Annotated in this window: 44 protein-coding genes and 1 pseudogene (1 of these 45 running past the window's edge); 33 read left to right on the forward strand and 12 right to left on the reverse strand. The window is 40.7% G+C overall.

From position 1 onward, the window contains the following. Together VF06_RS41980 and VF06_RS09115 are read left to right on the forward strand one after the other, a co-directional pair. On the forward strand, positions 1-217 hold a 217-nt coding region (locus tag VF06_RS41980), incomplete at its 5' end, for a hypothetical protein (RefSeq protein WP_218964532.1). A gap of 89 nt (positions 218-306) precedes the next feature. Beyond that, complete coding sequence (locus VF06_RS09115; protein ID WP_099068934.1) at positions 307-1440, forward strand: ISAs1 family transposase; 1134 nt, start codon at positions 307-309, stop codon at positions 1438-1440. Between the two features lie 236 nt (positions 1441-1676). On the opposite strand, the gene VF06_RS09120 is transcribed toward VF06_RS09115, so the two are convergent. After that, positions 1677-2561 carry an IS982 family transposase gene (locus tag VF06_RS09120; protein WP_099068933.1) on the reverse strand — a complete coding sequence of 295 codons (885 nt, stop codon included), beginning with the start codon at positions 2559-2561 and terminating at the stop codon, positions 1677-1679. Positions 2562-2677: 116 nt separating this feature from the next. Between VF06_RS09120 and VF06_RS09125 the strand changes: the two are divergent. Continuing rightward, positions 2678-2956, forward strand: a pseudogene (locus VF06_RS09125) (Tn3 family transposase); the annotation flags it as partial. Here VF06_RS09125 and VF06_RS09130 read toward each other — a convergent pair. Beyond that, the gene (locus VF06_RS09130) at positions 2953-3573 is read right to left on the reverse strand and encodes a tyrosine-type recombinase/integrase (protein WP_099066967.1); all 621 of its coding nucleotides are present in this window, start codon (positions 3571-3573) and stop codon (positions 2953-2955) included. The pseudogene VF06_RS09125 and the gene VF06_RS09130 sit on opposite strands and share 4 nt — an antisense overlap. Positions 3574-3800: 227 nt before the next feature. On the opposite strand from VF06_RS09130, the gene VF06_RS09135 reads away from it, so the two are divergent. Further along, on the forward strand, positions 3801-3995 hold the full coding sequence (locus VF06_RS09135) for a hypothetical protein (protein ID WP_244917947.1): 195 nt from the start codon (positions 3801-3803) through the stop codon (positions 3993-3995). 131 nt (positions 3996-4126) lie between these two features. On the opposite strand, the gene VF06_RS09140 is transcribed toward VF06_RS09135, so the two are convergent. After that, positions 4127-5005, reverse strand: coding sequence for a hypothetical protein (locus VF06_RS09140; RefSeq protein ID WP_099066966.1), 879 nt, complete (start codon positions 5003-5005; stop codon positions 4127-4129). Positions 5006-5345: 340 nt separating this feature from the next. Between VF06_RS09140 and VF06_RS09145 the strand changes: the two genes are divergently transcribed. From VF06_RS09145 to VF06_RS42545, 8 genes are all read left to right on the forward strand, one after another. Beyond that, positions 5346-7361: a hypothetical protein gene (locus VF06_RS09145; protein WP_099066965.1), complete on the forward strand. Its 2016-nt coding sequence runs from the start codon at positions 5346-5348 to the stop codon at positions 7359-7361. Positions 7362-7380: 19 nt separating this feature from the next. Continuing rightward, positions 7381-8013 carry a hypothetical protein gene (locus VF06_RS09150; protein WP_099066964.1) on the forward strand — a complete coding sequence of 211 codons (633 nt, stop codon included), beginning with the start codon at positions 7381-7383 and terminating at the stop codon, positions 8011-8013. 590 nt (positions 8014-8603) lie between these two features. Further along, positions 8604-11936 carry a putative type IV secretion/conjugal transfer ATPase gene (locus tag VF06_RS09155; protein ID WP_244917948.1) on the forward strand — a complete coding sequence of 1111 codons (3333 nt, stop codon included), beginning with the start codon at positions 8604-8606 and terminating at the stop codon, positions 11934-11936. A gap of 33 nt (positions 11937-11969) precedes the next feature. Further along, positions 11970-12788, forward strand: coding sequence for a hypothetical protein (locus VF06_RS09160; protein WP_099066963.1), 819 nt, complete (start codon positions 11970-11972; stop codon positions 12786-12788). Positions 12789-13098: 310 nt separating this feature from the next. After that, positions 13099-14217 (forward strand): hypothetical protein, encoded by a 1119-nt coding sequence (locus VF06_RS09165; protein WP_099066962.1) that lies wholly within the window; start codon positions 13099-13101, stop codon positions 14215-14217. A gap of 85 nt (positions 14218-14302) precedes the next feature. Beyond that, positions 14303-15034: a hypothetical protein gene (locus VF06_RS09170; RefSeq protein ID WP_244917949.1), complete on the forward strand. Its 732-nt coding sequence runs from the start codon at positions 14303-14305 to the stop codon at positions 15032-15034. Between the two features lie 17 nt (positions 15035-15051). Next, positions 15052-16698: a TrbI/VirB10 family protein gene (locus VF06_RS09175; RefSeq protein WP_099066961.1), complete on the forward strand. Its 1647-nt coding sequence runs from the start codon at positions 15052-15054 to the stop codon at positions 16696-16698. Positions 16699-16969: 271 nt separating this feature from the next. Continuing rightward, the gene (locus VF06_RS42545) at positions 16970-17851 is read left to right on the forward strand and encodes a hypothetical protein (protein WP_244917950.1); all 882 of its coding nucleotides are present in this window, start codon (positions 16970-16972) and stop codon (positions 17849-17851) included. A gap of 41 nt (positions 17852-17892) precedes the next feature. Here VF06_RS42545 and VF06_RS09185 read toward each other — a convergent pair whose 3' ends face one another. After that, on the reverse strand, positions 17893-20637 hold the full coding sequence (locus VF06_RS09185; RefSeq protein ID WP_099066960.1) for a hybrid sensor histidine kinase/response regulator: 2745 nt from the start codon (positions 20635-20637) through the stop codon (positions 17893-17895). Between the two features lie 228 nt (positions 20638-20865). Here VF06_RS09185 and VF06_RS09190 point away from each other — a divergent pair, with 228 nt between their 5' ends. The 12 genes from VF06_RS09190 to holA all read left to right on the forward strand — a co-directional run bounded on the left by VF06_RS09190 (position 20866) and on the right by holA (position 33134). Continuing rightward, positions 20866-21261, forward strand: coding sequence for a phosphotransferase (locus VF06_RS09190; protein WP_278047039.1), 396 nt, complete (start codon positions 20866-20868; stop codon positions 21259-21261). 6 nt (positions 21262-21267) lie between these two features. Then, positions 21268-22764 (forward strand): ATP-dependent DNA helicase, encoded by a 1497-nt coding sequence (locus VF06_RS09195; protein WP_244917951.1) that lies wholly within the window; start codon positions 21268-21270, stop codon positions 22762-22764. 499 nt (positions 22765-23263) lie between these two features. Beyond that, on the forward strand, positions 23264-24340 hold the full coding sequence (locus tag VF06_RS09200; protein ID WP_099066958.1) for a hypothetical protein: 1077 nt from the start codon (positions 23264-23266) through the stop codon (positions 24338-24340). A gap of 232 nt (positions 24341-24572) precedes the next feature. Next, positions 24573-25019 carry a DUF1257 domain-containing protein gene (locus VF06_RS09205; protein WP_099066957.1) on the forward strand — a complete coding sequence of 149 codons (447 nt, stop codon included), beginning with the start codon at positions 24573-24575 and terminating at the stop codon, positions 25017-25019. A gap of 2 nt (positions 25020-25021) precedes the next feature. Then, positions 25022-25228: a DUF2997 domain-containing protein gene (locus VF06_RS09210; RefSeq protein WP_094346896.1), complete on the forward strand. Its 207-nt coding sequence runs from the start codon at positions 25022-25024 to the stop codon at positions 25226-25228. A 45-nt stretch (positions 25229-25273) separates the two neighbouring features. Then, entirely contained in the window at positions 25274-25531 is a 258-nt protein-coding gene (locus tag VF06_RS09215; protein WP_099066956.1) for a hypothetical protein, read from the forward strand. Further along, positions 25528-27144 carry an AAA family ATPase gene (locus tag VF06_RS09220; RefSeq protein ID WP_099066955.1) on the forward strand — a complete coding sequence of 539 codons (1617 nt, stop codon included), beginning with the start codon at positions 25528-25530 and terminating at the stop codon, positions 27142-27144. Before VF06_RS09215 ends, VF06_RS09220 begins: the two co-directional genes overlap by 4 nt. Before the next feature lie 471 nt (positions 27145-27615). Then, positions 27616-28167 (forward strand): WGR domain-containing protein, encoded by a 552-nt coding sequence (locus tag VF06_RS09225; protein WP_099066954.1) that lies wholly within the window; start codon positions 27616-27618, stop codon positions 28165-28167. A 203-nt stretch (positions 28168-28370) separates the two neighbouring features. After that, entirely contained in the window at positions 28371-29825 is a 1455-nt protein-coding gene (dnaN, locus tag VF06_RS09230) for a DNA polymerase III subunit beta (protein ID WP_099066953.1), read from the forward strand. 263 nt (positions 29826-30088) lie between these two features. After that, positions 30089-30442 carry a XisI protein gene (locus VF06_RS09240; protein ID WP_099066952.1) on the forward strand — a complete coding sequence of 118 codons (354 nt, stop codon included), beginning with the start codon at positions 30089-30091 and terminating at the stop codon, positions 30440-30442. 266 nt (positions 30443-30708) lie between these two features. Next, positions 30709-32154 carry a DNA polymerase III subunit gamma/tau gene (dnaX, locus tag VF06_RS09245; protein WP_257208117.1) on the forward strand — a complete coding sequence of 482 codons (1446 nt, stop codon included), beginning with the start codon at positions 30709-30711 and terminating at the stop codon, positions 32152-32154. Continuing rightward, positions 32151-33134 (forward strand): DNA polymerase III subunit delta, encoded by a 984-nt coding sequence (gene holA, locus VF06_RS09250; protein ID WP_099066950.1) that lies wholly within the window; start codon positions 32151-32153, stop codon positions 33132-33134. Before dnaX ends, holA begins: the two co-directional genes overlap by 4 nt. Before the next feature lie 131 nt (positions 33135-33265). On the opposite strand, the gene VF06_RS09255 is transcribed toward holA, so the two are convergent. The 3 genes from VF06_RS09255 to VF06_RS09270 form a co-directional block, all read right to left on the reverse strand. After that, positions 33266-33700, reverse strand: a complete 435-nt coding sequence (locus VF06_RS09255; RefSeq protein WP_099066949.1) for a type II toxin-antitoxin system VapC family toxin — start codon at positions 33698-33700, stop codon at positions 33266-33268. Beyond that, on the reverse strand, positions 33697-33921 hold the full coding sequence (locus VF06_RS09260) for a hypothetical protein (RefSeq protein ID WP_099066948.1): 225 nt from the start codon (positions 33919-33921) through the stop codon (positions 33697-33699). The genes VF06_RS09255 and VF06_RS09260 overlap by 4 nt, the downstream gene beginning before the upstream one ends. A 269-nt stretch (positions 33922-34190) precedes the next feature. Beyond that, positions 34191-37859, reverse strand: coding sequence for a hypothetical protein (locus tag VF06_RS09270; RefSeq protein ID WP_099066947.1), 3669 nt, complete (start codon positions 37857-37859; stop codon positions 34191-34193). A gap of 237 nt (positions 37860-38096) precedes the next feature. Between VF06_RS09270 and VF06_RS09275 the strand changes: the two genes are divergently transcribed. Beyond that, positions 38097-40685, forward strand: a complete 2589-nt coding sequence (locus VF06_RS09275) for a DEAD/DEAH box helicase (RefSeq protein WP_099066946.1) — start codon at positions 38097-38099, stop codon at positions 40683-40685. Between the two features lie 122 nt (positions 40686-40807). On the opposite strand, the gene VF06_RS09280 is transcribed toward VF06_RS09275, so the two are convergent. Together VF06_RS09280 and VF06_RS09285 are read right to left on the reverse strand one after the other, a co-directional pair. Continuing rightward, positions 40808-41116 (reverse strand): hypothetical protein, encoded by a 309-nt coding sequence (locus tag VF06_RS09280; protein WP_099066945.1) that lies wholly within the window; start codon positions 41114-41116, stop codon positions 40808-40810. Between the two features lie 6 nt (positions 41117-41122). Further along, entirely contained in the window at positions 41123-41485 is a 363-nt protein-coding gene (locus VF06_RS09285; RefSeq protein WP_099066944.1) for a hypothetical protein, read from the reverse strand. Between the two features lie 499 nt (positions 41486-41984). On the opposite strand from VF06_RS09285, the gene VF06_RS09290 reads away from it, so the two are divergent. From VF06_RS09290 to VF06_RS09320, 7 genes are all read left to right on the forward strand, one after another. Beyond that, on the forward strand, positions 41985-42239 hold the full coding sequence (locus VF06_RS09290; RefSeq protein ID WP_094333544.1) for a hypothetical protein: 255 nt from the start codon (positions 41985-41987) through the stop codon (positions 42237-42239). Next, complete coding sequence (locus tag VF06_RS09295; protein ID WP_094344623.1) at positions 42236-42574, forward strand: type II toxin-antitoxin system RelE/ParE family toxin; 339 nt, start codon at positions 42236-42238, stop codon at positions 42572-42574. The genes VF06_RS09290 and VF06_RS09295 overlap by 4 nt, the downstream gene beginning before the upstream one ends. Before the next feature lie 5 nt (positions 42575-42579). Further along, the gene (locus VF06_RS09300) at positions 42580-43323 is read left to right on the forward strand and encodes a hypothetical protein (protein ID WP_244917952.1); all 744 of its coding nucleotides are present in this window, start codon (positions 42580-42582) and stop codon (positions 43321-43323) included. A gap of 44 nt (positions 43324-43367) precedes the next feature. Continuing rightward, complete coding sequence (locus tag VF06_RS09305) at positions 43368-44222, forward strand: hypothetical protein (RefSeq protein ID WP_099066942.1); 855 nt, start codon at positions 43368-43370, stop codon at positions 44220-44222. A gap of 5 nt (positions 44223-44227) precedes the next feature. Next, the gene (locus tag VF06_RS09310; RefSeq protein WP_257207453.1) at positions 44228-44878 is read left to right on the forward strand and encodes an N-6 DNA methylase; all 651 of its coding nucleotides are present in this window, start codon (positions 44228-44230) and stop codon (positions 44876-44878) included. Positions 44879-45407: 529 nt separating this feature from the next. Beyond that, on the forward strand, positions 45408-48593 hold the full coding sequence (locus VF06_RS09315) for a hypothetical protein (protein ID WP_099066940.1): 3186 nt from the start codon (positions 45408-45410) through the stop codon (positions 48591-48593). Continuing rightward, positions 48583-52287: a helicase-related protein gene (locus VF06_RS09320; RefSeq protein WP_099066939.1), complete on the forward strand. Its 3705-nt coding sequence runs from the start codon at positions 48583-48585 to the stop codon at positions 52285-52287. Before VF06_RS09315 ends, VF06_RS09320 begins: the two co-directional genes overlap by 11 nt. Before the next feature lie 156 nt (positions 52288-52443). Here VF06_RS09320 and VF06_RS09325 read toward each other — a convergent pair whose 3' ends face one another. Continuing rightward, entirely contained in the window at positions 52444-54306 is a 1863-nt protein-coding gene (locus VF06_RS09325; RefSeq protein ID WP_099066938.1) for a type IV secretory system conjugative DNA transfer family protein, read from the reverse strand. 127 nt (positions 54307-54433) lie between these two features. Then, positions 54434-55327, reverse strand: coding sequence for a hypothetical protein (locus VF06_RS09330; RefSeq protein WP_099066937.1), 894 nt, complete (start codon positions 55325-55327; stop codon positions 54434-54436). Positions 55328-55651: 324 nt separating this feature from the next. On the opposite strand from VF06_RS09330, the gene VF06_RS09335 reads away from it, so the two are divergent. Beyond that, positions 55652-56746 (forward strand): DUF5895 domain-containing protein, encoded by a 1095-nt coding sequence (locus tag VF06_RS09335; protein ID WP_099066936.1) that lies wholly within the window; start codon positions 55652-55654, stop codon positions 56744-56746. 309 nt (positions 56747-57055) lie between these two features. On the opposite strand, the gene VF06_RS09340 is transcribed toward VF06_RS09335, so the two are convergent. After that, positions 57056-57671: the 3' portion of a hypothetical protein gene (locus VF06_RS09340; RefSeq protein WP_099066935.1), read on the reverse strand. Its footprint extends 113 nt past the window's final position; only the last 616 of its 729 coding nucleotides appear in the window; its start codon lies off the right edge, out of view — the gene reads right to left on this strand; the stop codon is at positions 57056-57058.

Here is a 57671-nt window from a genome sequence, read left to right on the forward strand (position 1 = left end):
CGCAGCATTTGATACTTTTATTGGCAATTGGGATAGGAAATCTGAAAATTTGATGTATGACTCTAAAACAAATTCATTTAACGGCATAGATAATGGATTAGCTTTCACGCGAAACCTAGTCTCAAAAACTCTAGATAATTTTAAAAATTTAGATGTTGGACAAATCAGTCTGTCAGAACCAGGGCGAACGCATCTAAATGTAGTACATGCTTACTAAAAAAGCTTGGTCGCGTGTGTCAGGGAGGTTGAGCGATCGCTCATTGATGGTAGAGTCATAGTAAAAGTAGAACCTAGCCCCAACAAAGCGTGAAACTCAAGGCTAAAATTACCATTGCCGACCATTTTGCTGTGATGTCAGATCCAAGAATAGATCGCACGAAGCGGCACAAGTTAATTGATATTTTGACTATTGCTATCTGTGCGGTGATATGTGGGGCGGACAGTTGGGTGGCAATTGAACTGTATGGCTGCACGAAGTATGAGTGGTTAAAAACGTTTTTGGAGCTACCAAATGGTATACCATCACACGATACATTTGCGCGGGTGTTTGCTCTAATTAATCCGCAGGAATTTCAGTTATGTTTTTTAAACTGGGTGAAATCAGTGCACAAAATAACTGATGGCGAGGTTGTTGCAATTGACGGGAAAACTTTATGTGGTTCAAGGGCTCAAAATAGTGACCAGAGCGCAATTCAAATGGTAAGTGCATGGGCAACTACAAATAAATTAGTGTTGGGGCAGGTAAAGGTAGACTCTCAATCGAATGAAATCACGGCAATTCCAGAATTATTAAAAGTATTAGATCTATCTGGATGTATCGTGACAATTGATGCAATTGGCTGCCAGAAAGAGATTGTGAAGTTAATTACAGAGCAATCAGCAGATTATGTAATTACTTTGAAAAAGAACCAAGGCAATCTTTATGATTCAGTTGAATCATTATTTATAACAGCGATAAGTAAAGGGTTTGAAGGAATTGAGCATAGTACATATAAAACAGAAGATAAGGGGCATGGTCGTGAGGAGATTCGGCATTATCTGATGTTATCTGAGATTCAAAAACAACTTGACCCAGAATCAGCTTGGTCAAACTTTAATAGTGTTGGGATGGTAGAATCTGTACGAAAAGTAGACGGTAAAACAGAGGTTGAAACTCGTTATTTTATAAGTAGTCTTCAAGGAGAAGCTAAACAGTTTGGTAATTCTGTTCGTAGCCATTGGGGGATTGAAAATTCACTGCACTGGGTATTGGATGTAGCTTTAAGAGAAGATGATTGTCGAATTAGAAAAGACAATGCACCACAGAATTTTGCAGTTATAAGGCAGATTGCGGTCAACCTTTTAGGTCAAGAGAAGCGTGTAAAACGAGGAATCAAAAATAAACAGTTCCTCGCAGCGATGGATAACGACTATTTACTAAGAGTTTTAGCATTAGCTTAAAATAGTACATCAAAAATTGAATTGAATATTTCATATTAAAGATTTATCGATTTTCTAGATAAATATACTTTTATGTACCCCCTAATTGAATAGTTTTCTTATTAATGAATTGCTCATTCAGACGAAGATAAACTAATTGGTATTTTCACAACAAGTTTGATTTACTTTGCTTATCATTCCATCAACTTTTACAGTTATCTATGTCATTTTGTAATCTTTCTTAACGTGAGTTCGGGTTAAGATGAGGTGCCAGAAAGCAAATTGTGATCGATGGCGATCGCAGGCTTCTTAGGTTGGTGGCAGTAAGCGATTAAACCGCAGACAATGTTGACTAGGCAGTTGACAGGCGATCGGTGACGGGAATGCTCAATCTGGGAGATATTCTTGAACTGGTCAATGATGGTCTCAATGATCGAGCGTTTCCTGAGCAACAGGCGATCGCTCAAGGACATGAAGCGATTTTTCATGTTACGTTTGAGTTTGGTGATTAGTTGTATCCCAACACTCTCGAATAATTGTTTTGCTAATTTTTGAGAGACATAGCCCTTGTCCGCAAACACTTTGCCGAATAGCATTTGCAGCAATTTGGGCACGGGGATACGGTCATCGGTATTTCCTGGAGTCAGCACAACATTCAGCAATTCTCCACGATCGTTGACCACTACATGGAGTTTGAAGCCAAAGAACCAATCAACTGAAGTCTTGCCGCGAGCAGCTAGATTTTGGAACACCCGATGTTGATTGATCCGCCGATTGTGACAGACTTTGAGACTGGTCGAATCCAAAAAACTGATGCCTGTACAGGAGCCAAAACAGGAGCGCAGATAAGCACACAAAGGCAACAGGGTACTAGGCATCCATTCCACAAAGCGATGGTAGCTGACCAAACCGGGGAAGTATGCTTGCCACTGAACCTGTACTTTATCCTGGTAATAGGCTTTGAAATTCCGGTAACAAGACTGATGAAAGCCGATCAGAATTGTCATGATCTCGCTCAAACATAGACTGCGATCGCGCTTTCTTTTTTGCAGCCCATTACCCAACAGTTGGCGCTCCCACTGTGGTTCAAAGGTTTGACAGAAGTCATCGACAGAACAGAATAGTTCTTCTAGAGTGAACATAGGGCAAGCAGATGGATGAGAATTTAGCACTTTCAGCCTACCTGTTTTGCCCCTTTCTTATCCCGAACTCACGTTTTCTTAGTTTTTATTAGTAAATAAGATGCGTTCGCCCTGTTTTTATCTTCTACGGTAAGGGTGGAGAGTTTGCTTCTAATCGCTTGGAAAGTCAGGAGTTATCGGTTTTATCTTTGCATCTTTTGCAGATATGTTTGGTCTATGTGAATACTTTGATGATTCAGAGTGTACTGGAGCAGAAACATTGGCAGCAAAAGTTAACTGAAGTCGATAAAAGAGCAATTACTCCTTTGATTTTCAGTCATGTCAATCCCTATGGTACATTTAAGCTTGATCTCAACGAGAGAATTGCTGGTTTGACACAACAACTGGTTGCTTAATCCCTCCAGAACTTTTCAAATCTTTGAGGTGACATTTGAGTATAACGAACTGTGTGGTGTATATTCTTATGTCCTAAATAGTCTTGAATTGCTCTGGTATCATGACCTTGGGCAGCTAAATAGTAGCCACAAGCATGACGTAGTTGATGAGGATGAACTGTCCAAGCGATTTGAGCAATTTCTCCCGCTCTGGCTATGATATGACGGATTGAACGGGTTGATAGAGGTGCTTTGCGTTCGGATACAAAAACGTAACTCGAATCGGGGTAATCTCTTTGAATTTGACGCAAAGCTCTCAATTCGGGAGAACGTAGAGGATGAATGCTATCATGACCATTTTTGACACGATGTATTTCTATATAACCTCCTACTAAATCTATCTGCGACCATTTCAAAGCCACTAATTCGGCAGTTCTTAGTCCGTGACGAAACATCAATAAAATGATTGCTCCATCTCTAACACCATGACGACCTACTTTTTGAGCAGCAGAAATCATGGCGTTGACTTCTGATGGCCGCAGATATTCTCTTTCCCTGATAGATGATTTTTTGGATGGCGGAGTATTTTGAGAAAATATCTTTGCCGAAAATGGATGTTGGATAGTGATAGATAGCATGGGTCAAGTCCTCATGCTGAGGTCTATATTTTCATTGTACTTTGCCTAAAAGGAGACAAACTAGGCAAAGTTCTCATTTGTATTTCTTATCAATTACCCCTCAAAAATCGGTCATTTTTACAAAACTTTACAAGGCTGCACCTGGTGACACGAACCTTCTATTTTCGCCGACACCTGGGGAAGTGATGCTATTGAGTTCTTAGATACAGTCAGATGGGGTGATGCTGATGGGTGAAATTAACGATTTGCGATTTACTGCTACACCAGAGGACTTGGCCAGATGGGAGTGGTTTTTTAAGGAAATGGAGAAACGCGGACTGATAACCATTTTTGAAAAATCTAACCAGTATGCAAATCGTGGCGACTCGAAGCTAAAGCGACAATATTTCAAAATCAAACTAAATGTGGACAATTCTGAGTAGTACTTGTGTAGGCATAGCCCGCACTTCTCTTCTTAGGCTGCACCAACGACAAAGACATCGCTTTTCTTGGTGTGCGCCTTTCCATATTGTTCTAGTAAAGCTTACTAGAACAATATGGGTTGGGTTTATGTTTATTCCTTGCTCTCATCGTCAAAACTCCATAGCAGCACTTCAATTTCTCGCTGCAATGCCTCAATACGCCTACGGGTTGCTAACCCTTGTATTGCTACGTTGTATGCCAAGGTGTCAGGCTTCCCTAGATGCATGGTTTTAACCTTGCCGCTTTTCTGGTAGTCCTTGCCCTGGCTTAACCAGAACGCTTTTTGCTTGTCGTTCATCTTTGCCGGGAACACTGGGTAATGACTCCACAATTTCCAGTATTCATAGCAGCCGTAGAGTTTTTTCACTTTGTAAGTGCTGAGGTAGCAACCAGCTGGGGGTACAAATCCACTGCTCTCTAGTTCTCGTACCTCAGCCCGCAGCTGGTCAAGTCGTTGGCGGCGCTCTTGAGACTTGACCTTTCTAAATTCTTCTGCCTTATTTCTAATCTCGTTTCTGTAAGCAGCAGCAATATTTTCAGGCGCAGGCGTGGGCATCACAGCATCTCTGTACATAGCCCAAATTTCTAAGTTCACCTTTTGGAAATCATGCCACCCGTCGATAGTTAAATCTTGAATCAGCTGTAGTTTGTAGCGCCAGTCATTAAGTGTTGGTTCCCAATACTCAATCATGGCTTGTTTTATACCTTCCAAGTTTTCAGGCTCATCTACTAACAACCACGCGATCCGAACATCGGACATCGCCGCGAGATGACTATATTGACTATTGGCAATCCACTTTTGATTTAGATTTAGTGTGGAATCTATATACAGTATTTTGTTGTCTGCCCCTATGCAGAAGTAGACTGCTGGTACTGCTGGAAGTGTCGCCCGATTTCCTAATGAGACAGATGGTAGTGAGAGAGGATCAATCCCACCTGGGGGTGGTAATGGTTGTGTTGTACTGTTCATCTGACAGTTGGTAGTAGACAAAATTATTCTAGTAAACTTTACTAGAACATTATAGGCGGAAATTCCTTGATGCAATTACTGCTTGCCTAGCTTCAATTTCTATTTTCAATAAGAAAGTAAGTAGCTATACAAAAACATGAAACACTTAAATGATTTATGATTTTCCCAAACGTTGTTTATTCTGAGTTATGTGAGAAAATTAGCTTAAGGATATTTGTTCATAAAACTGCGAACTGTCAAGATTAGCCAACTGGACAACTTATAAATCGCCATTTGGTCTAGCTGCTTCCAGATCAAGCCTTGTTAGGCTAACTGCTAAGGCAATCAGCTTTGAGTACCTATGGCTACCAAAACACTGACCAAACCTAAGCAAAGACAAAATTCTCAAAATCGCTCATGGGAAAACCTGACAGATCGCCGCAAACTCCGCCATATTGAAAACATACTGGATAAAGCGATCGCATCCTCAATTCAGGATGATTCTATCCAGTCCCACGAAGACTTTAAAGCCTATGTAGAAAACTACAGCCAGGAATCGGGTAAAGCCCCTATCACAGTAGAACTTTGTGTAGGAGGTGGGGATGATGACGAGATTAGAGGCTATCGCTTCTACCTCACCAATGATCCGAATCACAGAACCAGTGGTAAGTACCTGATTAAAAACCTCGAAGGAATTACCAGCAAAGATGAAAACTACTTCACCCCTTCTAACATTGCTGAAATTTGCGGTTTTGCTGAAACAGAACTAGACGATCTCGATGATGAATTAGAAGATGACCTACTCGATTTAGATGAAGAAAAAGATGATATAAACGACGAACTAGACGACCTATTAAATGATGATTTAAACACTAAACTAGACGACCTAGATGACTTAGATGAAGAAGACGAACCATCTGTTAGTCGTATTAGCGCAGCCCAAACTAAAACTCAAGCCAAAACTTCAACTAAAACCCAAACTAATTCTCAGCCTAAAACATCCTCTAAAACTCAGAACAGAGCTAATACCAATAAAACTGCTGCTAAAAACTCCAAATCCAGAGAACCTTTGGACGAAGCTTCGCGTTTAAGTGCCACAGCTGCCACCAATGGACGAGAAGTGAATGGAGTGAATTTAGCAGGATTAGCAGGACAACTGGCATCTCTGGGAATTGCGGTAGGACAAGGTGTTTTGGAACAGCTAGCAGCCGAGGCTGATGAAAAGCGGCTTGAACGAATTCTCAAAGAACTGCAACAGCAGAATGACCGCGTAGATAACATAGCCAGTCGCTTGCAAGAAGCAAAGCCGGACTCACCAGAGTCTCAAAAGTCTCAAGATTTTCAAACTGTATCTGAAAAATCAGCCGCAGAAAATCCACTGGCTGTAGCTGCTACCAAAATCGGCTCGAAAGTAGACAATCTTGGTGACAAACTAGACCCCAAATACCAATCACAACCATTTGAATTAGATAAGGATGCCAGCGTCAGCGAACAGCTTGACCAAATTGAAGCCTACCTGAAAGTTCTCTCCAAGCGACTTGACCGTTTAGAAATGGTAGTTAGCCGATTGGAAAAACAGATGGCAGCACGACAAAATAATTCTACTGTTGTCGAGTCAGAAACTGATGCAGATATTGTCCAACCTAACTCTGCTAACCAGCCACCAGCAGACGTTGACATTTTAGAACATCTGACGAAACGCCAAGCACAGCAACAACAAGCTGCCTGTGCTGATGCTTTAGTGGGGTTTGCCAAAGTTGCTGGTGAATTATTTGACCAATCACCCCAAGCAGGTATCGCCGTTTCCAGTAACAAAACTTTATGGGTAGAAGCACAGGACAAACAGGTAGCGATCGCCTTAGAAAATACCCAAGGTGAAACACTCTTTGCTGGTACTCGCACTCAGGGAAAGTGGGCGATCGCACAAGACAATCTTAGCCCTGATGAAAAGACTGGCATCTGCAAACTGCCACAGTCGAAAGAAGAATACGCCCTAAAAGCCAGTACCCAAGCATTGATTCAAAAATTTCAAGAACAACTACCTAACCGATTTAACAGCAACAATGAACCGACATTCACCTGGACTGAAAAGGGCAAAGTCAAGTACGAGTTTGAAGTAGTAAAACTGCCCAATGGTACACAGCTACTTCAAGGATTTAACCCTAATCGTAACGATGAACAAGTACTTGATGCCGTTTTAGTACCAGGGCAGCCGCCGGAGATTTTGCAGTGCAGCATTCCCCTGCGTGAGATAGACGCGCTACTGGACAATCAGCAATCAACTCGCTCTACCCAAGCCCAGACTGATAAAGATACTGCAAAACAACACCAGAAACAAACTCAAAGAAAAGCCAGCAAACCAGAAATGCAAGTTTAATTCTACCGAGAATAGAAAAATGAACAACACAAAATCTCACATTTCTCAGTTCAAACTGCTGCCATCTCGTCAATTTTCAACCAACTTGAGAAACCTGAAAATCAACCGCACAGACTTACTTTTCATTTTACTATGTCTTGCGATTGGAATTTATTTGTTAGCTACCAAACCCATATTCGTCAGTATTTTGGGATGTGCCACCATTGTTTTCTTGAGTATTGGGTACATAATTCGGACAGTACCAATTCTAGAAAAGTATTTAGGTAGAAAAATTCGCTTTTGGCATATTGTTGCCGCCATTATAACTGTTACCGCTTTACTTGATACCTTTACAACTCCAGCCCAAGCTATTTTCTTAAGCGGGTTAGAAAGCTTCTTCAACAATCTAGCCCAACAAAGTTCCCAAGCAGGAGGCGGTTCTACTAGCACTTTGGATACAAACGTTGTTGGTTTGACATTTAACCTCATCCGAGGTGCATTCTTGCTGCTGGTTGCTGCTGCTTCTCTATTTGCCTATAACCAAGCACAGCAAGGTAACGACTGGCGGCCGATTGTTACTCAAGTTGGTCTAGCGTTCTCCATCGTAATTGCCATTGATGTCATCACTTTCATATTTGTCGGTAATGGCACAGGAACAACAGCCATAAACTAAACCCAACTTGAATTTTATACCCACTAAATAAGAATTCAGAAGTCAGAAAATATTCGTCAGAATTCATCAGTGGGGGATGAGCGCGGAAAATCGCAACGGCAGCCCTCGCAGTTGGTATCTGTTAACTACTAAGTAGCGTCACTTTCCTCTTAGACTCGCCACTATGAAACTTGACCACTCAATAAGCTGTCGCACCTACAATTTGCACTTTTTGTCAACCGTAACCCTTGATATATCGAGAATGTTTTGGAAAAGTAAAGACGCGACAGCTTATGCAGATTTAGTGTAGTGTTTCACCATTCATCTACCACTCCTACAGAATTCAGCATGACTTCTGACTCATGACTCCTGAATTATTTCTTGTTAAATAGGGCTGTCAAAGATGGCAGATTCATAACATATTGTTCAGAAAATTTAGGCGGTGTCAGTTATTGAGAAATTTTGGAAAAGCTGAAAAATCCTGCTAATAGTTACTCAAAGCAACTTTGAGAGGTTCATGACAAGAAGAAAAGTCTTATTCTCTCCCTTATCTTCACTTGTTACTTCTTGGTTGACAGACTATTAATGCAGCACCAGAGAATTACACAAATATGGCACAAGACAATCGAGAATTCATCAAAGTCAATCGGATTCTAGGCAAGCAAGCCAGCATTGGGCCAATTCCGGCTGAACAGCTACTTCCTTGGATTGCCATCATTGTAGTTTGCTATGTTCTCACCAATGGTTTACTCAGTTTGGGTATGGGTTGGTTCTTTGCCACCTCCTTCTGGCTAATTATCAGTTGGTGGATTCTCACAGGCAAACAGCCCCATCAGTTTTTAGATCGATGGCGTAATCCACCGGGAACAGAGTGGTGCAATAGTAACAGTATTTACATCTCACCAATTCCTGAATATCGACCCGCTTGGGTACGTCGGCGTTACGCAGACTCGCAAGTGCAAATTCGATTCAAGCCACTGATTGTACCGAATCAATATAAAGGCAAAAGTAAGTTCATGCCCTTCCAAAATGAGGTAAACATCTGCTGTATTGCAGAAATTAAGAAAGATGATCGTGAAGTGGCTGCCCTGTTATTGGATAAAGGCAACTCTCAGTATCAACTCGTGTTTGGGTTCCGCATCGCTGGACTGCATGACATACTGCATGAAAATGAGGTCAGCGAATTTACCCGCTCTATCGAAGAGGGTTTGAAAGAACTACCCCCTGGTGAAAAAATTACCTTTTGTACAGGCTGTTATAGTGATGATACCGAGTCGTATCCCCTACGAACAGGCTCTGCCAAGGAAGTACCCCAGAAACGCCAAACCCCACTAACTGCCTTAGCAGACGATTGCCACTTGAAACCAGTTTCTGTGCTGCTTCGCAACGAGCAATTGCGGGTGGAACAACTCAAGGAAGCAGGTTCTCGCCAAATCTGGAACCAAATCGCCTTCTGTACTTGGACAAGCGATGATGAAGCTGGTTCACAGCAAAAGGATTTCGTGGGTGGATTGATTGAAAAATGTAGAAAATTCGGTTCTTGGGCAGTTGAACAAATTACAGGGAATAAGCGCATTTACCAAGAAGAGTTTTTTAAAAAGCTATTACTGCAAGGGTTTCAGCAAGGATTTATCCAGTGGGAATTACTGCTCAATACCAAAATTGGCTTAGAAGTAACACCTTGCAGTGCTACAGATTTGTGGCAGTGGCTTTGGAATCGATTTAATGAGGGTGCAGCACCTCCTATTCCTCAAGTTATTACACTGAAGGAGACTGAGACGGGACTGGAGTTAACGGAAACCCTAACCACCGACAAACACATTTGTACATTACTGATTGAAGGACAACAGGGACGTTCTGCTTGTCCCGAACATCGGGGAGATAATGACCGAGTTTACCTGAGAGGTAAAAGCAAGGTTTGTGGAGTCATGGTCGTAACAGATCCCCCCGTTGGTTGGTCTAATGCCCAAGACCAGCTAAAGTGGGTCTGGAAAATCCTTGCTTCCAGCTACGTCCACGATACAGAAGCTTGGGTTGAAATTAGCCGCAGCAATGACTTCTTTATCCAAGACAACCTGGCGCGTCAGGCAAAACAATCCAAAACAGCCCGTACTTTAGCCATAACCAAAGGACAAGGACGGGACGTTGGAGCGGAAATCAAACAGGAGGAATCCTTTGAAGCCCAACGACGACTTTATGAAGGGACAAAAGCGTTGCACTGTGCGCCTGTATTTCTAGTTTATCGTCACAGTGCCCAAGAGTTAACCCACGCTTGCAACTTATTGGCTAACAGTTTTGAGACTGCCAAAGTCATTCGAGAGCGTAATATTGCTTGGGAAATTTGGCTGCAAACTCTGCCGATTACCTGCAAATGGTTGCTGCACGGAGGTAATCTCAGCGAACGCAGAATAACTTTAGATACCCATACTGTGGCTGGAATCATGCCTTTAACTGTCCCCAAGGATATCGATAAACAAGGTGTGGAATTCCTTACCAGTCGTGGTGGCAAGCCTATTTATGTTGACTTATTTCACCAGCAGATTGGACGCGCTCTAATTACAGGTACTTCCGGCTCAGGAAAGAGCGTTTTGGGATGGCGCTTTGCTCTAGAGGCATTAGCGAACAATATTCCCGTTGTTGGTATGGATATCTCTGCTAGTGGTAACAGCACTTTCAAGACGGCAATTGAACTTTTGGGCGAGCAAGGAGCATATTACGATATTTCCAGTGGTAGCAGTAACCTACTGGAACCGCCAGATTTGCGACGGTTCGACAAGTCAGAACGGGAACGGCGCATGGAATCTTGGAAGGACTTTATTCGCAAAGCATTAACAGCGATCGCAATGGGTAAAGTCAAAAATCCTCATCTAGCTCAACGGGTTGATGCCTTACTAGTCAAAGCTTTGGACGTATTTTTAAAAGACCCAGAAATTATTACTCGCTACAACCGAGCCTTTGAGATGGGCTGGCTTTCACCAGAATGGCAGCAGATACCCACGCTACCAGATTTCATCAAGTTCTGCACTAGAGAGCGCCTTAATCTCAGGTCGTTTGAAGAAATTGACCGACAGGCACTCAACCAAATCCAGAATCAGGTTAGTGCTTTACTCGCATCTAGGTTGGGAAAAGCGATCGCTCGTCCCAGCACTTTTTCCCCGTTACCGGCGATTAAATTCTTTGCCCTCAGTGGATTGAGTAACGAACAGGATGCTTACTTGATGGCAATTAACGCCCATAGTGCCTGTATCCGTAACGCCCTATCCCATCCCAAGAGTTTGTTTATTGGCGATGAGCTTTCCGTATTGTTACGTAAAGATGGCTTTGCCCAGATTATAGGCGAAACCTGTGCCACGGGAAGGAAAGAAGGCATTGCTGTTCTGCTGTTGTCCCAAGACCCGGATACCATTTGCGAGTGTTCGACAGGCGCTCAAATTATGCAAAACATGACCTACCGGATTACCGGACGTATTACCAGTAGCGGTATTGCTTCTTTCCAACAGTATCTGGGCTATCCCGTCAATATTATCAGTCAGAATGCAACTGAAGCATTTTTGCCCCGTACCAGCGACCTTTATTCCTGTTGGCTAGTTGAAACAGGTGGTAGATTCTGGCGTACCCGCTTTTACCCTGGAGAAATGATGCTGGCCAGTGTTGCCAATAACCAGGATGAACGGGAAGCACGAGAACGGGTGATGGCTCAGTATCCAGATACCGCTAAAGGCAACCTGTTAGGACTGAGAGCATTTACAGATGCTTACATTCCTGCTTTGAAGGAAAACAAAGGGTTTAAGCATATTGGTCGAGAGATACATCAAACCGCTGCATTGCGCGATTGGGTACACCCAGCCAAACCCAACCAAAGCAGAGCATCTCTGCAAGGAGAAGGCGATCGCCAAGAGAATAACGATGGCCAACAGGCTGAAAGTAGCCTGATTGCAAGTTGATATATCTAAAAACTGCATTAAGGAAGGTGAATCATGAAATCTAAACTTACCTTTATCAGATTGATGGCACTAATTCTAATTTTGGAACTTGGTTCTATCGCCAGTCCAGCCCTTGCTCGTACTCAAGACAACGGTCGAGATCCAGTAGCTGCTGCTGTTAATAACAAAACTACTGGTAGTAGTATTTTCACCTCAGACACAGCATCTCAAATCAATGATTTTGTGGGAGATGTCAAAAATTTCGCTCAAAATGACCTATTTAATCCTCTTGGCAATCTGCTCAATTCTGCCTTGGGTGCAATTCAAATTCCAGATTTAAACAAAGTTTTGGCAGGAATTATGAACGGTTCTGCCAACAACGATCCTGGTGCCGTGCTATCTGAAACTTTGGAGAACAAAACCAATGGTCAAAGCTCTTATGGTATCCGTGAAGACCTTGGTAAATACGCTACTAGAACAGTTGCCACAGAGATCGCTAATCAGGCTACTTTGAGCCAAACAGCCCAAAGTCAGATGGCTCAAATTAAGCAAGCTACTCAACAAGATACTCAAGAAAGCGTCAGCTTGGGTGAGGAATCCCAAAGTTTAGATGTCACCCAACAGATTTTGCAAAACCTATCCCAACAGACTGCCATTACCAGTCGCGTCAACGAGCGAATGCTTATTGAAGCCCAGCAAGCACGCATTGACAGGGCATTGAGTAACACCTTAACCGCTCAAACAGCCAAGGAACTTTCAGCCATCAATACTGCCGATCGCCGTAAGAGTGTTGCCGCAGGCAATGCTGCCACTCAACAGGCGGGGTTATTGATCATGCCTGGTGGCATTACCCTTGGTTCTGACAAGCAGTAGCTAGCAATTGGAATCTTAGAGCTAGTACCGCCGTGAAGTCCAAAGTCAAAAAGCTAATTAATCGACCTTTTTAGCTATTTTGTAGCAAGTTTTAAGAGTAGGGATATGGTTGGTCTATTTATGCCGTGCTGTACTAGCTCTAAGTAATTAATTAGACATTGTAAATCAATTACAACTTACGTAAAACCTTTCACTTCCTCGTGTCTTCCCTTCTCTACGAGAGGCTGCGCCAATGGGACGATCCGCGAACTTATTCCTTATCCGTAAGTCCTGTCAATTTTAGCTGCGATCGCTAACGCTTTCGACACTCATGATCCACATTATTGCTCAATCATTTCCAGTAACAGGCGGAGAATCCGATGCCCTAGAAATTATCTCCAGTTCTTTAGAACTTTCTCGTGCCACAGTTGAGTCGTGGAATACCGTCTGGCTAGTTACTTTAGATCCGCTCGGTTCGGCATTATGGATTGGCTTGATTAAATTGGGCATCACCTTGGGAGCCGCCAGCATCTTATTTGTGGCGCTGACCACTGGTAAGGAAATCATTGAAAAGCAATCATGGTCAGAACTGGCATCAATCTTTGTTTGGCCTATCGTGATTATGATTTTCTTGGGGGCCAACGGCAATATGCTGGCGAAGACAATTACTGTTATCCGAGGCTTTGCTTACAACCAAGTACAAAGCGTTCTTCAGCTTCAAGTTGGTGAACTAACATTTCGAGATGCTATTACCAATGTGGCAATTAGCAATATCGCTAGACAACAGCTAGAAAACCTTTATAGCGAATGTCAAGGAAAAGTCGGTACAGAGTTAGTTGAATGCTGGAACTCAAAGCAAGCCCAGGCACAGGCAATTGTTACCAAAGCTGAAGAGCAAGCTAAATCTCCACTCCAACCACTACGAGATTTTGGTAGTTTTCTCTGGAGTAGAACTTTACCTGGTCAAATCGGTACTGCTGTTCAGTTTGCCAACGATCCAGGTAGTGTATTTCGAGATACTGCCATCCCCATTATTCGCTTTATCCTGTATGCCCTGCAATGGGGCTTTGTAAATATCTTGGAAGCTGCTCTGTTGCTGACGGCATTATTTGCGCCGATCGCAGTTGGTTTATCTTTGCTGCCATTACAAGGTCGTCCTATTTGGGCGTGGCTGACAGGGTTTATTTCCTTGTTTGGTGTTCAACTTGGTTACAACATTTTAGTGGGTTTAGCAGCCGTCGTGCTGGTGAAGTCGGGTGCTGAATTAGCATCTGATGTAGCATTTTTATGTTTCCTGAGCATCTTTGCACCAGTTTTGGCGGTATTGATAGCTGGAGGTGGGGGAATGGCGATTTATAACGGTATTTCTGCCAATGTCAAAGGCTTAATCGATATTTTTAGCAGTGCCATTGGAACTGCAACCAGTATTGCTCTACTCCGCAGGGGGTAATACCAATTTTGGATTTTAGATTAAAAACCTTTAACACAAGGCTGTTCGGTGGATTTTCAAACAATACTACTTATGCCAATTTGGTATGACTCTGCAAATTAAACGACTTCAAGCTCCATTACTTCCGGAAGCCAAAAACCTCCTGGCTATTTGTTTTCTCTGTCTAACTGCATTTAACGGTCTGATATTTTTGTTGACTCTATTCACCGCTTTCAGGGTCAATAAAATTGCCGATCGCAAGACGACTTTTGCCCAGTTGGTAAATGGCGAGACAATCTACATTTCCGAGCAAGACCGCAACTGGCGTTATCCAGCTGTAATTCAAAAGGTAGTTAATGACTGGACAACCCTAACATTTAACTGGGATGACAAACTCACTGGCACTAATCAACCAGACCAAGGCATTCAAGTTGGTAGAAATGGGCGGATTCCTACAAATACTTGGTTTGCTTCCCTGCTGCTAGAACCGGAATTTGCCAAAGCTTCTCTACCGAAGATTGCCGAATTAGTTCCTACTAGCTTCTTTTCAGGTCAGCTGCGTAGCACCACTATTATTTCCTATCTGTCAGAACCAAGAGCAGTACGACCTGGGGAATGGGAAATAGACATGATTGCTACCCGGATCTTAGTTGACCGTACTACTGGTAGAGATGAGCGTATTCCTTTTAACCGCACATTTACAGTCCAAGCAGTTGAGATTCCCCGATCTCCTTTAGGTAAAGATGCCCCCCTGGTAGAACAGAAAATTTATGAAGTGCGATCGTCTGGACTGCAAATTACCAAGATGGTTGAGTTCAATTCTCAGCAACGACGCTAAAGGAAAAGGGTAGAATTATGACTAATTCAAATCAAAACCATGAATTTGACTACCTAAACGAAAATTCTGCTGATTATTCGCCGGAATTTAACAGTACTAACGGCAATCATCGCTCTACCCAAGCCACTTTGGTCGCTGATGATGATATCAGCCCTGAAGAGGAGCAGTTGTTGGCAGGTTATAACCCTACCGCAAATCACCTCATTTCCGAAGAATATCGCTTGAAACAAGATGCAGAAGGAGCAGTAGAGCGACCGTTAGCAGAAAAACCTAGTGTTCGACTAGGTTCAGTAGTTGCCTTAGTGGGAATCGTTATTGGCTCTGTAGCACTGATCTGGTTTGGATTTCTCCAACCGAAACCTCCTGTCAAACAAGTAGTTCAAACTCCTACTACATCTCCAAAAGGCGAACCAGTTTTGGATGAATCTGCCGAACTGAAAAGCAGATTAGCCTTTCAAGACCAACGGCAACAACTCAAAGTGGAACCTGTTGCGGCTAAATCCCCAAGTCCAACCCTACAAAATAAACCCAAACCAACGCCATCTCAACCTCAAAGTACAGCACCTCAGACTTTTTCACCGCGCACAACTCCTACATCACGCATAACACCAATAACTCCTGTAAGAATTTCTCAACCTGCGCCCCCAGTAGTGCGGTATATTTCTCCAAATCCTGTTAGATATCAAGCTTCAACACCAATACGACAGCCTGAAAGTAATGTCGATCCTTTCCAGCAGTGGAGCCAACTAGCTAGTCTGGGACAGTCGCAAATCGGTAACTCTAAAGCAGCTGAAACTCAGTCAGAAGTTGCTGTGAACACTCAAATTCCAACAGGCTCGAAACCAACAGCTAGGACATCCATTTCCACTCCTGAAGACCCTGGTATTCAAACAGTTTTAATTGGCTCCAAAAGCACTGACAGTAAAACTGATAACTTGACTCCAGGAATGGTAGGTATCCTCAATCGCACCCCTGTAGCTCTAGCCAATCTCAATGTAAATGAAACTAAAGAGGTAGCACTGGGTACATCTGCTCCAGGTAGGATTATCATGCCAATGATTTGGGATCAGGGAGGGAATAATAAGAGCGATCGCTTTGCTATCGAGTTAACCAAACCTCTCACAGCCACAGACGGCACGGTGGCACTCCCGGCTGGTACTGTTTTAGTAACGAAAACAGTGGCAGTAGGTAAAAAGAATAACTTAGTATCTGCTAGTGCGATCGCGCTTATTTACCCTGACTCCCAAGGCACGGTCAAACAGGAAAGCATTCCGGCTGAGACTCTGTTAATTCGCGGTCGAGGACAGCAACCGTTAATTGCTAAAAAGCTGAATGATGTGGGGACAGATATTGCCCAACAAGATTTATTAGTTGGATTACTCAGTAGTTTGGGTAAGGTGGGAAGCATAGTGAATCAGCCCCGCACTCAATCTAGCACTGTTGTTTCTAGTGGCACTTTTAACCAAAGTACTATTACTAGTAACTCTAATCCTCAGATTTGGGCGGCGGCGCTAGAAGGCTTTTTTAGTCCAGTCAGTGAACGTCTGTCTAGACGCTCTGACCAAGCAGTACAGGAATTACTAGAACGTCCAAATATCCAGTTTTTACCTGAAGGTACAGAAGTCTCCGTTGTCGTCAATAGTTTTTTGAAAGTTGAACGATGATACCAATTTGGTGCGGGTAGTCAGCAATTTAAAATTCGGCGTTGCATAAATGCGGGATGAATTGGCGGTTGAAACCATTGAAAATTCCTGACAAATTGGACGAAATCATCCCCTGATTCACCAATGCTTAAAATTCAAACAAATTGGAATCAATTCATATACAGCATCCTGGCTATTGAATAGATACAAACTGAACGTTCTACAACTTAATATTTGAGATTACTGGAACAGCCTATAAGTCAAAACTTCTAGTCCAAAATTAAAAATTGGTATGAAACTATTTGCCACTCTTGTTATTACTAGCACCACAATACTATTTGGGGTGACGATACCTGTTGTACAGGCACAAACTCCTGCATATCGCTTGATTGAACGGGATACAGCTGCAAGCAGTAGGATTCAGGTTCAAGTTACTCCAGGACGTGCTACGCCCATTAGCTTCACTCAAACCGACGAGGCGATCGCCTACATTTTGGTAGCAGATCCTTCACGACTGGTCTACACCACAGATACAGATTTAAAAAGCGGACGCGCCACAACCATCTTTCTGCGGGCAATCCAACCGCTAAAATTTCCAGGGGCTACCACCACTGCCATTACTAACTTACTTGTCCAAACTGTAGACAAAACGGGACAAAAACGACTCTACAACTTCGATATCGTTCCAGTGCGTAGAAACACTGGTTATATTGGTATTCAGATTGCAAATGCGATCGTCGTACCCCTGCGGGGAAGCAAGCTACGCGTAGCGGACGCACCAGAAGACGTTGCCGTACCCCTATGGGGAAGCAAGCTACGCTCCCGCTTTGCGTCTCCGACAGGAGAAGGCATCGCCTCCGGCACTGCGCGTAGACGCAAAGCGGCTTCTGAAAGTAGCGCAATCGCCGGACAGCAGACACTATTGATAGATAAAAATCGCAGAGCGAGAGTAGATGATATTGAAACCGGGCTGAGAATTGCTATAAATCGGGGTTACACCAACACAAGCGATCCAGTTGTTCCTAAAGTGCAGCAAGTTTTAGACCTGTTGCGAAATAGCAGAATAACAATCCCAGAAGCAGCTAAATCTGTTGGTGTTCCAGTTGAGGTTATTTCTGAATTAGGAAGAATCGCCTTAAATGACCGCCTACTCAAACTAGGACAGCAACGCTAGAGGTGATGCACTGGTTAAAATAGAAAGGAATTGACATTTGATCAAGTTTTTAACACCTCAATGATCTTATCCACGAGTTCCATTGGCTCAATTGGCTTGGTAATAAAAAGTTGAAACCCTGCTTCTAAAATACGTTGCTCATTTTTGGCTCCAGCAAATGCGGTAAGAGCGATCGCCTTCGGCATAACTTCGTTTACCGCAGGAATTTGTCCCCCTTGCTCTATAGTGCGGGAGCGAACCTGACGAATTAAGGTAAAGCCATCCTCATCTGGCATACTGATATCACTAATCAGTAGAGCGGGCGATGCCTGGGTTGGGCTACGCCTACGCTGTTCTAAAAGTGCCAATGCTTCTCTTACTGATGCTGCCACTAATACATCTGCCCCGGCGCTTTGGAGAACAGTCTGCATTAACATCCGAGCATCTGCATCGTCATCCACAACCAGAATGCACAAGTTCTGCAATTGGGCAATTTCCTTATTGCCATGCTGCAATTCTAGTACTACTAGTTCCTCATTACTCAACTGCCCTGTGATTTTCACAAGAGGTAGCCTTACCGTGAATGTCGAACCCTTGCCGAATCCCGCGCTGGCTGCTGTGATATTGCCATTGTGAAGTTCTACAATATAACGAGCGATCGCAAGTCCTAACCCTAATCCACCAGCAGAACGAGTAGTGGAAGCATCACGCTGACTAAACCGTTCAAAGACGAATGGTATAAATTCTGCTTCTATGCCCCTCCCTCGATCAATAACAGTAATCTGAGCTTGAGACTCAACTTGTTCCAACCTCACCTCTACACTTTCATTCTTAGAACTAAACTTGATTGCATTTGAAAGCAAATTCCAAACCACTTGTTGTAAACGAATGGCATCACCTAAAACGTTGGACACAGCAGCATCAAGATGTAACTGAATTTGAATGCCTTTTGTTTCGGCTGACAATCGAATAGTATCTACTGCTGACCGAATTACACTTGCTAGGTCAACAGGTTCGATTTCCAAATTCATCTCGCCCTTCTGCATCCTAGCCAGATCCAACAAATCGTCAATTAAGCGAACTTGTAGACGAGCATTTCGCTCAATCGTTTCCAGTCCCTCAATTTTCAGTGCTTCATCCATCTCAGATTCAGTTAGCAATAGTTGCGCCCAACCGTGGAGATTATGCATGGGAGTACGTAACTCATGAGACAAGACAGCGACGAATTCATCCTTTACTCGATTTATTTCTGCCAGTTCTTCAGTCTTTTGTCTCAGTTCTTCCTCTACACGCTTTTGTTCAGTGATATCAATGCCGATTAAAAATGCGGCTCTGTTCTGGTCATATTTTTGAGCCACAATTAAATAGCTACGATCTGCGCTTATCGATTTCAACTCATATAATGCTTCAGATTCATCTCCAGCAAAGAAATTTTGCACGAATTCACGAAACCCATTACCACTAGCTAAGAAACCAATATCCTGACCAACAAAAGCTTCGGGAGACAAATTAAAACTATCAGCTAAGTGCTTGTTGACACCTAGATAGCACAAATCGGAACTGACCCAAGATACAATTCCAGGTACAGCCTCCAGTACAGTCTGCAACTGATCTCTAGCAGCTTGCAATTTTTTTTCTGCCTGGTTGCGCTGGGTAATATCTAGAAATATACTTACACACCCCCGCACTTTTCCATCTTCATCAAATAAAGGGGCAGCATACTGCGACAGGTTAATTATGATACCATCATCACGAACCACCTCAATCTCAGAATCCAGTATTTCCACCCCATGAGTGGTAGCATATTGCATAGCTAGTTCTTTTGGAGCTAGTTCTCTGCCATCCTGGTAAACTTTAAAGTTAGTTGGACGTTCATCATTAGGAGCGCTGAGAGAGGCATTTGCGTCAACAGGTATGCCAAGCAGTTTGGCAAGAGCTGGATTAGCTCGAATAGTTCGGCATTCTGGATCTTCTGCAATGGCAATGCCAGTTGGAATCACCTCTAACAAAGTTTGTAATTCTTTAACTCGTCGATTTAAAGCTTGGTTCAGCTTAATAATTTTTGCTTCTGCTTGTTTGCGGTTCGTGACGTTTTGGAAGATTGCCAAGCCTGTCAGAATTTTGCTATTTTCATCTTTGACTGGAAAAGTTTGTACTAGATAAACTTGATTGTTATAAGGGATTTCAATACACATTGGACTACCCTGTAAGGTACTACGGTAAACTGGTTCTATCAGTTCGTAAGTCTCAGGGAGAACAGTTTCGTGCAGCGTTTTACCTTGAAACTCTTCTTTTGGTAAACCAAAGATTTGCAGTTCTGTACCCTCAGCACCCATAAAGCGCATATCTCGATCAAAGAGAAAAACTACTCCATTGGGTAGATTTTGGGTTAATGTTCGGTATAGTTCTTCACCTTGACGGAGTGAACGCTGACTCTGTAATAAATCTTTTAGATTGATTTGGGCTTTTGTTTTATCAGTATCTGACTGCTGTTTACTTGACTGGAAGTTATCAGTTAGCGCACTGATTAATAGACCCTCGATAACAAATAATACAAATTCCAGACTATCGAGAGTAGAAGATGGATTTGTAAAAAAGTAATGACTAGCTAAAGCAGCCAAAAACATTGATGTCAATCCTGAAATGATGCTACCGTACCAAGTACTTATAGAGATAGCAATCAGCCACAAGCTGAAAGAACTTGTGATTACAGTTAGATGCTCTAGTCCCAGCTTTACTAGCAAGGTTACTCCCACACTGAAAAATGCAATCCTGTAGGGCAGGTATTTTTGTTTGATAAATAACATAGAGATGGGAGCAACGGGATAGTATTTTGTGAGGCCGGCTAAAAAACGAGCAATGTCTACGGCGGGCCACGCCTACGCTAAAAACTATTTTCAGTATATTAGAATATTCAGTATATTAAAACACGTACTAATGCGTAGTAAGATTTACTAGGTCTAATGTATGGTGACGAGCGCGAAAATTTGTAATAACAAGAATTAGCAAAACACCTGCTCAACATCTCGGAGACGATCTGGCAGAGGTGGCATAACTGGCTAGACGATCATACGTACTGGCTTATACATTCTGCACTCATCCACGGTGACTTACACCCAGGACACATCTTGGTTGACCGAGTGACTGGACTACTGGATTGGACAGAAGCCTCGGTTGCCAACCCAGCAACAGACTTCGCTCTTTACTACGCCATTTTTGGTGAATCCGCACTCTCTCATCTACTTCAGCAGTACCAACAGTCTGGGGGTCAAGTTTGGCCTCGAATGCACGATCGCATCGTCGAATTGTATTGTGCCTACCTTGTCATGATTGCAATGTTCGTACTGCGAACAGGTGAAGAATCTTACATAGAACTAGCACAGATGATGCTGTCCACACATGAACAGCAAATGGTTGGTTTGGGATATTGATTGCCGATGATGCCGAATGGATATGGAAATATATTCCTCGAACCAGAAGGAGTGTTGTTTTTCGGAGAAGCAAAACCAACAGCTATCGCTGCATTGAGTGGATCAATTAATGGAATTAGCGAAGCGATGATGATCCAAACACTTCCTACTTTCGCTGCAACAGGTTCTTTTCCATTTCAACTCACTCAGCAGCAGCAAAAAGCTTTAGATGCAATGTGGACATTTATACAGCCAACTGTGATGGCTGCTTTATTTCTACTGGTTGGCTATGCTGGAACCGGCAAGTCAACTATTGTTTTCCAACTAGTTAAAGTTCTTGTCGCTACGGGTAAGCGAGTTGTACTGACTGCACCCACTAATAAAGCTGTAGGTGTGCTGCAACGCATGGCGGCAGAAAATGGTGTAACTGGGGTAGAATTCTTCACCATTCACCAGTTGTTAGGACTGGGTATGGTAACTAGAGGTAAAGAGAAAGTACTTGACCAAACTGGGCCTTCTTACATCAATCTATTTGATGTTGTCTTTATTGATGAATGTTCCATGATTGGCAAACAACTCTGGCGCTGGATTGAGGATGTTGCTAACCAATCATCCACCTGGACAAAAATCAAAATTATTCTCATGGGCGATCCAGCACAGTTAAATCCAGTTAATGAAGGAAAATCCCCTAGTTTTCAAGTGCCAGATAAAGCAGTATTGACTCAAGTTGTGCGTCAAGGAACTGGTAGCCCTTTGTTAGAGTTTGTCACCGCTTCTCGCTATGCAGTCACCAAGAGCAAGTTTCCTTTTGAGCCTTATGCCAAATATCTGCCTGATAAAAGTAATGGGGCGCTGATGGTTAAACGTCAAACTTTGCTGCGTTATGCCTGCAAAAAGATGAAGATAGAATTTGCTCAAAACCCAGATTGTTTCCGAATTTTATCCTGGACTAATACTCAAGTTGACTTTTACAATCAGCAGATTCGCACACATTTATATGGTGAAAATCTCAATCGCTTTATTCCTGGAGAAAGATTAATCACCAGAGATCCTGTGATGGCTCCTGATGGTAAAACTACGATTCTTTCTACATCTACAGAGTTTACTGTTTTAGATGTCTTTGGGGATCGTTACAACAACTATGATACTTGGAGGCTAAAGGTAGAAACAGATGAAGGGATTGTGCGTCAAATCTATGTTCTGCATGAAGATGAGCAAAAACAATTTGACCAAGAAACCAAACGCTTACTCAAAAGTGCCAAGCGTAATCCCTTTCTGTGGAAGCAGTACTACAAACATTTAGAGCAGTTTGCCAACATCAGAAACTGCTTTGCATTAACTGTTCACAATAGTCAAGGTAGCACTTTCTTAGAAGCGGGTATTGATGGTCAAGATTTGAGTAAGCGACTTTATCCAGAACGAGGAGATGACAGTAAGGCAGTCCTGGCAAAGATTAAAGAGTTTAATCGTTTGTACTATGTTTCTAGCTCACGGGCTAGACAACGGATATTAGTTATCCGGTGATAATTTTGTATAGCAATCTCGACACAAAATTCCGATTAATCATTCGTGAACAATGAGAACCCCGATTTATCTAATAAATCGGGGTTCTGTGCCTTGTAATTTTCACAAATCAAATAAGCTAATGAGCATTTAAGTTGCATGAAAGCAGGGATTAAGCCCTTACTATAAGCGAATAAATCTGTAAAAACAAATGACGATTAGCTTATGATTGCTAGATTATGAAATCGAAATAGATAATGTATTATGAAACGTTTGCTCACTTTAATAACTGCTTACTAACTATAGAAAAACTGTCTTCCTTTTACAATATTTCCGCAATAATCTGATTTTAACAGCTTTTTAGTCTCAAATTATTTTTTAAATTACAATCAAATATATTTATATTTAGTAACTATTTAAATGATTTACGTGAATAAATTTATAGCCCAACTTAGTGGCGAAAAGGTAAAGCTTACGCTTTATTTTACTGAGATCAAAAACATTATTATTCCTAGTAAATGTGGTACAAGCAGTGATTACAAATTCAAGCGAAACCTTTCTAAAAGACGCTGTTGTTGAAAGATATAATCTCTCTAAGTTGAATAAAACTCGTATCCGTTTCAAAATTCAGTTAAAGAAGACAACCAAGAGTAATGCTCCAAAATGGACAGATGTTCTCAAATATTCTCAAGATGAACAAGAATCTGACTTAGTGAAGGTCACAACCTCAGAAGTTGGTTTAAAGGGCATCAAAGTTTTCAAAGCTTTAGACGAAGCAGCAAACCAACTAAGGCAAGAAATTGCTTCAGTCCAAGAATGGATGAATTATGACAATGGTGATTGGATTTGTTCTATAGACTTAGCGCCCTTGGTCTGGAATCAACTAATCGGAATTCGAGATAATATTGCACCTGTTTTACGCACTCAACTGAAAGAAGAGTATGAAAAGGGGTACACCGACTATCAAGAACGTATTGACAAATTTCTCTCACTCAATGCTTGGCAGTTATCTGTAGAACAACAACAAGAAGTTAAGCAGAACTTAGCCAAAGCTTTTCCCTGTTTAGAGGAACTAGAGGACTATTTACAAGTAGTAATTGGTCGTCCTGTCATTATTCCCGCCATCAGTGAACAATTGTCAGAGAAACAAGCTGAATGCTTAGGGCAAATAAGTCGGTTTATCGAACAGTATGACAGAAATTTAGAACAAACACTGAGGGAATCAGCGATCGCTCTCGGTGAACAACTAGCAGCCCAGTTGCTCGAAGATTTGAGTAATTGGGAACCAGGACGCAAGCCAGTCAACTTCAAGAAAAAGATGGAACGCCATTTCAAAAAAGTCCAAATGCTTTTGGCTAACGCCAGTTTTGAAGCAGGTAGCAGCCTTGGACAAATGATGGCTCATCTAGAAAATGTTCTTGAAAACGCTTCTGTGGATGCCAAAAAGCTGGATTCACAAGGGCGTTCTCAGTTGCAGGAAAAAATGGATGAAATTTGCTCCAAGCTTTTGGATGAACAACGCCATCTTCAACGATTAGCAAGTGATGAGGGTATGGGCTTAACCAGAGCTACAGCGATGTCTCTCAAACTTCGCTAGAAAAAACAATCAAGAACGTGTCTGTATCGTCGTTGATCGAAAACTAGGTGTGGGGGAGCCACTGCGGTGGACGGGTTTCCACAGCAGTATGCAAGTGGCGTTGTAGAGGAAGACAATACGCACACACTTCCCAAGCTTGCTACGGAACTAAGAGGGGAAGGAACTTTTTGCTTCCTTGTCTATCACCACTGTTCGCATTAATTTACCAGTCCACAGTATTTAGAGGTAGGAAATGTCGCACTTTTCAACTGTCACTACAAAACTAACTAACCGTGAATGTTTAGTACAAGCTCTACAAGATTTGCAGCTTACCGTCCAAGTTTATGAAAAACCACAATCCCTGAGAGGTTATTACGATGACTCCCAGGGGAAAAGTGCTGAGATTGTTGTCCCTGGCCGTAGTTTAAGTGTCCGCGCAGATATCGGGTTTAGGTGGGATCAAGAGGCAGGGGTGTATCAACTCATCCATGATGCCTATGAAACTGTACCCCGACTAGGAGAAAACTTCTTTTCTCACACCCTAATACAAGCCTATGGCAAGAAGATGGTTCGCGCTAAAGCAGCCCAGTTACAAGAACATCTGGGAGAATGCACCATCACAGAAGAAACCAACGGTCAGGTACATACCCTGCGCCTTGCATTTTCAGCACACCAGCAAACTCAACAAGTTCGGAGATAATTATGGAACGGGCAATATTGATACATTTTGACACTGTTACAGGTGAAGTGAAAATAGAAGCCGAGGGATTTGAGGGTTTGTCGTGCCTAGAAGCAACCCAACCCTTTGAGGAAGCTTTGGGTGTGGTAGAGGGCGATCGCACTTACAAACCAGAATCTCAGCAACAGCTTCGTAGCATCATTACTCATCAACAACGACTGCACCAATAAACATTCGATGGGGGGACGAGGAAAATCCCCCTGCACAATTTTTCTATGAGCGAACTACCTGAAGATTATCCGATGCTCCATATTTACCCCTCAAAAGGAGCGCGGGAACCAGTAATTATCAAAGGAAATGCGGAGGGACTGTGCGCTTTAGTCAATGCCCTAATTTCCGCCATTGCTCATCCAAATTCTTCTGGAGTTGCTGAAGTATTTAACGGCGATGCCGAAGTTTACGAAGTAGTCGTGCATCTTGTTACCACTCACGAAAAACTTTCTCCCGTACCCGATCAAAATTCACAACAATGAAACTATCAAACCTGATTACCACCATTGACTCTCAAATACCCATCGTGGCAATAGATGTTCTGTCCCCCGAAGAAGCCACTATCATTCAGTGGTTAACTACTGAAGTGATGGACAAACTTAATAGTCCTGTGTACTTCTGGAATTTGGGAGTTTCCGGCTTGGAGCAATGTCTGATTGCTGACGACGGTGGACTGGTGTTCAAATCAGTCGAGACGTATAAAAAGCCTCCTAACATAGATCCTTTAATATATGTGTTCGAGTATATCAACAATTTTGGCGGTAATGGGGTTTTCATCTTGGGAGATGTTCACCCTTTTGTGGGTAAAAACTCCCTGCAATTGAGTTGGGAAATCCTCACCAGAGTAAAAAACTTGTACCATCGCCTCAAACCGACTGAAAAGCGAATTGTGTTTTTAGGTCAAAACATTCAACTGCACGAATCCCTGCTGAGGCTAATTCCTTGCTGTGAAGTTCCTTTGCCCAGCATTGAGCAAATTCAAGACCATTTAGAATCATATTTACTGTACTTGCAAGAATCTGCCAGTGAGCAAGAGGTAACTTTTACCGTATCTCTCACCACTGAAGATAAAGAAACCTTGGCAAGAGCAGCTTTAGGCTTGACGCTGGAGGAAATCAGCGACTTTCTCCGGCTCACTGTTAAGGAGCGATTAACTTCTAAAGGTATAGTAATTGATACTACGGTCATCCCTTTGGTTGTCGAATACAAAACCCGCCTACTGTCTCAGATGGGTATTGAATTGGGTAAATCAGCGACCATACCCTTTGGTGGTTTGGATTTATTGCGGGATTGGTTGCAACGCCGCAGCCGGTTATTTTCCCAAGAAGCGCGATCGCTAAATCTACCCCAACCTAAAGGTGTGCTACTGGCAGGGCCACCAGGGACAGGTAAATCGATAGTAGCAAAGAACATTGCAACTATACTCAATCTTCCACTGCTACAATTAGACATTGCCTCGATGCTTGGTAGCCTGGTTGGAGAATCTGAGGGCAATGTCCGCCGCGCACTCAAGACTGCTGAAGCTATTGCACCCTGTATCTTGTGGATTGATGAGGTCGAGAAAGCACTTTCAGCTAATGGCGATACCTCTGGAGTCTCACAAAGGATTCTGGGGAATATCCTCACTTTCATGTCTGAATGTACGGCGGGGGTGTTTGTGGTGGCAACTTGTAATGACCCAACAGCACTGCCTATTGAGTTCAAGAGGAAAGGGCGGTTTGATGAGAATTTCTTCGTTGACCTGCCTACTGAGTTGGAACGTTGCCAGATTCTCAAGATTCATTTGGAACGGTTTGGTATAGAAGTTCCGCAAGAATATTTAGAGGCGATCGCTGCTGCTACCGACAAGTTTAGTGGTGCTGAGTTGGAAACCCTGGCATCAGAAGCAGCACTATTGGCTTTCGATGAGGGAAGACCTCAGCAGGTCACACTGGCTGATTTAGAAAATTGTCAGCAAAACATCACCCCTTTAGCTGTTCAAGATGCTGCTGCTGTTGAGCGGATGCAGTCTTGGTCAAAGATTGCGCGACCAGCTTCCAGTCCTGTGCAGGTGTCTAAGAAAGGTCTTCGTACTTCTAGGTTCCGTACTAATTAGATAAATGCGCTTCTTCTAAGCTCGACTTTATCCAAAAATAAGAACTTGGTTCTCTTGATACGGCAAAAACCCTAGCTTCTTGGCAAAAACTTTTTCTATGCCACTGATTATTGGTGAAATCGAAAAAGTAAAACTACCGTCCCACAAAGGTTTCAGCGTCAGCTTGAGCGTTGCTAGAAAATGGATAAAGTCGAGCTAAGACTAAGAAGCGATGTCTGCGGTGAGCGATCGCGAACAGGGGGGCGTAGCCCATCGCGAATAGGGTCTCGTAAAGCCTGCGGCATAGCTTCGCTTAGGGCGCAGCCTAAAAAGAGAAACGAACGACAAAATGAAATAAGTTACTCCACGTTAAATTTTTACTAATTTGGCAATGCCTAATTAGTAATGATTTGAAGCTTTTATCAAATGAACATTTTAACAACAGATGTTCATTTGACATGGCAATATTGTACTTTAAATTAGGTCAAAAATATGGAAATTTACTTAATATTTGTAAATGCAGCTCAGAACAGTAACAAATTCTGGAGTGCAAAAGTTGAGCAAGGTAATCTAACTGTTGAGTGGGGTAGGGTCGGCTACAAATCTCAGCAAAAAGTACACTCTTTTGGTAATTATCAACAAGCAGTTTCTAAATTCCACAATCTCGTGGCTGAGAAGAAAATGAAAGGCTACCGAGAAAGCCAACCTCAAATTGATAGTACTTCTGATTCTCTAGAAATCAAAAGAGCTATCCAATTACTGGAGATATTGCGCCCTTATGTAGCACAAAGACAATTTGCCAATATAAATTATCTAGAGACATTAAACCAATATTTAAAAATTGTTCCTACACCTTTAGGAATGAAAATAGACCCGTCTCGAATATACCGCGATGTGGCAGATGTTGAACATCAACTATCACTGCTGAACTCTTTGTTGGAAACTGATTCTGTGCTGGCTGATAACACTACAGAAGAATCTGCTAATAACAGCAAAGTTATCAGTTTAAAAAGCATTGGAAAGAACTTTTGGAGGCATTTGTAGAACTTAATAATTCAGGAGCGGAGCCTGATACTCCGAAAGCTACGATTAGAATAAAGGCTTACCTGAGAGCGGTTAAATGGGATATATCAGTAAAACTCTGTATGTCTCACAGAGTAAAAGCATCTGATTCAAAACTTCACATCCTTTATTTTCTGCTATCGCAGTCACCTTTCTAACAATGACGCAACCAGAAATAAATTATCATGACTCAAACAGCATCGAAACAAAGGGTAAAGCCTGCCAATCAGACCAAAAAAACAAGTGTAGCTACTCCTAAAGGCGAAAATGAAGTATCAGCAAATATCCCAGACATATCTACAGGTAAAAAGAAAAAACCTACATCTCCAGATGCTGATACTTCAACTGAGCCTATCTCAAATAAGCGTACTAATAAACGTTCTGCCAAATCAGAGTTAAACTCTCAACCACTTATAGAATCAGCAATGGAGGTAATCTGCTCACAAACTAAATTTCACGATGCACTCTCTTTAGTGAGTTGTGCTACCCCAGCTAAACCTACCCATCCGATTCTTGCTAATGCTCTAATCATTGCAGATATCGAAACACAAGAGATACATTTAACTGTTACTGATTTAGCATTAACAATTCAGGCAAGTTTTGAAGCCCAGGTGTTGCTCAAGGGTGAAATTACTGTACCAGTGGAAATGCTATTTGAGATAGTTAAGCATTGCCCTAATGGTAATATTAGCCTCAGTAGTCAGACTCAGATTATACAGCTTATTGATGAGGAGAAGCAAACAAAAATCTGTTCTCTCAGTTTATCTGATACTGATGGAAAATATGAAATTAGAGGCATTAATGCTGAAGAATTTCCACATATTTCTACAATTGATGCTACTCCCATTCCTCTGCCAACAACAGTTTTCAAAGATGGTTTGAAAGGTGTGATTTATGCTATTAGCACTGATGAAAATAAATATATCTTGACCGGAGTTCATATTCAAATTACACAGGAGAAGTTAAAGTTTATTGGTACTGATGGGCATCGAGTCGCAACCACTGAACTTTCAACTCAAGGAATAGGTAGAAAACCCCGCAAACAAGTAGAATCTGAAGAAATAATCCAATTTACTCTTCCTGGTCGAGTCCTCAAGGAACTAGCGCGTAACTTGGATGATTCTGTCGAATTCATTAATCTGTTGTATGATGCCCAAAGTAATCGTTTGGGTTTTGCTTGGCAAGATATTATCCTCAGATGTCAATGTCTCGAAGGAACTTACCCTGACTGCGAACAGTTATTGGCAAGATTTAGCTTTGACCGAGAAGTAATCCTAGAAAAAGCATTTTTAGTCAAAGCACTGGAACGGTTAGCTGTGTTAACAGATAAAAAAGAGAAAGGTATTTATTTACAGTTTGATGGAAGTTTGCAGCAGTTACGATTATCAATTGAACGGGAGTTTGGCAAAGGCGATCAGGTTATTGCTGCTCATCTACCATCAGAAATGTCATTGAATATTCAGTTTAACCTCAAGTATTTAGTAGAAGCAGCCAAAGCAATTCCTAGTTCCGCTATCAAAATGCACTTGCAACAATCAGATCATCCTGCCATGTTGGTTCCTTATGGAGATAGACCAAATCCAGAACTGCAAATGGAAATGCGTCAATTCTTATTGCCACTGTACACTCTAAATACTTAATAAATGTTAACCGCAATCTTGAAGTTTTGTAGATTGTTTTGGATACGAGTGGTGTTTATTTTAGACGGGGATTTGAGCAACTCTGGACAAAACTGGACAACATAAACGCTAAATAACGAAAATCCTCGATTTTGACAAATAGAAACTGTGCATTTTGGCGGTAAATATCCGACTAGTTGCCGCCAAAATACCAAACAAGCAGTTATTAATGAAAATCACCTGCTGTTAATAGTTGTAAATACAGAAAAGGAGGAAATTCGGCAATGGATAAGCTAGACCAATATCGCAATGCTATCAAGAAAATATTGACTGAGTATTACGAAACTACTAAGACTCAAGTTGTAAAAGATGCGGGAGTTGAAGTAAGCGATCGCTTGGCTTTTGATGAAACAAGAGATCAATATCTTTGGTTTAGGTTTGGCTGGGATGACAAAAAGCAAATACAGTATATTATCATCTATCTCTGCATTAAAAATGGCAAAGTTTGGGTGGAAGAAGATGCAACTAATTTATGCGTTGTTGATGATTTGCTATCAGCCGGAATACCTCAAGCCGATATTGTTTTGGGTTTTCATCATCCCAGTAAACGAGGTTTAACAGAATTTGCTACTGCTTAATGAGGCAAATGAAGAGTGTTGAGTTTCAAGTGCTGAGTTGAAAGACCGCCCACAATTCGGAAAGTATCAACCTTCTCCTGATAAAAAGATTCCGCCCACAAGGGGAGTTGCTCTTACCAAGTACATAAGTCAGCCGTACTTTTTAATTCACTCAGGACTCAGCACTGAGTATGGTAAATTCTACTAGGAACGGTTGAGCAAATCAGCCTATTTTGGAATCAAAATTACACCCCCTTAACAGGGGTAAGGGCGACAAATTAAGGTTAATGAATCCTATGTCTACAGTCGCCCTACATCAAAAATATAGACCCCAGACAATAGCCGAATTAGTTGGACAGCCCTACATCAAAACTGCTCTGACTAATGCTGTCAAATACCTGCAAATTGCACCAGCTTATTTGTTTACAGGTTCTAGAGGCACAGGTAAAACTTCAACTGCTCGGATATTTGCTAAATCCCTCAATTGCCTCAACACTAAAAAACCAACTGACCAACCTTGTGGTATTTGTCAATCCTGCCGTTCAATTGAAACCAGTAATAGCCTAGATGTCAGTGAAATTGATGCTGCTTCTAATAATGGTGTAGATGATGCCCGTGCTTTAATTGAGCGCAGTACCTTAGCACCTGTTGCAGGACGTTACCGAATTTTTATTCTCGATGAGTGCCATTGTCTAACCGGTAACGCCTTCAATGCTTTACTTAAGTGTATTGAAGAACCGCCACCTCATGTAGTATTCATTCTCTGCACAACAGAACTACACAAGGTGTTACCTACTATTGTCAGCCGTTGTCAGGTGTTTAATTTCCGCACTTTGTCTGTTCAGGCAATTGTGCAGCACCTCGGTATTGTAGCAGATGCAGAATCTATCTCTATTGATGAGGAGGCACTAACAGCGATCGCTCGACTTAGCGATGGTGGACTCAGAGATGCACTGCAATTACTCGGTCAGGTGAGTCTTTTAGATGAAGATATCACTGCCAATCATGTCATGGAAATCGCTGGTGGTGTGACCCAAACAGAATTAATGTCAATTTTACAGGCAATATCCACCAACAACACCTTTAACTTGCTGCAAGTAGCAAGAGTTTTAGTAGATTCTGGTAAAACGCCCAAATTGATTCTCTCCAACTTACTGCAAACATACCGAGATTTACTGATTATCAAGTCTGCACCCAAAGAGCAATCCCTGCTAACTGGTTGTATTAGCTATGCTCAACTCAAGGTTTTAGCAAATCACTGGAATTTCGAGACGCTTAACTTGTCTCTAGCAGAGTTACAAAAAGCAGAAAACTATCTTCGGTACACAGTAAATGCTGCTGTGTGGTTAGAAGTTTGCTTACTGAACCTGATACCCAGTTTATTGGCTGTCAGTGCAACCAAGATGCTAACTGTTAAACCTGTAAATGACAAAGGGCATGATAGCAACTTGTTACCAGCAGTTGCAGCCAATACCGCTAACCTGGCTCAAATTTGGCAGCAGGTGATGGATACGGCTAAACCCAGCAATCAAAAGCTGTTGGCTCATGCAAATCTCGTTAAATTGCAAGATGACAAGGCAATTTTAGAGGTTACACCAGCTTACTTGAATAAGTTTGAGAGTAGTAAAGAGGCGATCGCTAAAATGCTGCAACGAGCTACCCAAAGTCAACAACCAATGACTGTGTTAATTAAAACTGCCAACAAGAGCAGTAATGGGAGGGTAAAAGCATGATTGTCTTGCTGACAGGTGACGACCAACACGCCATCCAAGAACAGCTCAACCAATACAAAGCAGAGATTGATGCTCAATGGCTCACACTTTGCTATCACCGATTTCCAGCCGATCACCTTGACCGAGCTATCAGCGTAGCTCGCACTCGTTCCCTGACTGGTGGTAAAAAACTGGTGATTGTGGAAAATTGCCACCTCAAGCAGTGGGGTGATACTGAGTTGTCAACTTTGCAGCAGCTTGTTCAAGTGCCTGAATTCACAATTTTGGTGTTTGTCGCCACTAATGTAGATAAGCGCTTGAAGATTTACAAACATATTGTCAAGTATGCCCAGTTGTCTGAGTTTCCGTTGATACCACCTTGGTGTAATGATTTGATTGAAAAGGCGATCGCAACTCAGGCGAAAAAAATCAAGCTGGTGCTGTCAAAGGATGTAGTGGAATATCTAGCAGAAGCAATTGGTAACGACATGACCCGTGCAGCCACAGAGTTACGCAAACTGTATATCTATGGTAATGGCAGACAACTTGAACTTGCAGAAGTAAAAGAGTTAGTGCCATGTCAGACTCAGAATAGCCTACAACTGGCATCTGCTATTCGCCAAGGAGAAAGTAATCAAGTTTTGCACCTGCTGGATGATTTACTGTCACGCTCCGAACCATTACTGGTGATTGTTGCTACTCTCTTAACACAGTTTAGAACTTGGCTGTGGGTTAAGTCTGCGATCGCTTCTGGGGTTAAGAAAGATAGTGAATTAGCTCAACTGTGCAGTATCAGCAATCCTAATCGCATTTACTACTTGCGTCAGGAGGTAGCAAATACAAACATCAATGCTTTAGCTAAGGCAGTAACTATGATGCTGGATTTGGAGATGTCTATTAAGAGGGGTGCTGATAGCGGAGCGGTAGCGAGTCATCGAGCGTCAAGTAAGGATTTACTGCTAATAATTCTTAGTGTTAGCAGGTTATTTAAGTTAACTTAATCAACATAAAGTTGACTGAGAGTTTTGGATTTTGGATTGTATATTTGATTTCAGTCTAAAATCCAAATTCACTAATAATGATATTAGTATCTAATATAGCTTTCACAAGTTATGTTTACCCTTGTCTCGCCTTAGACAACTTCAGTGCTATTAACAAACCAATTTTCAACCTTTAAATTATTAAAAAATTCAAAATCAGAAACATTATTAGTTACCAAGATTAAATTATTACAGTAAGCAATACTCGCAATTTGACCATCTACAAAAGCAGGAGTTTTGCCAATCTTGGATAATCTAGCCCTTTCTTGGGCGTGCCATTGTGCTGCCTTTAAATCGTAATCAAGGACTGGTAAATTTAATACAGATTCATGAATATAATTCCAAAGAGACTCTCGCCGCTTAGATTCTGGCAACCGCAAACAGCCATGTAAAAGTTCATGAATAACAACACTAGAAACAGCAACTTCTGATTTATGAATATCTAGTTTGTGCAAAACATTGACATTAGGAATAGGACGTGCTGGCTCTGAGAGAATATTGGTATCAAGTAAGTATTTCAAGCTCATAGCTCAATTTCTCTTCCCACACTGCGATCTCGTAAGTCAGCGAAATCATCATCATTAAAGATAATTCCCTCGCTTTGGATTACTTTTCTAAATTTTTGTAATCCCTCCCAAAAATTATCCCCTCTAGATTCCTCCTTTTTTTTACGGAGAAACTCAAACAAATAGTCCCGTTCTTCTGTGGGTAAACTTTCAATAGAATTAATAATTTCTTGTAAATTCATCAGAGAACCTCCTAATTAAGTAAACCTACCTTTGCTAACTCTATTTTAATCTCTAAATCCAAAGCCTTAGCCTCTTACATTTAGCCAATTTATGCAAAAATAGGATACGATATTATGCTGATCGGCGGCAAATGTTTCTGGAGAACAGAAACAGCGATTAGCGTAGGCGTAACCCGCCGCAGGCATCGCCAGCGCAATCATCAATAATCCACCAATTTTAACTGTAGATGAATCTACAGCTAATTTAGATCCTTTAAATGAAAAAACAATCAAGTTTTGCGATCGCTGGATGATTTACTGTCCATTTTGAAGAAATAGGGTTGTTTGCTTCCAGAAGGAGGAAGTAAATTCCGATATTCCCAGTGTCCGCGTTTGCCCAAATCTTGAATAATATTTTCAGCAGTTTTTGTTGCTTGACCACTGGTGCTTTTAATAGCTTTACTGAGGATAGCTTTAGTTTCATTCTGCCAACCGTAGATACTCCAACCAGACTTATCATTTTTAATGAGCAATTCAAGGCACTCGACAGATAATTCTGGCATCGTATCAACAAGTACTGCTAGACGTTCGAGCAGCAAAAAGTCAGGATCTACTTTGCCAATTAGCTCAAGAATCTGTTTAATCTGTGCAATAGCCCAAGCGTCATCAAATTTCCCAGAACCGAACCACCAGCCAAAAGCTGCAAGTTCAGTAGCGTAGGAATTAGGTTCAGTAGAATTACGCGCTGTTTCCAAACGCTTCCCCCACAGCAATTGCAGCCAATTTAAGATTTCTGGATCTATCTCATTTTCTGTCTTCTTAAGACTTCGCCCCACAAATTCGAGAGCATAGCCACGTAACGCATCAGAAGCTAACTCAAAAAACCGCGTTAGTAATCCTCCTGACTCATCCAAATTCAGCTTCCCACGCCAGTAGAAAGTCATCAAGTGATCGGCAAGACCTTCATCAGTATGTGTCAGTTTTTGTCGTTCAATCAAAGTGGTATTGATCTGTTCAACTGCATAGCGGTATTCCTCATGTAGTAAATCAAAAGCATTGTTATAAACACCAGAAAAATTAATGTAGCTTTCCCAAGCAGCAAGTCGCAGATTGCTGAAAGTCTCATCCTGTGGAAATATTTTTCCTATGCTTTGATTTGCCCATAGCGGATCTAGTAAAGCCAGCCAAGGAAACCACTGACCATAAACTGAGCGTATTGCTAAAGATGGCTCTATATCTGGGTTAAGATGTTCATCAAGTACCTGCCGTACTTCTGGCATTTCATCAAAACCTCGTTGCAAATGCTCTGCACTCTCAGGTATTTGCTCAAAGTGGCGACGAATCCAGAGGGCATAGCGAACAACTGTGTGCATTGCTTCCCCGCGAACAGTATTAATTGCCAGTTCACTATAACTATTATTTGAGCTATGGTACTCCATTTCTCTTTCTAGCGTGGGGTCTGGATGTTGAGTTAAAAGTCTGAGGATGTTCCAAACCCGATCGCGAAAATTAAACTGAATTGCTATTGTATCAAGGTTCAGTCCGACTCCAAGCAAGTCTACCACTGTTCGGCAAGGTTCGAGCCAATTGCTGCTGGGTTCGTTATAAATTGTCTGAGATTTCTTCAATTCTTCAGATTTCTCTGCTAACCAATTGCAGAGACTTAGAACAGATATCCAATCAAATTCTCTTATTTCTTGCTGTTGTGTTGATTGATTATTTAAAGCTTGACGCAAACCTCTAAGCAAATTTGATATATATCTTGCGTGTAGACCTTGGAATTGAGCGGCTCCCTGTGCATAACGTTCAGGACTTTTTTCAACCAGTCTTGTCAGAGCAGATCCTAGCCCTGAGCGTGATGGTTCTTCAAAGGGATCTGTAGAATTTGGCTCCCATGTTCTAAGAAAGGCAACTAGCTCCTCAATACTCATAGATTCTAATTCTGAGTCAGTTTTTGGACTTCCAACACCTGAGACTCTAACCTGACCTACACCTCCAGAAACAATATCTGAAAGTTCAATCTCCTTGCCAAATTTATTGACTAAATCATCATAGCGTTCACGCCAATATGTTGAAAGACTATCTTTTATTATTGTCAGTTTATGCCACTGCCAATATTTTACCCATTCAGCTTTTCTCTCTTGATCTTCTTCCCAATTCAAGTCCAGTTCAGGATTTTCAATCCAACTTAGAATTTGCGCTTGTTTTTCTACAGAAAGTTGAGCAAAATTATCTTTGAGTAAGTGTGCATACTCATAATCTTCGTAAGAACTAGTATCTGTAAAACGCTTAGAGTCAACAACTTTTTCTATCAGCAAATTTGGGTCTACATCTTGATACTCACGAATCAGGTAAAGTGCGATGCGATGAAAAATTCGCCAGCGTCGCTCCTCCAACTTCTGCACAATATTTCGGATTTTCGTCCGATCCGATTCTAATATCTGTTTTGCTGTATCCCTTACTGTTTCTACTAAAATTTCTCTAACATCGTAAGGAGGGTGATTTCGATGATGCTCCTCAATTGCATATCGCCAGATACGTGAGTAATCCTCCAAGATAGGCGAATTATTCTGCTTTTCCTCAGTTTCTGCATTACGTCTAGAGAACTTAATCGCATTATTAAGCAGAATAATTAGCATAATTAACGCTTCTTCACCCGTTATCTTTACTAATTCTGGCACTAAGGTTTTTAAAATTCTTCGATAATGCGAATTATTAAAACGTATTCTTGGCTTGGGTGAGGAAAGGTAAACATTATTATCATTATTGTCCCCATTGTTCAAACTAGAATCTGGCATAACAGCAAGTAATGTTTTGGCCAGTTCTAGTGCCTTTTTAATCTTACCACCTTGAGCAAGATGTACTATGAGGGCAGCAACTTTCTCTGGAAGTAGAGAGGATGAGTATAGTGATTTAATCCAAGTTTTAACTTTAGGAACTAATTGCACTGCTTCTTCTAATGCCATCTCAAGTGCAGCATCAACAAAATCTTCATGGACACGGGGATTGTTGCTTTCTATCTGCCGTGCAATTTCTAGAACCTCTTTCGGCTTGTGTTTAGCCATTCGCGCTAGATAGCGAGACTGAGGCCACATAGGAAAGCTGACAGTGCCTTGACTAACATCCTCAATCATTTGCGGAGGATTCTTGAAAAACCCTTTATCCTTTAACAGTTTAATCCACTCTGGATTTTGTAGACGATTGAAAAAGTAACTAAAATGCTGTGGGTGAATCAGGAATCCTATAACTTTCTCTATCTGCTGAGGATTGTCTTCTTGTAAGATTTCATCAAGTTTATCTACAGTAGTGTAGAAATTTTGAGCAAATGTAGCGAGAAATGACTCAAATAACTCAAATTGATGACGGATTTTCAGATCATCAGGATCTAATTTAGGTTTGCCGCTATCATGTGTTTCATGTGTTTGTTCCATAAACCACTCTGTTATTTCCCAGTAGTGATTGACTATAGGTTCTAATATATTCAGGTCAAGTTTATTTTCAGAAATACATAATTCAAAAAAGAGAAAGGTTCTTTTTTTATTGTTGTATCTTACTGCTTTATGTTTTTTTATAAGTTGCTGTATTTTACTAAATATTTGAAAATTAATAGTAATCTCTTCACTCTCTAAAGGTATTTCATCTAAACCAAAGCCATTACTCTCCCAAATATCTGCTAGGTTTTCAACTTCATCTTTATATTCAAGTCTTTCACTTATTTTAGGAATAGAATCAGGCAATCTATTACGAATTTCACGAACAGCATGAGATATAAATCTTAATCTACCAGGAATTGGGATTCCAAAAGTTAAGCAAACTGCACCTTCATACAAATTTGCTAGAGAGCTACTATTTTGATTCAGCCAGGAGAGTATTTTCCTACGGGTCGTTGTCCAGTCCGCTGGAGATACTTGAGGTAAATCAGATGAGGTAGGGTGTAGATTTTGACTATTTAGTTCCACAACTTCTTCGCTAATACGCTAATAATTGACCTAAACGTTGATTTTTTCAAACTATTATACTGTATAGTCGCTAACTGACTTGATGATAGAAAGCATTTGCTAAAGAACTTACCCATCTTAGTTTCAGTCTTAGCGTATAAAAGACATTTTTGGGCAGGTTGACTCTACTACTTATCCTAATTTAGTCTCACTCCCCCATTGGGGGATTTTTTAGGGCAATGAGCGAAAAACACCGCCATGAACACGCCCAATTATAGTGCCTTACTACAAAGCTTTTGGACACCACCTAGCACACCCATTCCAGAAAATTCCAACTCAAATAACCATCCTACTGAACCAACAAATATTGCTGAATTTCTAGGTGAAGATTTACTCTGGCAACAGACTATCCCTGCCAAAGAACCTAATCTGAAAAATATCCCTAATGACCTACCAAATAAATTAATTAAAGCACTGCAATCATTAGGAATCACCCAACTTTACTCTCACCAACTTCAAGCCTTACAAGCAATTAGACAAGGTAAAAGTTTAATCCTCACCTCTCCCACAGCCAGTGGCAAAACTCTCAGTACATACCCCGCCATTCTGGAAGGTTGTATCAATGAAGAACATCGAGCATTAGCATTTTATGGACTACGAGCCTTAGCACTAGACCAGTTCCACAAAATCTCTGAACTACTCTCTACCATACCAACACAATCCAGACCTATACTGGCAATGATCACTGGAGATGTCAAATCAGAAAAACGAGAACAAATCCTCAAGAGTGAACCGCATATATTAGGTGTCACACCAGAATTAATCCACTTTCAACTCAAGCAAGCCTGGAAATCCGCGCATTGGGCAAACTTTTATCAGCGATTGCGCTATATACTGCTTGACGAAGCTCACACCCTTTCAGGTAGCTATGGCGCAAATATGTCCTGGCTGATTCGTCGCATTAAACTAGCAGTAGATCATTACGGTGGTGACTCTAAGAAACTACAATTTATCTTTCTGAGTGCCACTTGTGGTAATCCTAAACAACTGGCTCTGAAAATCTCTGGTTTGAAACCAACTAAACTCAACCCCAAACCCCTAATTTGGATTCGTAAAAGTGGAGCAGCTTCACCATCTAGACAAATAATTATCACTCAGCCCAGTTACAATCTGACTGCTGATACCGCTCAGATTATTCAATTTTTGCTCAATCAAGGTAAGTCAGGTATCGCCTTTTGTAACTCCCGTCGCAGCGTGCGGGAACTAACAGAATTACTCAAATCAAACCAAGTAGCTGCATTCTACAGTGGCATTACTTCTGAGCGCCGGGCAGAAGTAGTAGACCAACTCCAGTCTGGTACGATCAAGTGGATTATTGCCACAGAAGCATTAGAAGCCGGAATTGACCTACCAGAATTAGAATGTTGCATTTTGCGTGGCTGGCCTGGTTCCAAAATGGCATACCAGCAACGCAGTGGCCGCGCCGGACGTTCTCAGTCTGGACTGACAGTGCTGCTTCCCAATGCTCTCAATCCCATAGACTGCTATGTAGCAGAACATCCAGAAATGCTGGTATCGCCAGAAGCTGAGGAAGTATTCTTTAATGACGAATATCCCATCTTTGCTGCTAAACATTTGATGTGTGCAGCAGCAGAAACTGGTATTCCTACTAATAAAATAAAGCACTACTTTGGCACAGCCGCTCTAGAGGTAGCAAAACTCCTGTTAGCCCAAGGGCATTTAAATAAAGGTCGTAATGGACTGTGGGCAAAGGGTTATCCCCATAAAGATGTTAACTTCCGGGGTGGCTTATCCCAAACTACCATCAAGCTAGTAGATGCAGAATCTGGCGAAGAACTAGAGGAAATCTCAGAGGATATTGCTCACCGAGAAGTCCATCCCCAAGCCATCTACAAACGACAAGATGCCAATGGACGAATGCTGACTTATCAGTGCATCTCCCTTGACTTGGACAGCAAGCAAGCAATATTAAAACAGACAGCAGATAGCCCACTGTTTACAGTTGCAGTTACAGAATCAGAAACCAGTAGCCTAACAGTGCTGACAGATCCGGTGAAGTTACCATTGCTGTTTTCTCAAGTCAGTGAAGTTGATGACTGTCAAGAATACTTAATCCTGGAACTTAGTTTTGGTGAGGTTAAGCACATTACCAGTGGTTACAGTTTAATGACCCAAATCTATGAGCAGACTTGCCTGAACAAGCGGTGTCTTAACTACAAAGAGCCGCTACCTAAAGAACGTCGTTGTCCACTTTGTAGCAAACTCACACGCAAAGCTGTAATTGTGAAAACCCTGTCAGAAGAAAAGTTTGAGCAGCCTTTCCGTACTCAATTTTCAGCACCAATGGTCAAAGTAGCAATTAACTCAAGTGCGCGGGAATACCTCCAGGATTTTGCCAAGGAATCTAGAACCAATTTAACCCGCAGTGGAGAACCGATTCCACCAGGCTATCAACAGCTATGGGAATATTCCAGTACCTTGATTGCTATCCACAGCTTTGGGCATCAAATTATGAGAGCGTTACAGCTGGTGGCTAGAATTGACCCAAAACAGGTGAATTTTACAGTAGTGAAGGAGTTAGGGGAAAATAACAATTACACAGGCTATTTCTATGATACCAGTGATGGTGGTAATGGTGCGGCTGAAGCTGTGTTTAAGCATCTGCCAAAACTTGCTGGTGCTGCTAGAGCGATCGCACAGGATTGCAACTGCGATACTGGCTGTGCCAAGTGCCTAATTCAACATGGTTGCCCTGATGGTAACACTGCTTTATTGAAGCAAATGGGATTACTGTTGTTAGATGCGATCGCTTCCGACAAAACTTAGCCCATCGCTACACCTGATGTTTGACACAAGCATCGTCGTAGACATCGCTCAACTTCCAGATTTTATTGTTCCAGATACTCAATCACTGCCTCCAAGTCTGCGATGCCTGCGGCGGGCTACGCCTACGCTCGATTAAATCGATTCAGCATTGCTTCTGCTACTTCTGGTTGGGCGTTGACAGTCGGTAGTTTTTCTCTTACCACACCTTTGAGTGCTTCTAGCCACAGCGACAAATTTGTATGTCGAACTGCTGTCAACAATCCCATATTGGTGAGAACAGACAAGTGAAACCCAAGTTGGTCTTGTCCACCATAACCCAAATATCCGTTACTAAGTTCCAACTTTTCTGGAGTAAATTCAAAATACTGCTCAGAAGTAATACCAGCAGATTCTAGTTTGGGTTGTGGTAATGGAGGTTGGGATTGAGTCATTATCAGTTAGGATTGTTGTACAGTAGGTAATTTTGACATTTGCAAAACACTGTCTGACCAAATAGCAAGTTCTTGAATAATCTGGTTTTTAGCTTCTGTGTTATTCCAAGCTTGTTCCCAGTTAAACAGCCAGCGTGTGAGAAACCTTCCTAAGTTTGCTAACTCAAAAGCATTGTCAATATCTATATCTGGGGCTATCCACTCAAGAAAATACATAGTCTCTCTAATCAGGCTTTTGACCACATCCTCATGCGTAGAGTCACTGAAAAGTTGACTTATCCGTGCTAGATTAGTTGCCAATTTTTCCAATCTAACAGGGATACTATCTTGCACAAAGGTTTCTTGCTCATAAGTTAAGCCACTATTCATCCCAGAAACTCCATAAGAATTTGGGACACAATTTGTTTAATCTTAACGTCCATAATTTTCATTGAACAATTAATGTTTTAATAAGATATGCGTTAGCCGTACTCCGCAGGAGTTGCAAGCTACGCGGAGCGTCTCCAAGAGTTGGCTTTGGCGTACCCTTACTCAAAAGCTTGCTACGCGTAGCGTCTCTAAGAGTTGCCATCGCTTGCAGCTTAATTTTACAGGTATCTAGAATTAGCGCGATGTCTACAACGGGCGTAGCTGAAGCACTCCCACACTTGACCCGGATTTCTCACGCATAGTGTAGGCAGAGGAGTGTGGGGAGTGTGGGGGGTAAGACTTCTTCCCCATCCTCCCACACCTCCCACACCTCTTGGATTTCTCACTTGTGAGAAATCCAGGTTGAGCAGTCCGCTTTACCCAATCTATGAGGTGCCGCAGCTACGCCCAGAGCAGGCATCGCTATAATAAAACCAGTATCACGCTCGGAAAACTCACAATGTCCATTACACTTGATCTGCCACCGAAAGTTGAGGCACTGTTGCGACAGCGTGCTGAAAGTACTGGACAAGATATTTCGCAAATGGCGCTAGCGGTGCTGACTTTAGGACTGAGTTTGGACGATCAAGATTTTTTTGAGGCTTTAAAGGGAATCCAACGTGGGCTTGATGATTTTGAGCAAGGACAATTTTCGAGTTTAGAGGACTTCATTGCTGAACAAAATCAGAAATATGGATTGTCTCTTGAAGCATGACGTACCGCATTGATTTCTCTAGCATTGCGAAAGCCGAAGCGGATGCCGCATTCTTAAGTTTTTCTCAGTTTACCACAGATGAACGCGCCCAACTCTGGTATCAAGGGCTGATTAAAGCAATCGTCTCTCTGCAAGAAATGCCTCGGCGCTGTCCAATCGCTCGAGAGGATGCCTTCTTTAGTCAAGAAATTCGTCAGCTTCTTTACGGGCAAGGAAAACAAACCTATCGTATTCTATTTACGGTTCTTGAAGATCAGCCTGTTCCAACGGTGAGAATTCTCCATATTCGTCATGGCGCACAGAAGACAATTGGTGAGCCGGAAGTAGAGGATTGATTGTATTGACAGCTAATTCTTGTATCTTGGCTGTACGTATAATTAATTTGCAGCTTACCGCTGCATTGGAGAGATGTTATGTTCTCTCCACCATGCCAGTAATTAATCTTGCCGATATTCAACAAATTACTAAAACACAGCAACAACTCCTATTACCCAGTCAAAAATATCATCCAAATCGCTCTGCCTTTGACTCTATAGTTGCAGATAACTTTTCTTTGGTGATGAGACAACTATTTTTAGGACTGACTGTAGAACCTTTATTAAATGCCTATCCTCAAATTGCTCAGTGGATTTCTCAAATACAGGAACTTGCACCGGAAATTTTTAAATCTCGGAAAAAGTTATTAGTCGATAATCCAGTTATCGCACCTCTTGTAATTAATGACGATAAGCACTTTATTCAAGTATTAACAAATATAGCATTTAAACAAGGTATTCCCAGGCTTTATGAATGGGCTATACGCCATCCATATTTAAGCTGGCAAGACCGGGTAAAGTTGTGGACTACGGCTAGACAATACTCAGTTACTCCTAACCAAATACAACTCGTAGTTTTAGCATTACATCCTGTTAAACCAGCCCAAAGATTAGATATACGCTGGAATAAAAAGGATCAGATGCAGACTGAAAAATGGTTAATTAAACTACTGACTCAATCTCCAGATAACAAATCACAATCAAACATAGTCATTCCTGAGTTATCGTCAATGGTCAATTTAGAAGCTATTCCAGAAGTCAAGATTTAAGAGGCTAATGCCTCTGCCATTGGCGTTTATTACAGATAACACCAATGGTAATCAAATCAAATTTTGAACATGGATGGCTATTATCAAAACTACTGAAATTAGATGATGAATATCAAGGTAGGTGGGAGCAATGGCGATGGACAATGGAAACTGGAGAACTGCCTAAAGAAATACCACAAACTGAGTTTTTAGACTTAGGACATCCTCAAGTTTTACAGATGCTCTCAAGCTGTCTGCAATCTATTCCTAAAGCTGGATGCGGCAGTCCTTCCAGATTTATTCCCTATTTCACTGATTGGTTACTTTATGCTCTAGGGCATCCCAGTATTGCCAAATTACCTCATGAGCCAGAGGGATGTAACGGTGCGAGTAATCGTCTTATTCAAGAACTAGAACTGAAGCTTTTGATTTCTTGTCCCTTCGATTACTTCGGTCATTTGTTGGCTGCTAATCGTTACGGACAATCAAGAGCTAAATTCTATCCTACTCCTACTTGGACAGCCAGGACAATGGCTATTGCAGCAGAACTGTCAACTGCTGCAATAGCACCATTTCATATATATGAACCAGCACTTGGTACAGGACGATTAGCATTGGAAATGTCCAATTATGCCATCAGTTTAACAGGCTGGGAGTGGGATTCACTACTAATAAAAATAGCAAGTTTAAACTTCATGCTTTATGCTCCCTACTTGGCATTGCCTATTCCTAGTTTGGGTGGAGATTTAGTTATCGGAGACACCCTGACTGGCAAGGGTATTTCTTTTATTCGACCAAATTTAAAGTATGAAACTCCCGCATCAACACCTAAACCAAAGCTAAATAATAGTTTGCTGATTAATAGTATCAAATATGAAAATACTAAAACAGAAAATATATTGCAAGGAAGTTTATTTTGATGAAAATGAAAATTACTGAATGGCAACAACTATTTCAAAATTGTGTCAGTAATCCTCCTCTGCCAATTTCCTTACCTACTGTAGCACTTACCAATCCTCCCTATTGCAAAATTAATCTCACTTCCGATTCAGAACTAGCCCGATTTTATATGGCTTATAAATGGATAAAACACGGAGATGGAAGCTACGTGATTACATCCAAGTTGAAAAACCAAGCAGAACAAGAGTGCTTATTTGTAGAACAGTGTTTAAATCAATTGCAACCTGGTGAAATAGTCTGTATCTTGGTATCTAATGGAATTCTGTCTTCATCTAACCAAGCACATTTTCGCCGATGGCTATTAGAAGACATGGCTTTCCTAATTGCTTCCATTCAGTTACCTACAGAAAACTTTCAGGTAGAATGTGGATTGGGAATTACCACCAGCTTTTTAATTCTTCAGCGCAAAGGTGGAGATTTACCAGTACCAGAAGACTACTCAATCTTTATGGCAGTTGCGGATAAAATTGGTTTTGATAGTCGAGGTCGTCGTCTGTTTCGTCCAATTACAAATGGGCAACAAACTCAAGAAATTGATAGTGATTTACCGCTAATTATGGAAGAATTTAAAAAGTTTATGACAGAAGTTTGGCAAAATCATATTGGACTAAAATAATTCAGGAGTTACAGGTGAATTACAGGAGTGCATCGGGGAGCATCTCAATAGCACTCTCCGAGTTGACACCGCTCAGTTTGACACCACTCAGGTTGGCAATCAGATTGGCAGGGAATAACAAGAAGCTGGCATCTTTTAACTGTGACCAAAAGATGTGGGAGTAGTTTACCGCCGTTGGCGCTACAAAGGCACGACGGCAACAGACAGCCTATGCCGCAGAACTCCACCAGCTTAAAGCACTTCAGGCAAAATTTCAAAGGCACATCACAAAGCCAGTTGATGTTGATGCACTCACTGGTATCATTGTTCAACTAGCCCAACCTCATTAGGGTGCGATCGCGCAAAAACTTATAGTGTAGAATTTAATATTTTTTTCTGAAAGCCTTGTATAGCAATACTTTTGGTAGTTGCATGGCAAATGGTGGCAAGCTCGCTATTTTTGCCCTCAATTGCTCATTTGAATACATTTATACTATAATTCACCGGATAAGCGCGAGTTAAAACACCTAATCTTAAATATACTTGCATAATGACATCAAAACATACTTTTGAGGAAAGTTCCAATCCCTTAGCACAATTAAACTACATTCCGTTGCTTGACAAAATTATACAATTAATTCAAAGAAAGAAAATTTTTAAGTTATCTCCAGATAAAAATAAACTACTGATATCTGCTTATGAACTTGCATATGAAATTGCTATTAATACAAACCAGCAACCACTAAATGCTTTAAACAAAGAAATAGGTGTTAAAGCTGCAACTGTCAATTTTATTTCAGACACAGAGTTTTACTCTAAAATTCAAACCATTAGAGATGAATTAAGAAAACAACTTGATGATGCTTGTGGACAAAATCAAACCCAAGCTTGCTTAGAAAATATTTGTAGCTCATTGTCTGATTTTAATGAGAATCAGCCATCTTTACCATTTAACTATCCTTTTAACCAACCTTATAGTTTCACATCCCAACGCTTGACTATTGAAAATAGTTTGGCTGAAGAGAGGCGTAATGGTGGTGATTCAGTCATCAAGGCTCATCATTTGAATGTCAGATTTGAAGGCATATCGCAGTTCGATAATAAGTTGTTAGAGAGCATTAGGGTTTATATAGATAAAATAGCTACTCCTGATACCGACGATTGGCAAGAAGTGACGGAACTTTTAACAGAAATATCACAACGAGAAAACTCTGAACTAACTGAACTTAGAAGAATAGTAGATACGGAATCTCTACCCAGACTGTTACGTGATATCAAAATAGACTATCTAGATTATTTGAGAGTAGAATGTGCAAAAACTAATATACGCAACTCTCACACCGAAGGTTTTGAATGTTTAGAAACTTTAATTAATCGGTTGAGGTTGTTATCAGATTACATTAACGAACCAAATTTAGATAATACACATTTTGAAGTTAGTTATTTATTAGAGACAGCGACTAGTCTTAGGACAGCTTTTTCTCAAGCAGATGCTTTTGATAAGTTGCCTGTCGTCCCTGAATATGAAGGAGTGATAGGCGAAAGCATAGATAAAGAAAAAGACATTAAAGAATTTAATTTGGGGTTGAGGCTAAAGCTGAATGGTTCCGTAAATGCCTATGATGAAAAATCTGTACTTGATTACTATATGACTGAACTTGATCCTACAAGTCAGCGGCATCAAGAGCAATTGCAAGATCCAGTTAAATCTAAAAACTTTAAAACAAAGGTTTTAATTATTGCTTGTCTCTACTATTTTATTTTTGCCGTCGATGAAGATGGCAAAGTAGCTGATAAAGATTATAACCCTATTCCCAAGTTTGAGATAGATGTTTTAAACAAATTGAAACCAGGTGCTACTTCTAATGAAGAAGTAAAAAATGTGCTATGCAACATCAGAAATTTAATATTGAATCAGGATGGCTGGCGAGTTAGACAGAAGCTAGCATCTTTAAGAAATCTGTTACGAAGTTTTCTTGAAAAGAGAGAAATATTACCTCCTTTATCTAAATCAGTTCAACTATGTATTAACACAGCCATTCTCAATAAAACTGCTGCAAAAATTCTCAAGTCTCGGAATTTTTTTAAAATTGATTTAATCCAAGAAACCCAATCACAAGCAAAAGCGAAAGCTAGAGAGGCTTTAGGGTATATTGAGGTTGTGCAACCTACTGTTAATTTACAATCTCTTACTTCACTGGCTGTCACTTTTACTTTTGATGATGTCCGCTATTTTACAGAGGGCAATAAACAAAATTTTTCCATGAAATATGACACCACAGGAATTAAAACTTTACCAGTAATATTTTCACCTATTGGAGAAGAAAAAATTAAATCTACAAACGAGACAGGTGAACCTGTAGAGAAAATAAAATCTATAACTCACCCAATTTATAACGATTACTTTGAAAGGCAAAATATTATTGTTATTTATTATAAAATTAAGGAAGTAAGAGAAATAATATTTAAAAATAGCCAATCGCCCGCAGCAAGAATATATCGGCAAGTATTTACTTTACTAAGTTACTTGTGCATCAGTGTCTGCCGAGAGGCAATAAACCTCAATATTCAGCAAAATGAAAAATTGTTTATCCCTATATTTAGGTTTCATATAAAAGATGAAAACGATACTACAGAAGATGAAGTGTTTCTCAACTCTTTATCGAAAGCATTAGCACATATTTTACGCAGAGATTGTCTTGCTGATGCTCAAGGAATTAACGTTAAAGATTATGAAGAGCATAAATTACAAAAAAAACAAAATAAAAATAAGCTCACAGGTTTTGATTTCCGTGTAAGAAATGCTTTGTCATCAATGTACGCCTTAGTCCCAAAAACTTTTGAGTTTAAAGGAGGTTATCGTCCTCAACTGGATAGACTAGCAATTATAGTAGTTTCAAGCTGGTTAAGTGATGCTATTTGGGATGAGAAAGACAAAACAGCCAGAATTTCTAATATTTATGGAGAAATTATTGTCATTAATAAGGTATCTGATACAGCAGTAAAAATTGAAACTATCAAAACGTTTGCTGATAATCAACCACACTCGAAAATATATACGCAGCCAGAGATTATTAAAGATGAAATTAGCAAGCTTTACCAGCAAGGGTATCAACATTTTCTATATATAGCCAAAGCTCCATATAGTAGAAGCTTAGGTATAACTAAATTGGAATCCGACCCAGATTCATTATTTTTTATGTCTCAGAGTGTAGTTCAGTATCTTAAACAAGGCAAACCAGATATTAAGTTGTATCCAATATTTATGGATACTTATCCAGCCCTAAATTTTACTCGCGGAACAGTTGATTCTTTTTACATTCCTGATACTGAAGAATTAGAAAAGTTATCTAAAGATAAAAGCCAACAAACTAGAGTATTTCTTAACCTTTTTACAGGACGTTCTGTAGACGAACAGCGCACGATTTTTAACAGTGTAGTTTGTTATAGTACTTTATTAAATATTTATGATGTTGCTGATACCAGAGATATCATGGCAGGTCTTCTGGATAAAAATTCACCTTTGCAACAAGCTATTGTGCAGTACATTACTTTATTTCATTTTTCTAGATACGAAGTTAACCGAAATATAGCATTTAAACTGAATCCTTACAGTAAGCTAATTGGAGATGAAGGTATCGGTACAATCTCTACTTACACCTATTCAAATAGAAACGTCAAATTTAATAACCTAGCCTTTTTGACTAGCATCAGGAGTGCGCTTTATGGCAGATGATTTAGGCATTAATTTAGGTCGGGTATTTGAAATAAGCTTTAATATCGGCATCCTAACTTATTTTCAACACTCCAAGTTTCAACATTCCTATGACGATGTTTATCTAAAACCGTTAAGTAGTTTATATTTACATAAAATACAACAAGCTATTACCAAGAATTACATAAATAAATCTCATAAAGAGATTATAGGAGACTGGGTAAAGTTGTTTATTCAAAAAGGCTGGACTTCAGGCTATAGCTTTATTCGAGAGTATATAGAAGCAACTGGCTGGCGTAATAAAAGCAAAATAGAAATTCTTTATTTTCAGTGTGACTTGTACGGCGACAACTCCTTTGGTATTTTAGACAGAGATGAAATAATTTGCTACAAAGAAATTTTGGAGAGCCAGGGATTTGAAAATGTAGATATCATTCGCTACAAAGACACTGGTGAATTTCTCAAAGCTGATACCCTCTTATTAACTCGGTATTCGGGTAAATATCGAATCTTGACTGTAGACCTATCCACTTTTACCACTTCAGCTATTCATTCTGTAACTGACTTAAATAATATCCAAACTTTACAAGATTCATTGTGTACCGAGTTGAACTATGTGCGCTCCAAATCTAGCTTTTGTGGACTTGGTATAGATACTGGTAACAGTAGCGACAAGGACAATAAGCTTAACGAAATTTACTCCAAGGAATTGGTGCAATACTTTTCTGCTTTCAAGACGAAAGATAAAGAAGCAGTTAAGGTTATCCAAGCCTGTAGTTACGCCTGGAGCTTTTATAAATTTTTACTGGCATCAGGTAAAATATCCTCCACTGACCCAGTTAAGTTTAACTGTTTTGGATATAGTGACAGGATGGTTAATGGCATTACCCTCACTAAAGAAAAAGAAGATGGTCAAGATAGCCTGGAAATATTAAAAACTTGTTACGAAATCTACAAAGATAAAAGTTTCAAAGATATTAATGAGAGCCGCAGCAAAGTACTTCAAGTTATTAAAAGCAACGCGGCTAGAAACTTTCAGGATGGTAGAAGGTTCGTTACAGATATACTTGAAGCAAAAAAGGATATATTAAGCCACATTCACAATACTGAGGTGTTTGAGGCGGAAAAACACTTCTTTAATACGGCTGGTATTGTACCTGAATCAGTAAAGCAATCCCTTCAACTAACAGAAACAAAATTCAGAGATGCTCATGCAGAGTTAATACATCGGGCGCTTGCAGATTCTAGAATAGCATTTCTGTTTTTGACCGGAAATCCCGGAATTGGTAAGACTACAACAGTTGCAGAGCAAATTCTTGAACAGCTAAATGAAGGTTCGCTCCTGATATATATCAGTCCTCGGATTCAGGTAAACAGGGATATTATTGAGAAGTTTAGAGAACAACCAGACCTAAAATTATTTGACGATAATTTGATTTGTATTAATACAAACAAAAGAATAATTGATTATGCAAAAGGGCGCTATGCTGTTGAATACCATAGCAATAAACTTCACGGAAATCATTCAATAGGACAGGTTCAATTCTTAGATGCTAATACTTTAAAAGATAATCCATTTGAGCTTTCAAGTGAATTGGTTAGATATGCAGATAACTTGATACAAGTGGAGAGACGTAACCAAGTTGGAGTCTTAGCAAGTTTATGTGAAGCGATTCACACCTGTATTATTAATCCTGATTTACCTAACAATATTGTTGCTACTGCGTCAATTCAATCACTTAAGGAAACTCGCTACGGTAATACTTTAAAGCATTTCAGTAGAATATTTAGCAGTGCTTATAATTCCTCAAGCAAGCCACCTGGAATTATCAAAAACAGGATGAAAGCAATCGCTAGCCGCATGAAAAATATTTTCATTATGATTGACGAAATTACAGGTTCCCAAGAAGGAGTAGCTTTTTTGCATGGCATTTTAGAGTTTATTGAAGAATATGATTTATTAAATCCTGAATATGGCTTTAATATAAAGGTGATTACTGCTGACGCATCACTGACAATACAAGACGTAGTTAACAGTCATCTTGCTAACAACCAGGTTCAAGGGGACAAAATATTTGTTAGGCAAGTTGCAGATTCTATGGGTCAATGTTTATCAATTGAAGAATTTGAATTTTTAAGTAAGCCGGCAACTCTAATTAATGCAAATTCCTATCCTGCTGACAAGCTGACCATTAATTATGAAGTGTTTATACAATCATTAAACTCAGAAAAAATTGCAGATGACAATTTCAAGTTAGATGCTAATGTTGCTGAAAAAATAAAAAGTGATATTTTGAAGCTACTGAAAGCTAATGATGGTCAAATTATAGTTTATATTCAAAATAAGGATAGCCTTAAGCAATTAATTACTAATATTTCCAAAGAAAGACCGAGCTTTAAGCTATATCAAGAGTATTTGGAAATACACGCTAGTTTGTCAGATAGGGAAGAAGCTGAGATTCAGAGATATCAAAATCAAGAACAAATAAAAGTAGTCTTTATGACTGCTTCAGCATCTCGTGGCTTGTCTTTCCCTAATACTAAATATATTCTAGTACAAATTCCTGGTTTCCAAATTGAGCAAAACTTAATGGAAATAATACAAGTAATTTACCGAGGAAGAGGAGGTGAACTAGATAAAGGCGATAAAAATTTGACTTTTTACTTATCTGATAAAGCAATATATTACCCTAAAAAACTTGATGAGGACGGAAACCGTTTAAGTGCTGATGAATCTGAAAAACTTGCAAATCTTTCATTGCAAGAGGCTTGCTTGAATGTACTAAATATTCTGATTATTCTCAAAGCCTCTATTATGACCAGAATTGTGGGTTCAGGACAAATAGGCAGAGAGCGATATGTTATTATTCCTATTGGTGGTAAATCAATTAGCCAAGCGGGAGAAACCTTTATTGGCTCATTGGCTACTTTATTAAGGGAAATCCGTAAGGAGTTTAAAAAGCAACCTGAAGATAGCTTGTTACGAGATATCGAGCATACTTTATATGAATTGCTTTCTGTTCAAAAAACCGAAATTATTCCTTATTCTCAAAAAGAATCATTCTCGGAAAATCAAGAAGTATCCTATTTTTCAATAGGCTTTCACGTTTTATCACAAATGGAGACTAGTCTTGATAAATTACTTAATCTTCCACCGATTGAGCAAACATATGTCAGAGGAAGTTTGCTAATTGTACCGTTATCAGAAAAGTTGGTAAAGGAAACCAATTATATCGATTTAGAAAAAATTATTGACCCTGAGCGCAATGAAGACTTTATCAGGAAGCTTGGACTTTTGGTCAAATCTGGGAAGTATCCAAAACAAATTACTAGTGCTGCTTATTCTTTAATAGACTTAGCAAGAACACTTTTTAGTGAGTTAGAACGTTCTCAAAAACTAAGTCAGACTTCACGTTCATCAGAGCGTTATTACGCCTTGCCTATACAGACCTTTATCTCATTCCACGCTTTTGAAGATTATTTTGAAAATGAGAGAATAGTATCTAATCTATCTTTCAGAGATATTTTGGCTAAGTATGTTTATACACTGGCTTTAGCATACAATATTTTGCCAATTGACTCTAATTATCAAAATATTCCCTATGTAGTCTTTAATAGTGCTGCGATGGATAAATTAAGAAAAAGCTTATTTAATGAAAATCAAATATTTCAATCGAAGGAAATGAATATTCTCAATTTAATTCTCTCTCAATAAGATTGAGTTAGATAGTTTTAGCTACTCCACGAGTAAAATTATTGTCCGTCGCCCACAGCGGCAGATCGTATTATTGCGATCAATAAATACGCGAACCAGTTTCTTTTTGCACATCCCGTCAAAAGTCAGCTTTGCTAACAACAGCATTGTCAAAATTTACTGCAATCCTGGTGTTTGATAAACTCGCCTAGTAAAATTATCCAAAACATCAGGTTCACTGCTACTAGACTCCGGTGCAGGTGCTACATCTTCCTCTGGTAATGGCAACATTCGCGCGGCTGACTCAATCCGTTCATGTAATGCTTGTGTTAGCGTTTTAATATCAGGAATTGTCACCTGACTTGACAAAGCAGGTTTAACTTGTGTATCCCAAAGAGCCTCACTATCATGCGCCCGTTTCTCATCGGCTTTGGACACTGGAATAATTAAAGGATAGGGAATAGAAGCTTGTCCCTCTGAACTATAACCAGGACTGGTAATTACGCACTTGCCTTGAGGAAATTTCAAAATTTCGTCAGCACTGATTACAGGCATTTTTTGCAAATTCTCACTCCAGCTAATTGAACGGCTCATTTGTCCGCCAAGCGATCGCCCTGTGGTACGATTTTTAATCAGCACTTCCTTCTCACCGTAACGCTTTGAGTAATCCTCAGCCGTTTTGTAATTACCAGGATTAAACAAAACATGAGTACTACAAGCTGATGCGATCGCACTCCCCATCTTATCCCCATAAATATCGTAAAGTTGCTCTAAACTTTGGATACCCAGAATAAAACAGGCACCGTTGGAACGATATTCATTAATCCACTGTGGCAGTCGGTCTAGCTTAATTGATGGTAATTCATCCAAAGAAATAATCAACGGGTCTTTGCGGGGACGGCTCAAATTACCAACAATCATCAAGTGCATTGCAGCCGCCAGCAGAGGCCCAACCACACTGCGGCGTTCATCATCTAGCTTGAACACCACCATCTCTCTACCTTCAAGCTTAGTGGGAATGTCCGATTTCCCCATAAATGCCCTCAGCAAATCAGCTTGGATGAAAGATGAGAAAGTACCTGCTGCTGTGGTCAAAATCCCCGAAATAGTCTTCTCTGCATCCTTAGCACTCAAAAATTGAATAAATGAAGTCGCCACCCATTCATCCAACCTTTTGGACTGTACTGCATGGTCAAGACGCTGTACCAGTTTTGGCAACCGCAGCACCGCATAAAGCATCGCCATATCTGGGTAAGGAGAACCCTTAACTAACTGTAAAAGTGCTTTAGCTAACAAGTCCCCGGCTTTAGCAAAGAACTCATCACTTTTACCACCACTGGAAGCATTGCGGTTAATCACTTGCCCAATTTCCCCCGCCATTACCCCATCGCGTGCATCACGCATATAATCCAAAGGATTGATCACACCGCTAAAGGGTTCACCGGGGGCAAATACTCGTACTTTGTAACCATAACGGGCTGCTAAGGGTGCATGGAGTCGTAGTTGGTCGCCCTTCTTATCGTAGAGTAAAATCGGAAAACCTTGCTGCATCGCACTTTCTAACATCCGGTCTATGGTAGAGTAGGTTTTACCAGACCCAGGCGCACCTATTACCAGTGTTCCCCTTTCGGCATTGGGAAACCAAACTGTAGGTGCAGCACCAAGCATAGTTTGTATGTTAGCCAGCAACCCCCGCCATTTACCTTTTACCCAATAGCGAGGAGTACCAGACCACAGGGTAACTTTATTGTGTTTATGCTCCTTGATTTGCTTGAGTGCTAGGTTAGTTGCTGCTAATTTCTCGCTGATACCGGAGACTTTACCAGTGGTGATTTTTCCCTTACCAGTACCACTGATTTGCAACAACAGTAAAACGAAGAGCATTCCACCTAACATCATCCAACCTTGGGGATTGTTATACTGTTGAAACAACTTGCCAAAGTCAATGCTAGCCAGAGGTGCTTGAAAGGATGAGACTTCAATTAATGTTGAGTTAGTAGCGATCTGGTTGTCTGGTAGATTTTTCTGGTAAATGTTCATAGCAGTGAAGTAGGCATTTAGCAGAAATTTTAGCTACCAAGTGAAAGCTAAAGTATTGACCTTTTGGACATTTTTTTAGAGGTGTTAGAAACTCTATTTTTAGAGGAGTGTCAGATACATAACAGCTTTATGAATGGTTGCTGTTAAACCTGGCCAATAACTCCTCACGGGAGAGATTTGATAACTGCAACAGTAAAGAAGCATACTCTTGTGAAGGTAGCTCTAGAATAGGCTGAATAATTGTGGCTAATTGTTCATCTAGCGTACCAAATCGAACTGTTAGTAAATTTTCTACAACCATCCGTTGCCCTTGCTTTTGAGCCTCTTGCTCCCACTGCACATATAATGGTGATAATTTCATGATTAACCTCCTGTCATCCTCATCTATATTTTCGCTAGTCTGTAAATTAGCATTCAAGTTAGTCACCAACCTTAGCGCAATTGAACGTAAAGAATTACTACGAGGTAGTTTTTGTAATTCATCAATTGCCTGTTCTTGCACCCTTCCCCTACCTAAAAGCCTTAACCAGAGTGTTTCTTCTGTGCGTGGTAACTGGTGAATTGCTACAATCGCCGTTCTGAAATGGTCTGCTAAAAAATAAACTCCAGAACCCCAATTTTCTTCATCCAGTATCCCCCGAAAGCCACGAATAATCGATTCAGACACTGTAGGAGTAATAATCCACAGTTTTGGTAACTTTTCCTCTAGCAACCGCTCCTGATTCCGGTTCGCTTCTCGCTGTAACTCGCCTCGTAACTCCAGTAACTTCAAAATACAGTTACAAATTTCTGTCACCGTAGCAGGATTACGAAACGGTTCAAATAAAGCAGGAGTTGCAGCAAATAGTCCCAATAATCCCAATGGTAGCGCATCTGCTCTAGTTGGGAGGACGGGTGCAAACCAAACATCAATCTGTCGCACTTCTCCTTTTACTTCACGGGGTGCTTTTACCTCTCCTAGAGGCTTCAACAACTCCTCTAAAAATTCTTTGGCAAATTGGTCGTAGGGAAATCTAGTCATTTATAATACACACATTTCGCCCAGAAATTTAGACACAAATTTATTATTGTTTAAAGTGTAATTATTGCATTTATATCTTGTCTTAGTATACTATTTTGGGGAGTATATTTATTTTAAATATTTTCTGAAACCACTGCTCTAAATTGTTAGTTACCTCCTTCCATCGGCGCATTAGCTTACAGTATTTTATAAGTCTGTAACGAATAAAATTCACAAAGACTCTGCATTTCTCTGCATTTAAAACCGCTACGATTTTATGCAAAGCGGCAACTAAGTTTTGAGGCTAACGCCTCATGCGTTGGACAATCATATTTATGCAGTCCAATGGTTAAATCAAAAGTTACAGACAACTCTAAACACCCCCATCAATCTACCAGTAAAACTACTGCTGCCAAACCTAAAACTCCCAAAGCCAGAGCAACTGAAACTGATGATTATGACTTTGAAGAAACCGAATTTGAAATAGACCCAGAACTCTTCAATGATAATTATAACCAAGTTCGCAAACCGATTCTTCCCTACGGTATTGTCGTTAACGATAAACCTGCTGGACTTTTGATTCCAGAAGACCAGTTAGAAAAAGCTGGTTGGATTGAAATACCTGGAGAAGATGATCTAACTACTGTCACTTTGACTGAAGATGTTACCGGACTATTAATTACTGAAGGTCGGTTACTGGTTTTAGCTTTTGCACCAGAATATATCCGCTATAAATCAGATGTTGAAGAAGTAGGTGGTTCATTTGTTGGGCTTTATGACGATTACAGGCATAGTCTTGATAAGAAAACAATGGATGTGTGTTCTGAACACGCAATCATGTTTCTTGATGACAAGAATCAACCATTACATACTACTCCTGTTGTTGTCCGGTTCAAAAATGTAGCTCTTTGGAGTTTTAAATCAGTGCGTGAAGAATTTTATCGTTCATTAGAGAAAACCTTCGCTGATTATTTCCAAGTGCCATTTAGTGGTAAAAGTGATAAATGGCGGAGTTTAGGTGTGCTAGAAATTGAGTTTAGAGCAATTAAAGAAGGTGAAGGTAAGAATAAACATAACTGTTGCAAAACTGTAGCCTACACTAAACCCACAGTTGAAAATTTCCCGCAACTGTATTTGGGTAAAACCACAGCTAAAGCCCTAATTTGGCAACAACATGATGCGATCGCTGGTTTTAATGAACCTCAATCCCTACCTGCTTTGCCAGGAGAATCGGTATCTGTAGACGTGGAAGTATTACCACCCTCTAAGAATAGGAACAAAACTCAAAGCGTTCGTAAATCCAAACCAGCGACCAAGCCACCTCGCAAAATTCAACTTATTGACGATGACGACTTCCTCGATGAAACCGACGATTTGGGAGCTGAGTTAGACGATGATGATTTTGAGGAGGAAGACGATGAACTGGATGATGAGGAATAGTCCAATGCAACTATAGCGTCTGTGCTGGTTAACTACCCACTACTCAGTGCTGAGTCATGAGTCCTGAGTAGATTAAAAATCACTCAGTACTTATTTATGTACTTGGTATATACCCCACACAGCACTTGCTCCACTTGTGTGCGGCTTTTTAACTCATCACGGGCTAAACGCCCCGCTATCCATGTACAGCACTCTTCATCCACCACTGACCTAGATGCCGATTTAATGGGAATTTCCTAGAGGTTTTAGAAGAAAACTCTGCCATAGTCTTCTTGGCTACGGCAGAGTTTTCTTCTAGATTTCGAGTTATCAACTTCGAGAATTTTTACTATTAGTGAAAAGCTGACTATCAGCAAGTTGATAGCCAGTGCCATTGAAACAAAAATTCAATTGACGTAGCTGCTCTTGCTCGGTTTGCAGTACCTTAATGCACGGTAATGCCTGACCTCGGTTCTCTCCCACTGACAACAAAAGTTTACCTGGTGGTAGATTGGAATTCAAGTAACTCAAGAATACCTGAGTAATTGGTCTGTCCTTTCTGAGCCAGTAACCAGTATACAAACATCCCAAAGCACCACAGACATCAGGCGTATTCAAGTTGAAAACTGCGAACCTGCCGTCTTTTCCTTCCACACTCCAAGCCAGTATATTTTTAGCAGATGCTTTGGTATTCAACTCTGTATTTTCTACAATCACCTGTTCAACTACTGAAGCAGGCACAACATTAGCAGCTTTGTTCCAAGTAACGGTTGCCGCATTTAAGCTACAGCCCCCTAAGCTTATGAGAATCGACAGCAACAAAAAGATGCCCAAACCTATGCGAAACCAATGAACCCAGTAGCGTACCCTCATAGAAGGTGCTGGTAATTGATATGCAGTTGTCTTCAGTGGTTGAGACTGACTAGGGGAGGCGGAGGAAGAATAA

The sequence above is a fragment of the Nostoc linckia z4 genome (assembly GCF_002608075.1).
Taxonomy (GTDB): domain Bacteria; phylum Cyanobacteriota; class Cyanobacteriia; order Cyanobacteriales; family Nostocaceae; genus Nostoc; species Nostoc linckia.

Coding starts and splice junctions, on each gene's coding strand:
- VF06_RS09120 (WP_099068933.1), bottom strand. CDS start 2,561: ATGTTCACTCTAGAAGAACTATTCTGTTCTGTCGATGACTTCTGTCAA.
- VF06_RS09130 (WP_099066967.1), bottom strand. CDS start 3,573: ATGCTATCTATCACTATCCAACATCCATTTTCGGCAAAGATATTTTCT.
- VF06_RS09135 (WP_244917947.1), top strand. CDS start 3,801: ATGGGTGAAATTAACGATTTGCGATTTACTGCTACACCAGAGGACTTG.
- VF06_RS09140 (WP_099066966.1), bottom strand. CDS start 5,005: ATGAACAGTACAACACAACCATTACCACCCCCAGGTGGGATTGATCCT.
- VF06_RS09145 (WP_099066965.1), top strand. CDS start 5,346: ATGGCTACCAAAACACTGACCAAACCTAAGCAAAGACAAAATTCTCAA.
- VF06_RS09150 (WP_099066964.1), top strand. CDS start 7,381: ATGAACAACACAAAATCTCACATTTCTCAGTTCAAACTGCTGCCATCT.
- VF06_RS09155 (WP_244917948.1), top strand. CDS start 8,604: ATGGCACAAGACAATCGAGAATTCATCAAAGTCAATCGGATTCTAGGC.
- VF06_RS09160 (WP_099066963.1), top strand. CDS start 11,970: ATGAAATCTAAACTTACCTTTATCAGATTGATGGCACTAATTCTAATT.
- VF06_RS09165 (WP_099066962.1), top strand. CDS start 13,099: ATGATCCACATTATTGCTCAATCATTTCCAGTAACAGGCGGAGAATCC.
- VF06_RS09170 (WP_244917949.1), top strand. CDS start 14,303: ATGACTCTGCAAATTAAACGACTTCAAGCTCCATTACTTCCGGAAGCC.
- VF06_RS09175 (WP_099066961.1), top strand. CDS start 15,052: ATGACTAATTCAAATCAAAACCATGAATTTGACTACCTAAACGAAAAT.
- VF06_RS42545 (WP_244917950.1), top strand. CDS start 16,970: ATGAAACTATTTGCCACTCTTGTTATTACTAGCACCACAATACTATTT.
- VF06_RS09185 (WP_099066960.1), bottom strand. CDS start 20,637: ATGTTATTTATCAAACAAAAATACCTGCCCTACAGGATTGCATTTTTC.
- VF06_RS09195 (WP_244917951.1), top strand. CDS start 21,268: ATGATGCCGAATGGATATGGAAATATATTCCTCGAACCAGAAGGAGTG.
- VF06_RS09205 (WP_099066957.1), top strand. CDS start 24,573: ATGTCGCACTTTTCAACTGTCACTACAAAACTAACTAACCGTGAATGT.
- VF06_RS09210 (WP_094346896.1), top strand. CDS start 25,022: ATGGAACGGGCAATATTGATACATTTTGACACTGTTACAGGTGAAGTG.
- VF06_RS09215 (WP_099066956.1), top strand. CDS start 25,274: ATGAGCGAACTACCTGAAGATTATCCGATGCTCCATATTTACCCCTCA.
- VF06_RS09220 (WP_099066955.1), top strand. CDS start 25,528: ATGAAACTATCAAACCTGATTACCACCATTGACTCTCAAATACCCATC.
- VF06_RS09225 (WP_099066954.1), top strand. CDS start 27,616: ATGGAAATTTACTTAATATTTGTAAATGCAGCTCAGAACAGTAACAAA.
- dnaN (WP_099066953.1), top strand. CDS start 28,371: ATGACTCAAACAGCATCGAAACAAAGGGTAAAGCCTGCCAATCAGACC.
- VF06_RS09240 (WP_099066952.1), top strand. CDS start 30,089: ATGGATAAGCTAGACCAATATCGCAATGCTATCAAGAAAATATTGACT.
- dnaX (WP_257208117.1), top strand. CDS start 30,709: ATGAATCCTATGTCTACAGTCGCCCTACATCAAAAATATAGACCCCAG.
- holA (WP_099066950.1), top strand. CDS start 32,151: ATGATTGTCTTGCTGACAGGTGACGACCAACACGCCATCCAAGAACAG.
- VF06_RS09255 (WP_099066949.1), bottom strand. CDS start 33,700: ATGAGCTTGAAATACTTACTTGATACCAATATTCTCTCAGAGCCAGCA.
- VF06_RS09260 (WP_099066948.1), bottom strand. CDS start 33,921: ATGAATTTACAAGAAATTATTAATTCTATTGAAAGTTTACCCACAGAA.
- VF06_RS09275 (WP_099066946.1), top strand. CDS start 38,097: ATGAACACGCCCAATTATAGTGCCTTACTACAAAGCTTTTGGACACCA.
- VF06_RS09280 (WP_099066945.1), bottom strand. CDS start 41,116: ATGACTCAATCCCAACCTCCATTACCACAACCCAAACTAGAATCTGCT.
- VF06_RS09285 (WP_099066944.1), bottom strand. CDS start 41,485: ATGAATAGTGGCTTAACTTATGAGCAAGAAACCTTTGTGCAAGATAGT.
- VF06_RS09290 (WP_094333544.1), top strand. CDS start 41,985: ATGTCCATTACACTTGATCTGCCACCGAAAGTTGAGGCACTGTTGCGA.
- VF06_RS09295 (WP_094344623.1), top strand. CDS start 42,236: ATGACGTACCGCATTGATTTCTCTAGCATTGCGAAAGCCGAAGCGGAT.
- VF06_RS09305 (WP_099066942.1), top strand. CDS start 43,368: ATGGTAATCAAATCAAATTTTGAACATGGATGGCTATTATCAAAACTA.
- VF06_RS09310 (WP_257207453.1), top strand. CDS start 44,228: ATGAAAATTACTGAATGGCAACAACTATTTCAAAATTGTGTCAGTAAT.
- VF06_RS09315 (WP_099066940.1), top strand. CDS start 45,408: ATGACATCAAAACATACTTTTGAGGAAAGTTCCAATCCCTTAGCACAA.
- VF06_RS09320 (WP_099066939.1), top strand. CDS start 48,583: ATGGCAGATGATTTAGGCATTAATTTAGGTCGGGTATTTGAAATAAGC.
- VF06_RS09325 (WP_099066938.1), bottom strand. CDS start 54,306: ATGAACATTTACCAGAAAAATCTACCAGACAACCAGATCGCTACTAAC.
- VF06_RS09330 (WP_099066937.1), bottom strand. CDS start 55,327: ATGACTAGATTTCCCTACGACCAATTTGCCAAAGAATTTTTAGAGGAG.
- VF06_RS09335 (WP_099066936.1), top strand. CDS start 55,652: ATGGTTAAATCAAAAGTTACAGACAACTCTAAACACCCCCATCAATCT.